The sequence below is a fragment of the Shewanella litorisediminis genome, from assembly GCF_016834455.1.
Classification (GTDB): Bacteria; Pseudomonadota; Gammaproteobacteria; order Enterobacterales; family Shewanellaceae; genus Shewanella; species Shewanella litorisediminis.
Map to the genome: position 1 here is coordinate 2159392 of NZ_CP069213.1, position 57671 is coordinate 2217062.

A 57671-nucleotide genomic window follows, 5' to 3' on the forward strand; every position below is an offset into this window, starting at 1 on the left:
CTTGTTGTCAGCCTGGTCGCTTTCACCACTGCTTTCATCTGCTTCATCGGCATCACGGCCGGGCAAAATGCACCAATCAACCGGTGCTGATGGCAGTTTCTGCGGTGTTCGCATCGCAGATAATGGCCTCAGGGCAAAATACGTGCGTTCAATGTCATCAGCGCCTTTTCCTTGTTCCATCCAAAAGAGCTCTGCAGTGTCTATCGAGCCGCAGTTTCGGCTGGCATGGATGGCGGGTAATGCATGAGTGAGAGCGACTCTGTTTGCTGCTTGCGATCCGCTGTCATCCGGGCGGTGCCAGCCTTTGCTGCTCTTTGTGGCCAATTCAGAATGACGGCCAGACTCTGCGTCGTTACTGCTTTTCGTCAAACGCCTTTCCTTTTCCCTGGCCAATCTCAGTTGTTCATCCATGCTGTCTGTCAGTAACTTCCATCCCAACTTTCTTTGGGGATAAGAAAGCTTGATATATCCGCTCTTTCACGCGAGCTTCTGTCTATACCGCTATTGGAACAGGTGCAGGCTGCAAAAGTTCCGACATGGCGATTATCAGGCTTTCAAACCTGCCGGCTTTTTAGTAATGAAATTCATCTCCCATCAAAAGCGCAACTTTCAATATACTGATTTAAAATGAATTAATTAATTTAAGCGTACACATGTACTCTTTTTTGTGGTGTTTGCCAAACGCGAATGTTAGATTAACGGCTCTAACGCCAAGCCCAAGCTTAAGAGTTCACCATGCCTTCAACCCAAACCAGCAGCGTCTCAGCCTCTGCCTCCGTCAATGCCAACACCACGCAGGCGCCAGCCGCTTATTGTGAACGGGAAGAGCTGGCTAATACCTTAAGCCATGGTATCGGGGTGCTGGCGGCGCTGATTGGCACTGCAGCCATGTTGCATGACAGCATTGGACATCTGAGTGTGCTGCAAACCCTCGGCGTTGGCCTCTATGGCCTTAGCATGGTGCTGCTGTTTGCCTGCTCTACCGCCTACCATTGGACCAGGTCGCCTGCGCTTAAACGCAGATTCAAGCTGTTTGATCACTGCGCCATTTACCTCCTGATCGCAGGAACCTATACCCCCTTTGTCCTCATTACGCTTGAAGGTGCCGGCGTAGATTGGGTGCTTGCCGCCATCTGGTTGCTTGCTCTCGGCGGAATAGGTTTCAAGCTGCTGTTTTTGCATCGCTTTAAAGCATTTAGCCTGGTGCTCTATCTTGCCATGGGTTGGCTGTGTATGGCCGTGCTCGACCAGATGATTGCAGGGCTGACCGACACTGGCTTTACCCTGCTGCTCACCGGCGGCCTGTTTTACAGCCTGGGGGTGGTGTTTTATGCGGTGAAACGCATCCCCTTCAACCACGCCATCTGGCATCTGTTTGTGCTTGGCGGCGCTATCAGTCATTTTTTGTGTATTTACCTGACGGTGATCCCCAAAGGCTGATGGTCAAAGACTAATTTCCAAAGGCGAAGCCAGCCATCCAGCCCCAGTTGTTACCGCTGTCAGCTAGTCGATAGCAGCGCCTCAGACGCTAAACAACACTAGTGAAAATCCCGCGAAGTCACCTTGAGGCTATCGAGCAAATGCGAGATATCCTCAAGCCGGCCGGCCACCACATGGGTCACCCCATCGGCATGTTCCACGGTGCCGCTTACTTTCAAAATAGTTGATGTCAAATACGGCTTTCGCTGCGCTCTTGCTGTGCCCATCCACACAATCAGGTTGGTGTTACCTGTCTCATCTTCCAGGGTAATAAAGGTTACGCCTGATGCAGTGCCGGGTCGTTGCCTGCCGGTAACCACACCGGCAACAGTCACCAGCTGCCCATGACGGGTGTTTTCAAGTGCTTTTGCTGTCAAAAATTTTCCAAGTAGCCCAGCGGTTCGCAGCAATGCCATCGGATGTTGCCCCAGGCTTAAGCCCTTGCTGCGATAATCCGCCTTGAGACACTGCACCCCACTGGGGGCATCCAGCCTAGGCTCTGAGCCGCCCGGTTGCAGCGGCTCCGGCAACTCATCAAACAGCGGCAGGCTTGCCTGGCGGGCCGAGAGTTGCCAACGGCTTTGAAATCGGTGGCCACTGAGTAGCCTGAAGGCATCCGCAGCGGCAAGCTGTTCCAGTGCGTGCCTGTCGAGCAAGATGCTGACTTCACTCAAGTGCGCGAAACCGGCAGCAGGGCGAACGGCAACCAGCCGTTGCATGGCGCCTTCTTTCAGGCCTTTTACCTGCCTGAATCCGAGCCGTATGGCAAAGCCGGTGGCGGTTTTCACCAGGTCGCTGTCCCACTGGCTGTGGTTGATACACACATCAAACACCTCTACCCCATGGCGGCGCACGTCCTGCAAGAGCTGCGATGGGCTGTAAAACCCCATCGGCTGGCTGTTCAGCAGCGCGCAGCAAAAGGCCGCCGGGTGGTAAAACTTAAGATAAGCAGAGACATAGGCTAAAAGCGCAAAGCTTGCCGAGTGGGATTCTGGAAAGCCATACTCACCAAAGCCCTGAATTTGGCGAAAGATCTGCCGGGCAAAGTCTTCGCTGTAGCCCCGCGCGGCCATGCCATCCAGCAGCTTTTGCTCGAAGGGCCACAGCTTGCCGGTGTGTTTCCAGCTGGCCATGGCCCGGCGCAGCGCATCCGCCTCACCGCCACTGAACCCGGCTGCCACCATGGCAAGCTTGATCACCTGCTCCTGAAAAATCGGCACCCCCATGGTGCGCTCAAGTACGGCTTTGACTGCCTCGCTGGGGTAAGTCACCGCTTCCAGCCCTTTGCGGCGCCTCAGGAACGGATGCACCATGTCGCCCTGAATCGGTCCCGGGCGCACAATCGCAATTTGGATAACCAGATCGTAATAACATGCGGGCCTGAGCCTTGGCAGCATGGACGTTTGCGCCCGGGACTCCACCTGAAACACCCCCATGCTGTCGCCGCGGCAAAGCATACGATAGACATTGGGATCTTCGGCTTTGATTGACCGCATGCCAAAGGGCTGCTGATGACGGCTGATAAGCGCGAAGCACTTGCGAATGGCAGTCAGCATCCCCAGCGCCAGCACGTCTACTTTCAGTAGCCCCAGCGCCTCCAGATCGTCCTTATCCCACTGGATCACAGTTCTGTCTTCCATGGCGGCATTTTCCACCGGCACCAACTCAGAGAGCGGTCCGGCGGAAATCACAAATCCGCCCACATGTTGGGATAAATGACGCGGAAACCCAAGCAAGGACTGCACAAGGTCGCCATACATATCGGCGCCGGGCAACTGCGCAGCCAATTGCTCGCGCCAGGGGTGGCTCGGGTCGCGCCTGTCGATGCCCTGAATCAGCCTCGCCACCAGCTCTCTGTCCAGTCCCAGCACCTTGCCCACCTCCCCCATGGCGCTTTTCAGCCGATAGGTGATCACACTCGCCGCCAGCGCCGCCCGGTGGCGGCCGTACTTGCGGTAAATGTACTGAATCACTTCTTCACGGCGCTCATGCTCAAAGTCCACGTCGATATCCGGCGGCTCGTGGCGTTCTTTGGAAATAAAGCGTTCAAACAGCATGTTGACCCGGGTGGGATCCACTTCGGTGATCCCAAGGCAAAAACACACCACCGAATTGGCTGCCGAGCCGCGGCCCTGATGCAAAATCCGCTTGCGTCTGGCAAAGCGGACAATGTCATAAATGGTGAGGAAAAAGTATTCGTACTCAAGCTCATGGATAAGCTTAAGCTCGGCCAGATACTGGCGTTTCACCGCCGCCGGCACCGCTATGCCGTAGCGGCGCCTGGCACCTTTGGCCACCTCCCGGGCAAGGTATTCACTGGCGCTTAAACCGGGGGGCACCAGCTCTGCCGGGTACTCATACCTGAGCTCATCCATCGAAAACCGGCACTGGCTGGCAATCTTCTGCGTGTTGGCAATCCAGTCCTGTGGGTAACGGCGACGGATACTGGCAAGGGGCCGCAAGTAATGCTCAGCGTTCTGGCACAAGTGCCCTTCGGCCTCATCCAGCCTGAGGCCTAAGCGAATGCAGGTAAGCACATCAAGAAGTGGCTGGCGCGCCGCGCTGTGCATGCGTACATCGCCCGCCGCCACGCAGGGAATGTCGCACAAACTGGAGAGGCGCATCAAATAGCGCTGCCACAGGCTGCCTGCGGCCTCAAGACACTGTTCTGCCAGTAAGTAGCGCCGACCCTGCCAGGGCGTAAGTTGCTTTGCCAGGCGCTTTTGAGTACCAAACCACTGCCGCTCGGTCGCGGCAATATCAGTCCCCGGGTTTTGGGGCATAGGTGGGCGCCACAGGAGCACACAGTCAGGCAGCGGCGATAACAGGTCATCCAGATTGATGCGATATTCCCCCTTGGGCGCACGTCGCCGGCCGCGACTTATCAAGCGGCACAGGGCGCCGTAACCTGCCCGGCTCGTGGCCAGCAGCACAAAGATGCCTTCCGGCAGCCTGAACTCACTGCCCACAATCAGGGAAATCCCGGCATCCACCGCGGCCATGTGAGCCTTGACCACTCCGGCCACGGAACACTCATCGGTAATGGCGATGGCGCTGTAGCCAAGTCGTGCCGCCTCGGCCACCAGCTCCTGCGGGTGCGACGCGCCCCGTAAAAAGCTGTAGTTACTGATGGCATGAAGCTCGGCGTACATCAAAACCAACCCTGCAAATAAAGTCCAGTCTCGTTCTCACGGCGAAACACCCAGCAAAGGCCCCCGTACACATGGCGGGCAAGATAATAGTCCCGCGCCGCGCCCATGGTTTTTCCGCCCGGCACACTCTCGCTTACCTGCTGTGTATCAAGCTCAGTTGTGCTCTGAGTCGCCACGGCTTGACTGCCATGCCACCAGGGCTCACGCAGTCGCTCGGGGCCGCGCAGCAGCTCAACATCGGTCTCTGCAATCGCTTCAGGCGCAACCAAAAGCCAGGGAGGGCGGCAGGCAAGCGACAGCCCTTCAACTGCAACATCCTTTGTGGCAGCGGGGTTGTTTGCTGCTTCATTTACAGCAGTCTCGGTGACTGCTGTCATGTTCGTTGCTGTAAGCGGCGCTATAACCATCCGATCATCGTTCGCCCCATCAATTTCACCCACAGTCACCTTGCCAGACTCTCGAGCTTCAGGGAGGGAAAACCCTGGGTGGATCACGTTCAAAGCGGCGGCCGTCTTTGCTACTTTTTTATCTGATGCAGGGGGGATGCAGGCAGGCGTTGCTGCACTTTGCCGCTCTAAAGGCTTTGGCGTCTTTGAAACAGGTACAACAGCTGCAATCTTTTCTCTTTCGCTGCGTCGTTCTCTCCGTCTTACTTCTGGTGTCTGTGGGGGAAGCGAGGACGGCGCTGAAAAAGGCATTGAGACGACAGCCACAGGTGCTGACATGGGTTGCAGGCAAAAGCTGTGCTCCGGCAAAAGCGCTTGCCTGGCACCGAGGCGCCTTACCCTGTTTGCACCCAGCCGGGCTTCGAGCCGGGCCAGCAAACTCAAACTGGCCCTGTGACAGTTTTCGATGGCTCCTGCCGGCGGCGCACGTCTGGGGGAAAAGTGGCAGCGGTGCAGTGTCAGCGCCACCACGGGTGCCGCCAGCGTAAAGCGTTCCAGCTGCAAACGGCACAGCGCCAAGAGGCCATCGGCCGTGTATTCGGCAAAGGGGTACGCCAGCGACAACCGCGCTTCATGAACTTCTGCAGAGGCTTGAGCCGATTCAATACCATCGACAGTCTTGGGTAGCGCGTCAGCTACGCCTCCCTGACTGAGACTTGCCTTTGGGCTACCTGTGGTCTCTGTGATCTCTGTGGAAGATGCCCGGTAATGCAGTACCAGCTCCAGCATGGAGACCGCCAATTGCCGCTGACGTAAAAAAAGCGCCAGCTCGGCAAACATGCGTCCAAGCACAAACACCAGGGCATTGAGGCTTTCGGCCTCATACATCAACTCAAGCCGCTGGCGATACTCATCCTGCGGGCAATAAAAACTCTGGGGATGAGGCTGCTTGCCCGTCAGTCTCGCCAGCAGTTGCACAAATTCGGGACCAAAACGGATCCCAAGTTCAGCAGCGGGTAAAGCCTGCAGCGCTCCTATCTGTTCCAGTCCCATCCCCTCAAGGCGGGATAACAGTACCTCTGGCACAGGCAGTGTGGATATGGGCAACACCGATAACAGCGGGGATAAGGCCGCTGCTGCGTTTTTTGGCTCAGAAATGGCTTCCGAAGCTGAAGAATTGGAAGCAGCGGCATTAACAACTGGGGGATTAACAGCTGATTGCGGCACAGCAGCCTTGGCAAATCCTGACTGCAGCGTCTTTGATGCCAGACAGGGCCGTGCTTTGGCCAGCACACCGGCAGCCAACGGCGTGACGGCAAAGGCCATGGCAAAGCTGCAGTTAAGCCCTTCAAGTACAGCCGCCAATGCCTTTGCCAGCGCCGCTTCGCCGCCAAAGAGTTTTGCCATGGAGCCGGTTTCAAGCAAGAGCACATCATGGCAACGGGCAAAAAATTCATCGGACGCAGGCGGCGGCACCAATCGGGCGCTGAAACTGTAGCCATGGCGGCACAACCACTCGCTGCCTTGCCGGTGCAGCGAGGCTTCATAGGGGAATGGCTGCACATCCGGGCACAGCTGCGCCGCGCTGCCCATACTCTGGCCTGCCGCTATCCCGGCACTGGCCGCCTGTGGACAGGCTTTCACCACCCGCGCCTTTGCCACATCGTACAGAATAAGTGGCATTGATGGCGCCAGACCCTGCACATGGCGCAGATAATCCAGCTCCCAATGGGGCAGCCACACTCCGAGCCAGCGCATCAGCCACCAACCAATACTGATATGGCACTTATCAGCCGCCGGGCCCAAAAGCGGCGGCACTTATGGATGAACAACATGTTTCAATCCCCAAGCTCAGGCGCTGCCCCAGGGGCCCTGCACCAGCCGCTGCTGTGCCTGCGGGGGTAAGTAACGAGCCAGCAGAGGGGAAATGCCATCAATCTGCAGCTTGTCCTGCGGTTTGCCGCCGCGGCGTTTCAGTAAGGCAAGTTCCAGCCTGTCTGAGTTACCGCCCGGGGTTAACCCCAAACGCAGCGGCAAAGGATTCCCTTCGGTGGCGTCGGTCACCAGGATAATGGCCAGACAGCCGCCCTTTTCCGCCGCCAGCTGTAAACGCCGGGCTTCGGTCAGGCTCAAACGGTCAAGCCAGCCCAGCAACAAACGGCAACCACCACTGGCCAGACTCTGCTCCATGGCCCAGAGTCTGTCCTTACGCGCGTTGACATCCACCAGACAGAAACCTTCCGGCCGCAAACCATGTTGCAATAAGTACTGGGGATTCAGTTGCCAGGGGGCACCAACCAACATCACCGGGGTGTCGTTTTCGCACTGTATGCATCTGAGCAGTGGCGTTAACAGCAGCATTGACTGCGAACCCGGCACCGGGCAACTCAGTTCACACACCCCATGGCGTGGCCAGCCGCTATCGGGCAAGGCGGCATCCAACGCCTCAAATCCGGTGGCATAGCCGGGTTGTTGGCAGGTTTGTTGTCCAAGCCAGATATCCTGGCGGCCAAGTTGTTTGGAAAGCTCTTGTGGACTGGTTTTCATAGGGCACCTGTGTCTCAACCGGGTTACGGTATCCAAATCACCAATAACTGTATATTTATACAGTATAGCAATTTTGACAAACTTGCCAATCTTCTGGGATCTCATTCATCAAGGTGTATAATGCGAATCGTTTTTATTTAAGGCCAAGCACTATTGTCATGAAGCTGTCCCGCCATCACCCTTTTTCCCGCCTGCAATGGCGCCTGTTTGGCTATTTCGGTACGTCCTTGCTGGTGATTTTGTTATTGGCCAGCCTGATTGAAGCCATGGTGCTGCATCAGCTGTTGGTACTGCCCAAAGAAACCAAGGCGCAGCTGTCGGTGCTGGCCCGGGAGGCCGAAGCCCTGGTGAGACGCGGGGATCACGAGGCGCTTGCCGAGTGGGAGACTGCGCAGCCATTCCGCCTGCATGTGATTAACAGTCGCCTTGAAGGTGTCAGTGGTCGGCCAATTCATCCCCACTTTGAATTCAAGCTGGGGTTTATGCTGGGGCTTGATCAGGCGCTCGGCGATCGGGTGCAAAAACCCATCATCGGCTTGCCGATTTATGCCACCTTTGATACCAGCGGGCCCCTGCTGCTGGCGGTGCAACTCAATGCGAATTTGCATCCGGCCAAGGATCTCAGTTACAGCCTGTGGGCCATCCGCTTAACCGTGGGGTTGTTCGTGCTGTGGCTGTTCAGCCGCCTGCTGGGGCATTACCTCATCAAACCGCTGGCGACGCTGCAACAAGGCACCCGCGCTTTGGCAAACGGTAAGCTCAGCACACGGATCGGCGAGCACTTTTCGGCGGCCGAACCTGAGTTTTATCAGCTCGGTCACGACTTTGATGAGATGGCCGATGTGATTGAACGCACCCTCACCACTCAGGAGCGGCTTATTCGCGATGTGTCCCATGAGCTGCGCACCCCGCTTGCCCGGCAAAAGCTGGCCGCCGATTTGCTGGAGAGCGACCTGGCAGAGTCCTCGCCCTACCTTAGACGGATCCACACCGAGAACAATGAGCTCAGCCGCCTGATAGATACTCTCTTGGGTTACAGCCGCCTCGCCAGTGGCTATCAAGCCGCACACAGCGCGCCTTTTACGCTGCACGAGCTGGCCAGCTCACTCCTTGGGGATTGCCGCTTTGAAGCGGCGCCAACACAACGTATCGAGTGGCAGGACTTGGCGGCCTGCAGGCATATCGCCCTTGAAACCGACCAAAGCCTGCTGCAACGGGCGCTGGAAAACCTGGTACGCAACAGCCTTAAATATGCGGGAACTGAGTGTCATATTCAGATACGTAGCCACTGCGATAATAACTGGCTCAATATCACAGTGGCGGATGATGGCCCGGGTATCGATGCGGCCAAGCTCGAAACCTTATTCCATCCTTTCACCCGCTTCGATGAGGCACGCCATGCCAGTCAGGGCGGCTTTGGGCTGGGGCTTGCCATAGTGAGGGAGTGTGTGCGCCTGCTCGGAGGCGACGTTTCTGCCGGGCGCAGTGAGCTGGGTGGGTTGGAAGTTAGGCTGTCGCTGCCGATGCGGCTTAAAAGGCTGGCCGCTGCCAAAAAGGCCAATTAATATATGCGTATGATTTGCTTTTGGAAGCTGCACGGATGTCTAGCCTGAGCCCAAGCCGGATCTGGCATATAGTCACCCTCATTCCCGAGGGCAAGGTGCTGAGTTACGGTAAAGTGGCCGACCTTGCCGGTTTGCCGGGGCGTGCCCGTTATGTGTCCCGGGCGCTCAAGCTCGCGCCGGACAGTCTGGAGCTGCCCTGGCACAGGGTAATTAACAGCCAGGGCAAAATAGCCTTCCCAAAAGACACTGAACCCTTTCGGCAGCAGCAGGAAAGCCTTCGTCTTGAAGGCGTTACCGTGAACCAAGGCAAAATTAACTTGTCTGAATATGAGTGGCGACCCGATATGGCCACCCTGATTTTGAGTCTGCCTTACTGACGCCAAGGAGCTGTATGCGCAAGTTTCTGTTATCCCTCGCCCTGCCTTTGCTGAGTTTGGGTGCCCAGGCACAAAGCTCACTCTCACCCTTTGAGGCCAACTACAAGGTGCTCTACGGCGACATTGGTCTGGGCAAAGCCCATTTCAGCCTGCCGGCACCCGAAGGCCACTATTACGAGTACAACTTTACCAGCGAACTGAGCCTGCTGTTTTTGAGTGATGAGCGCAGCATCAAGAGTAAATTTCGACTTACCGATCATGGCCTCGAACCCATGGTGTTTATGCATCAGCGCACCGGCACCGGCAGTGATTTCAGCGAGCAGGTGGCGTTTTTGAAAGACAAGTCCATCGTACGCAGCAACTACAAGGGCGAACACATAGAATTGCCCTTTGAGAGCCAGCTCTACGACACCATGATGGTACAGCTGCAGTTCCGACAGGATCTGATTGATGGAAAAGACAGCCTCGAGTACCACATGGTGAAGGACAACGAAATTGACGAGTACTCCTTTAAACGCATCGGCGAAGAAGTGTTGAACATCGATGGCACTGAATATCGCACCCTGCGCCTTGAGGTCGTTCGCGACAGCAAAAAGCGCAAAACTGTGGTTTGGATGGCGCCGGATCTGGCCTATCTGCCAGTGCGCATGACCCACTTTGAAAAGGGCGATAAACAGCTGGATGTGCAATTGACCGGCTATCGCTTTACCGACACGTCACCCGCACCACTGGCATCGAACCCCTGAATGGTTAAATACACAATAAAAAAGCCGGAGTTATCCGGCTTTTTTATTGTGTATGCCCCAGCCTGAATACAGTTGACACACCAGGTGCTTAACTGGCTCGGTGGACAATATCCAGCCACAGTGATGGGCAGATGTATCAGGCACGCGCCATCAGGCTTTACCGCCCTTACTCAGGCGCTGCCACAAAGGCGCCGCCGCCAACAACTTCCCCTTTACAGAACAGCTGCCACTGCCCGGGCTGCATGATGTTCCAGGCCTCGTTGTCGGTTAATGGCCGGGTGGCAATCACGGTGACCACATCCTTGGGGGTGGTTTCTTTGTCAAAATCTATCACTACATCTGTGTCTATCAACTTGGCCTTGCCAAAGGGCGCACGGCGGGTGATGTGGCTTAAGTTATTACTGCAAAAGCTCATCAGATAGTTGCCTTCAGAGAGGATCATATTAAACACCCCAAGAACGCGGATCTCTTCGGCAAGTTCAGCAACATAGGCAAACACCGGCAACATGTCTTTGGGCCTCTCATCACCAAAACGGGCAACGAGTTTCTCTAATATCCAGCAAAACGCCAGCTCACTGTCGGTATCACCTACAGGGCGAAACCGGCGCACAGCAAACTTGTCTTTATAGTCACTCAGCTGGCCGTTGTGGGCATAGGTCCAGTTCAGGCCCCAGAGTTCCCTGTCGAAGGGGTGGGTGTTTTCCAATGCCACACAGCCGCGGTTGGCCTGACGGATATGGCTAATCACGGTTTCGCTTTTTATGGGGTAGGACTTAATCAAGCGGGCAATGTGCGACTCGCTGGACGGACAGGCGTCTTTAAAAGTGCGGCTGCCCTTGCCTTCATAAAAGGTAATGCCCCAGCCATCCACATGGGGGCCTGTTACCCCGCCACGCTCGGCCAGCCCGGTAAAGCTGAACACAATGTCAGTGGGTACATTGGCGCTCATCGCCAGTAATTCACACATAGTCAAGGCACCTGAAAGGTCACAAACACAACAACTAACTTATTGTAACTTTGCCCTTTGTTGATGGGAATGCCAGGACAATCGAAAAAATTTAAACATTTGTTTGAAAAATGCTTGTGTTCGCTCCCGGTTGGATTTACTTTTTAATGCGACACAGGTCTGACCACACACTATACTTGTGATCAGGATCGCTTATATGACCCGCCTGGAGAAGGGTTATGAATAAAGGAGAACGAGAGTGACTACCCTACTTTGGAGTATCGCGCTGCTTGTGGTGCTTGGTGCCTGCGCTTATTTGCGGGTGTCCTTGCTGACCGCCACGGCCGCAGCCGCCATTATGTTGACCGCGGGATGGACCTTGGATGTTGTTGGCCTATGGGGCGGCATCATCTTTTTGGTTATCGCCCTGCCCCTGAACATCAGCAGTATTCGTCAGAGCCTGATCACCCGTCCGCTGCTGAAGCTGTACCGTGGGATCATGCCTGAGATGTCTTCCACTGAAAAAGAAGCCATCGATGCAGGTACCACCTGGTGGGAAGCTGATTTGTTCGCCGGTAACCCCAACTGGAAAAAGCTGCACAACTACCCCACAGCCCGCCTCTCTGCCGAAGAGCAAGCCTTTCTCGATGGCCCTGTGAACGAAGTGTGCCGCATGGTGAACGAGCATCAGGTATCCCACGAGCTGGCCGATCTCCCTGCTGACGTGTGGCAATATCTGAAAGACAACGGCTTCTTCGCGATGATCATCAAGAAGAAGTACGGTGGTCTCGAGTTCTCCGCCTATGCCCAATCCCGCGTGCTGCAAAAGCTGGCAGGTATTTCCAGCGAGCTGGCCTCTACGGTGGGCGTGCCTAACTCCCTCGGCCCCGGTGAGCTGTTGCAGCATTACGGCACGGCCGAGCAGCAGGACTACTACCTGCCACGTCTGGCCAAGGGTCTTGAAGTGCCTTGCTTTGCCCTGACCAGCCCTGAAGCCGGTTCAGACGCAGGTTCTATTCCTGACTACGGCGTTGTGTGCAAAGGCATGTGGAAAGGTGAAGAAGTGCTGGGCATGAAGCTCACCTGGAACAAGCGCTACATCACCCTGGCCCCTATCGCCACCGTATTGGGTCTGGCCTTTAAACTGCGTGACCCTGAGCGTCTGCTCGGCGGCGAAGAAGAACTCGGCATTACCTGCGCCCTTATTCCTACCGATGTGGAAGGCGTGGAAACCGGTCGTCGTCACTTCCCGCTGAACTGCATGTTCCAAAACGGCCCAACCCGCGGTAAAGACGTGTTTGTGCCATTAAGCTTTATCATTGGCGGTCCGAAAATGGCCGGTCAGGGCTGGCGCATGCTGGTGGAATGTCTGTCGGTTGGCCGCGGCATTACCCTGCCATCCAACTCGGCCGGTGGCGTAAAAACTGCTGCCCTGGCAACCGGTGCCTATGCCCGCATCCGTCGCCAGTTCAAGCTGCCTATCGGTAAGCTGGAAGGTATTGAAGAGCCAATGGCGCGCATCGGCGGTAACGCTTATCTGATGGACGCGGTGACCTCGCTGACCACCACGGGTATTGATCTGGGTGAAAAGCCATCGGTTATCTCTGCCATTGTGAAGTATCACCTCACCGACCGTATGCAGAAATGCGTAATCGATGCCATGGACATCCACGGTGGTAAAGGTGTGTGCCTTGGCCCCAACAACTATCTGGGCCGTGGTTATCAGGCTGCGCCTATCGCCATTACCGTGGAAGGTGCCAACATCCTTACCCGCTCGATGATCATCTATGGTCAGGGCGCCATTCGCTGCCATCCTTATGTGCTGGCCGAAATGGACTCTGCCTTCGATAAAGACGTGCGTCAGGGTCTGAACAAGTTCGATGCCGCCCTCTTTGGCCACATCGGCTTTACCATCAGCAACCTGGTTCGCAGTGTGTGGATGGGCCTGACAGGCAGCCGCTTCTCCAACGCCCCTTACGGCGACAAGACCAAGCGCTACTATCAGCACATGAACCGTTTCAGTGCCAACCTGGCCTTGCTGTCAGACCTCGCCATGGCGACCCTGGGCGGCAACCTGAAGCGTAAAGAGCGTATCTCTGCCCGCCTTGGTGACATGCTGAGTCAGCTGTACCTGGCCTCTGCCACGTTGAAGCGTTATCAGGATGAAGGTCGTCAAACCGAAGATCTGCCTCTGGTACAGTGGGCGGTTGAAGATGCCCTGTTCAAGCTGCAAGCCTCCCTCGATGAGCTGCTGGATAACTTCCCAGCCGGTCTTGGCGGTGTGCTGCGCGTACTGCTGCTGCCTTTCGGTCGTCCGCTGAAGCGTCCAAGCGATGTACTGGACCACAAGGTTGCCAAAATCATGCAAACCCCTTGTGCCAGCCGTGAGCGTCTCGGTCAGGGCCAGTTCTGGGAAGCCTGCGACAACAACCCTGTGGGTGTTCAGGAGCAGACCTTCAAGGACATCCTCGCCGCCGAGCCGCTGTACGACAAAGTGTGCAAGGCTGCCGGTAAGCGTCTGCCCTTTATGTGGCTGGACAAAGTCGCTGCCGAAGGCAAGGCACTGGGTATTCTGTCTGATGCCGAAATTGCCCTGCTGGAGAAAGCCGAGATTGGCCGCATGAAGTCCATCAACGTAGATGACTTCGACCCAGCCGAGCTGGTGGCGCAAATCACTGGCAGCAAGTCTCAGGAGCAAGCGGCGTAAGCGCTGCACCTCCAGATAAAAAAGGCGCCTCAGGGCGCCTTTTTTAATTGCCGCATCTTGTCAGCGACTTTCTATCTGCTGCGCGAGATTAGGCTGGTTGCATGTAAAACCTCGCCCAGCCAGCGCGGCTGAAACCTACACCACTTGCATAGTGTCTCGATAGACTATTTGGCGCATGCCATGGCCAATCAATGCCGGCGCATCCATACCTACATCTAACCATTCCTATCAGCAGACCAATTCCAATCATCTGACCGAATTCGCCAATCTGAATAGCGCGATACTGGCGTTCAACCCATCTATCAATCGTAGTGCCCGGCAGAGGCTGCCGGTACTGAATTCAGCTACTCGTTTACAAACCAACGCATTCAGCACATCAGGTATTCAGAGCATCACGCTTTGACAGGCTCGTCACCTTCGCCGTTGGCATGCCGATTATCCGTCTTACCGTTTTCTTTATCTTTGTCTGTGTCTGACGCTGATGTTAACTCAGCGGAGGGGGTTGCCTCCTCAAGCGTTTGCCTCGCCAGCGCCAATCGCTCAGTTTCTTCCTTTTCTGCCTGTGCTTTTTCAAGGGCTTCCTTCTCTTGCTGCTCTTTGGCGTATTGCTGCGACTCAACAGGAATAAGACTGATAAGCTCGATGCCTGTGGCCGGGATTTCGCTGCCGGCCGTGACAATGCGCAACTTTTCATCCTGCAGATACACCAATGGCAGCACGCTTTCACCGTAGCGGCGCATAAAATCCACTAGGGTAAAACTTTCCCTCAGGGTTGTACTCTTCAAGATGGCGCCTTTGGCCATTTGGCTGGCAATTTTGGCGTAAGACACTCCTTCACCAAACAGGCACAAGCGCTTCATATAGACTTCAGACGCCAGATGACGGGCGCTGGAGCCTTCCATATTGTTCAGACCGTAGACCTTTTCCGCGCCAAAATAATCCTGAAAATGAAAGCTCACCAACGGGTTGAGTTGTCGATAAGGAGATACCACCAGCACACGGCCAATGCCAGTTAAGTCCAGATAGGTCTCGGCGTGTTCCGATGCCGGATTGCCGAAATACACGGGAATATTGTCCATCCGCGCCAGCCGAATATTATCCCAGTTGGTATCGGCGAGGGTCACCTTGATGTTTTTACTCATCAGCAACTTGGCAAATGCCCTGGAAAAGCTGGAGGCGCCAAACAGCAGCAACCCCTGAGCGGAGTCGGCCTTGACTTTGAGAAAGCGGGCCCAGGTACCGGCAGAAAGGCTTTGGATAACCACAGTGCCTATGATGATAAGGAACACCAGGGGTACGATTTTCTCTGCCCCGGGTACGCCCTGCTCTTCAAGCTTGATGGCAAACAGCGACGACACTGCCGCGGCCACAATCCCCCGCGGTGCAACCCAACTTAAAAACCACTTGTCGGGCGTGCTGAGATTGGTGCCTATCCCCGATAGCCAGACACTGAGCGGCCGTGCAATCAACATGGCCACAGCCAGCACCCCTATACCGCCCCAGCCCAGATCCAGCATGGCAGTGGAATCCAACCTTGCCGCCAGCAGAATAAACAGCGCCGAAATCATCAGCACCGTCAGGGTTTCTTTAAACTCGAGAATATCGGCAATGTCCACCCCGCGCATATTGGCAAGCCAAATGCCCATCACGGTTACCGTGAGCAGGCCTGATTCCTCCTGCAGCAAATTGGAACCCACAAAGGTACCCAGCATTACGGTAAGCACCGCGGTATTTCGCAGATAGTGAGGTAACAAATCTTTGCGAAGCACCCAGCCCACCAGATATCCCATGGCAGCACCAACACCAAAACCCAGCGCCAAAATCGAGCCAAATGACATCAAAATATGCTCGGTGGCATTTTGGGACGCCGCGATATATTCAAATACCAATACCGCCAGCACGGCACCTATGGGGTCAATCACGATACCTTCCCAGCGAAGAATGCTGGCAAGCTGCGATTTGGGACGCACACTCCTGAGCATGGGTACTATCACGGTTGGGCCGGTCACCACCACCAAGGCGCCAAATAACCAGGCCAGTGCCCAGTCAAAGCCCATAAAGTAGTGGGTTGCCAGGGAAATCGCCACCCAGGTGACCGCCATGCCTATGGTCACCAGGTGGGTCACCATACGACCATAGTCTTTGATTTCTTTGAAGTTAAGTGTCAATGCGCCTTCAAATAAGATGATGGCAACACCCAGAGAAATCATGGGGAACAAGAGGTCGCCAAAAATGGCATCGGGCTTGAGGAATCCCAGCCCAGGCCCAAGCAGCAGACCACAGAGCAGTAGAGGCAAAATGGCAGGAAGTCTCAGCTTCCATCCGAGCCACTGGCAAAACAACGATAGCACGCCAATGAGGGCCAGAATGCCGGTGATATGTTCAACCATGTATTAATCCTTGAACAGAAGATCCCTGAAAGTAAGAACACATTAGCAGCCAAATGTGTCTGTTTCATCTTATCTGTTTTTAAGCAGAGCGCCATCAATCAGAGCAGACTAAGTACATTGAAGTGTAAACACGTTGGGAAATAACAGAAGAACGCGCCGGCATTTAATTACTGCTGCGCATGACTCAACCATGATGGGTGTTGAGTTGGCTTTACTATATGAAAGTTAGACAAAAGCTTATGGAATCTGGGCTAAGCTGATTCGTTAATGCCTGATATTAGGTTTCATCAAGAGCCCAACTTAAAAAGCGCATCAATCTGAGTTAGCCACCGTTAGGTCAGTAAAGTTAAGCCCAGCTCCAAGCGTCCATGATAATACATGAATGCCATGACTAATCCTGCCATGGGTCTGCACCTTTCTGACTGAAGAAAGCTCTGGATAACAAATGTCCGGCTCAGGGGATTTGTTACTGAGGCTCAGGCAGATTTCAATTGATGCTGACATTTACCCCACCCGATTGAGCCGCACGACTTTAACAGAACGATATGTTATCAGCATGTTGTAATTCATATCTGTCGATGATAGCGTTGCCGGGATATTTAGCGGGGGGACGATGTCTGCGGTAATAAGAACAATCATTTATCTGATGCTGCTCCACCTTGGCAATGCCTGGGCTGCACCTCAGAAAATTGCGCATCATTTGGATTTTGATGCAGACAATATTTCCGCACTCCTGTTTGATAAGCAGGGATTTATGTGGCTGGGAACCCAGGATGGACTGTTCTTGTACGATAACTACCAACTGGAGAAATTCAGACCGGATGCGAGCGTACCGGGAACCATCGCGGCCCTGGATATACGCAATCTCTATCTGAGTCGTGATAACAGTGTGTGGATATCTACCAACAGCGGAGGGCTGAGTCGCTTCAATGCTGAATCCCGAACATTTACCAACTACCGACACAATTCCGAAGATATCAATTCACTCTCCAATGACAGTGTGTATGACGTAACAGATGGCCCAAACGGGGATCTGTGGGTAGCCACTCAGATTGGGTTAAACCGTTTAAACCCGTTAACCGGCCAGGTAACCCGGTACTTTAAAGAAGACGCCAATGCTGGAGCCCTGCCCTCAAACTACATTTACAAACTCTTTGTCGACAGCCACAACAGACTTTGGGTGGGAACCATTGGAGGGGGGCTGGCATATTGGGCAGGCGATAAGCAGGGATTTCTCAGTTTGGCATTGCCCGACGGGATAAAGGATATTTTTTCCATCGTTGAACAAGACGGGAAATATCTGTGGGTAGGCACACGCCAGGGGTTACTCAAAATAACACTGGAAAACCTGCTCGTCAGCCCTGTCAGTCTTGTTGATGGCTCAGAGCCGGAATTGATGATTATTTCATTACATCTGGACGCCAATCAGTTAGTGTTGGGAACCTTTGGTCATGGGTTGCTGTTTTATGACACAGACACAAAAAGTCTTGGTCATGACAGTCAGGACACCATGAGTGCCAGGGACACCATAACCAGCATTGTTAAGGACAGCACAGGACAGCTTTTTTATGCTACCTGGGGGCAAGGAGCTTATAAGCTGGATGCGAGTATACGAAATCAATCTGCAAACAGCGCGGCTGAAAGTTGGGCGCACACCTTGCCCAATGTCAACGCAGTCTACGCCAAATCCGGCAGCAGCAGAGCATGGGTAGGTTCATTCAGCCATGGCTTGTACTGGCTTGATCTGGACACCCAACAGCTGAACAGATTTACACCGAATACGCCCGCAAAGAACCTTAACGGGGTCATGAGCATGGCTTCCGTCGGAGAGGATGAACTGCTGGTTGGCACATCAGAAGGCCTATGGCACCTATCTGGCAATGGTACAGTCAGAGCACATTTCTCTCACCAGTCTCAACAGACAGATTCTATTGGAAAGGGATTTGTAAGAGTGTTGCAACCCGATGACAGTGGCGATGTCTGGGTCGGCATTGGAGGCGATGGCCTTTATAGATACCATCCTGACAGCGGGACTTTCAGCGCATTCAAGCACAATCCATCAGACCCCAAGTCCCTGAGTGGAAACTACATCACCTCTTTACTGGTGGATGGTGGCTACCTCTGGGTAGGCACCCGATCAAATGGTTTGAATCTGTGTGAGAAGGAGAACATGTCCTGCACGCGACTGCAAGTAAACAACAGCGGGTTAAGCCACTACTACATCTCTGATATTGCAAAGGATAACCTGGGTAATATTTGGGTCGGCACTGACGGCGGTGGTTTACACAAGGCTGAAATCCATCAGACAGGCCGCGAGACCAAGGTTAACATAGTGCCGGAGCCCGGCTTGGTTGCGGATTCCATAAAGTCCATTTTACCGGGAGTGTCCGACGAGGTTTGGTTTGCAACCAGCGACGGATTATTTACCTATAACTCAAGCCAACAGCGCTTTCAAAAGGCGACGGATAAGACACTGAACGACCTGGGCGGGTTTTCTCAACGTTCCCGTTCACGCGCTGACGGATTCAATCTCCTTGGCACCAACAATGGCGTATATCTATTTTCAGGGACATCCAAATTAGAGCCGGATATCCAATTCCCTATCCGATTCACCCGGATTTTATCAGATAGTCTGACGAGCCCAATTCTGAACACGTCAATACACGACTCTTTTCAGATGTCAGTTCCTTGGGGCGGCTGGTTGAATTTGGAGTTTGCGCTGCTGGACTACGGCTCATCAAGCCAAAGCTATCAATATCGCATGTCTTCCGACAGCGAATGGATAACCCTGAATAATATGCACCACCTGAACTTCTATAAACTAGACCCCGGAGTACACCGACTTGAAGTGCGTGGAAAAGGCGTAAACCAAGTTTGGAGCCAACCGGCCACACTCAAGCTCACGGTGATCCCCCCCTGGTGGCGCAATACAACCTATATCGGCCTGTTACTGGTGTGCATTGCATTTGTGGCGATAAGCTATCACAGGTTTCGGATGGCAAAATGGGAAAGGTATACCCGTCGCCTCAATGCGCTGAAAGAAGAGAAACTCGCCGTTATTGAAAAACTTAAACAGAATGAACAGCATCTGAAATCCGCGTTGGAAGGTATGCGTAATCTGGCTACCCGGCTCCAATATGCCAAGGAAGAAGAGCGCAAATCCATTTCCCGGGAGCTTCACGATCAGTTCGGCCAATCACTCACTGCCACCCAGATAAGCCTGCAACTATTCCGGCGCCAACACCCCAATGACACCAGACTGATAGATACCTGCATTACGACAATCCAATCCATGATTAAGCAGGTACGGGCAATCTCGTTCGATTTGCGCCCAAGTTTGCTGGATGACGTCGGCCTGGTGGCGGGTCTTAACCACCAGCTGAGCAAGATGTCATCATCACTGGCAAATCCCATCATCTTTAAAGCCGATGATCATATTCCTGAACTAAGCCCCGATCTCACTATCACCCTGTTCCGGGTAATACAGGAATCGGTAACCAATGCCATTCGCCATGCGAACGCTACCAATATCACGGTGAGGCTTTATCTGGATGGGGACAAAATCAAGGCCGTGATTTCAGACAACGGCATTGGATTTGAGCTCAGCAACATTAGCAGCAAAGTCAGTGACGGAGGCCATTTGGGGTTATTGGGCATCGAGGAGCGTGTTAAGTCGATGAATGGCAGTTTGACCATCAACGCCATCCCCAATGGCGGTGTATCCATTTCAGTTGAGTTTCCTTATGAAAAATAGCAATAGCGTTGTACTGGTAGATGACCATGAACTGGTTCGCGCCGGTATACGCACCTTATTACATACCGTTGATTCAATCGAAGTCATCGGTGAGTGTGGTGATGGCCTCGAAGCAATTGCCATGGTAAAGCGATTACAGCCCAAGCTTCTGGTGCTGGACATCTCTATTAAAAGCCTCAGCGGGATGGAAGTTGTAAAGCTGATTTCAAACCAGTCAATTCCGGTGAAAATCCTCATCCTTTCTATGCACAATAACGTCGAATATGTGGCCAAATGCTTGAAACACGGGGCCCATGGATACCTGTTAAAAGATGCTGCCGTAGATGAGCTTGAGCCTGCCATCAGAAACGTTTTGCAGGGCCACAGCTACATCAGCAAAGAAATTGATATCAGCCTCCTGGATCAATTGCTGTCCACCAATCAGTCCGCGACATCCCTTCTGGAGCTATTAACCAACAGACAAAAGCAGATCCTTCAACTAATAGCTGAGGGTTATTCCACCAGACAAATTGCCGATGCTATCTATGTCAGTATTAAGACAGTCGAGACACACAGGGCACACATAATGGCAAGATTACAAATTTTTGATATTGCTGGTCTGGTGCGTTTCGCGTTGCAAGAAAAGCTTATTCCCTGACCAATCCGAAAGGAGGCAAAAGAAGCTGGTCATAATGTCATCATCATCAAAAATGACTGACGAAGATACTTTCGAAAAGATATTGCAGGGTAGTACAGGTCAATTTATCTATGACAGCGATGGGTTAACCGTCTAGCTGATGCATACGACAGGTTCTTTGCGCAGAAATCCAACTGAACAATCACTATTTCCACAAGAGGTCGTTTGAGGTGAAAAATAAAGGGAGCAATCAATGCTCCCGTATGTTAAAAAAGCCTCCACTCAGGAAGGCCTTTCCCATTACGCTTTAATCAGTTCATCCGCTTACGGCGTCTGATTGAGGCAAACCAGCCCAACCCAGCAACCCACAGCCAACCGAGGCTACCACCGCTGCTTTGCGCGGAGACAGGCTCAGGGACAGTCGGAGTCACTGGAGCGGGCGGTTCGACACCATCAGAAATTACCGTCAGGGTAAAACTGGTGCTGGCGATATCACCCGGATTGAGGCTGTCGTACACTTCAACAGTCACCAGCGTTTCGCCGTGGAAGTTGGCGTCAGGAACCAGATTTATAAGGTCACCATTCACTTCGGCACTGACGTGCTCGGCAGTTACCCTAACTTCATTTGGCACCTTGTCAGCATCGATATACACAACCTTAATACCATCCAAACGGCCGTTCTCAGGCACTTCCATATCCGCCAGCGGCGCTAGCTGGATATTACCCCTGACTTCAAGCTGGTGAACAAGTTGTGTCTCGCTACTCCCCTCAAGACTGACATCAAGCGTCAGTGGCAAGGTCTTGCCCATTGCCTTTGGCTGCACTGCGGCCTTGAAGCTGAACTCAACTTCGCTCTGCTCCGGTCCTACGTAATCAAAACACAGCACCAAATCTTCACTGAGCACAGTATCCAGATTGTCGAATCCGAGCATGGTGTATAACTTACCATTTTTTGGACCGGCATTCGGAGAGTACGCCGAGTCGAAACCTTCAATAAAGATGGTTCCTTCTGCGGTATCTGCGCCCAGGTTTTTATAGGCATAGATCACTTCGTACTTGCCAGGATGATCGTCGATACCGCTGCGCAGTATAGTTTGGAAGTCAAACTCCTGGCCGGTGTACATGTCGGTAACGTTATCAAATTCCAGGAACAGCAGGTCACCCAAATCAGGACGATCTTCAGCATACTGGCTGGCAATGGTCAGGCCCCATGGGTCTTCCCAATGACGGCGATACTTCATCTCAAAGCTGCCACGCCAGAACGGCGCCAGCGCCTCTTCCAGGAAGCCCGGTCCACGGTGGTACTGCATCATCCAGTAGCCGGTATTGAACTGCAGCGCGCCCACGGTGTGCATTCTCATGTAACCGGCGTTTTCCTGGTTATAGAGTTTGAACTCAGCGTCGGCGTTATAGAACAGCCAATCGATAGGCACATCGAAGTTCACCCAGGCATCGCCCTGCATCCATTCGGCGTTTGGCTGAATACCAAATTCCGCGAACAGATCGATATAGCCACCGGTTGAGTATTCGTCAATGAGAGGGGTATGGCACATCTCATCGGTCAGATTAGAGGTCACCTTGTACTCACGGGTGATGTTGCGGGTGCTGGCCTGACTACCTTTTATGATCAGGCCCTGCTCATTGGCCTCGATGGCAGCCTCAACCTCAGAATTGTTGGAGCGTATGGTCGATGGTGCCAGACGAATACCCTCAGGCATCTGCAGTGTCAGCTGATAATCGCGATCGTTCGACTCGAGGTTTGGTGCCAGACGCACAGTCACATCAATCACATCTTCACTGCGTGCCTTGTCCTGGCTGACCGTCCAGATCAGGGCATCCTCACCACGGCGAATATTGAGTGCGGTAAAACCAAAGGAGCCCTCAGCGCCCGGGCCTGTGCCCAAATCCATACCACCGTAGTACACATCCCCTTTGGCGGCATCGGCAATATTCCAACCCAGTGTCAGCGGATAATCGCCATTACCGTCGTGTGTAGCCGGGCCAGACACACTGAGCATGCCACGATCGTCACCGGCCAACAGCACTGCATGTCCTGTCTCCACCTCGACCTTGCCTTCTCCATAAGCCATAGCGGTCGCAAACCAGTACTTACCGGGTGCAGGACTTTCTATGCTGCAAATGTTGTTTTCGGCCTGACTGGAAGAAATACACACCACTTCCTGATCGTATTCTTGCTTAATTGCCCTGTAGTTTTCTGCTATCTCTTCTTCTGATGGTATGAAGCCACCGTTATCGTTCAGGTCACGCCCCACCATGATGAAAGGATGTGGCTTGGTGTAACGAGGGTTCATTTCCTCCAGGGTGCTCGCGTTCTTGGCCTTAAGCACTTCCACCACCAAACGCTTGGCACCCTCCGCAACTTCAACCATCTGAATATCCCAACCCACCTGGATTTGTTCAACATCCAGGAACGGGAAGACTGCCTCCAGCGTCGCATGGGTCACGGTCGGCTTCACCGGACCATAGAAACGAGGCGTCAATGCAGCATAGGCACCGGTATTCATATAGATGGTTTCGCTGCCTTGATTGCGCTGAATGTCCAGATCAAGCGAAACAGGCATGGCATCGGCTTTACTGGCAACAACCACAGGCATATTCAGCACAGGACCCGTGCTGCTCGCTTCAGTGAGGGTGAGCTTACCGTTAAAGAACGCATCTTTATTTTGAATGTGCTCCCAAGGTGCGCCAGGCTCAGAGGGGTTAACATTCGACTGAATAAGACCTGGCACCTTAGCGGTAATCACCAGTGTCTGGCTTTGGCCTTTTTTCAGACTGAAAGTAGCAGGGCTAACACTCAGCTCAAAGCCTTCCTCTTTAGCCAGCGCCTCGGCAGACCAACTGCCGTCACGGGTAGCGGTAACGGTGCGCATCCAGGTACAGCTCTGCTCACACTCCATTTCCACCATAGATGGAATGTTAAGCCAGTTCGGCAACCCTCCATTGCTGGGATCGGCATTACGGTAATTCGCAATAGCCTCGTCCATAATCAGGCCAGTATTCGCCGCCTGAGCAACATTAATCGCACCGGCACCGGCCATAAAGTTGTAGTAAGGCTCAACGATGTCATAACCCAAATTCAAGTAGACAGGACCGGCCGTCAGCATCAGTGCAGATTGTACTTCGGCCGGGGTCCACTCGGGATGCAGCTGCATCAGCAACGTCATCGCACCCGTCACATGGGGGGCTGCCATCGAAGTGCCACTCATGAAGGTCCAGTCAGAGGCTTCCGGTGATTGAGTAAAGGGCTGGTCATCGGCGTTGGCTGCGTAGATTTCAACACCGGGTGCCACCAGGTCCGGAACCAGGGTATTGTTGGTTCGGCTTGGTCCCATGGAGCTGAAATATGCCAGATTATTAGCCAGTTTCTCGTCCAGAGTATATTCGTTGGTGTAATCAGAAATAGTGGCTGTTGTAGTACCTGGCTCACTGTAATTAATCCAGTTTCTGAGCGACCAGCGGGTTGAATAAGGCACATGGATACCAGGGATCACGTAGGACTCGGCAACCACGTTATCGATGTCGTAACGCACGTTTTGCAAAATAAAACCACCTGCGCCACCGGCGGCAACATTCACCGCTTTTTCCACCCGGGCAATGTCACCGCGCTCACACAGAACGATTTGATCGGCCCTGAAGGTTCCTTCAGGGAAAGGTACGTTACAGGACGCCGAGCTGTATTCATCGTACGGATCTGGATCCGGGTAGTTCTCAGCCAGCACTACTTCGCCTGTAATAGAACCGGAGAAGCTCTTACCTTCGATATCCTTGTAGGGTTTAGAGCTCGAATTAACACCGAAATTGCTTAAGGTTTTGTTGCCTGCTTCCAGTTTGCGGTCGTGAGATACAGCTCCCACGGTGGTCACCCAGGGAGAACTGTGGTCAGCGCTCCAGTAGGCTCCGGCGTTACCAGCTGCGGCGGCGACAGAAATCCCGGCTTCACGGGCGGCCAGGAAGGCCAATTCGACAGGGTCACCCCAAGGCAGATTTTCCTGACCACCGATGGAGAAGTTAATCGCATCTACGCCATCGGCAATGGCGTCTTCAAAGGCGGCCAAAATCGCCGATTCAGGACAACCGGCGTAAGGGTCGCCACCATTTCCTGGCCAACATACCTGATACGAGATCACGTGGGCGCGGGGGGCCACACCACTGGTTGAGGCAAAGGTAAATGGCAGGTTGATACCATCGCTTGTTGGCTGTCCGTCGCTTGTTTGCAGCGCAGTATCTTTCAGCTCGTTACCCGCCACGGTACTGGCTGTATGGGAGCCGTGACCATGATAGTCCTCACCATTGGCCGGACGGATCATCTCAGGTCTCATCCAGGGATTTTCCTGGAACTCAGGTGCGGCATAGACATCGGTAATTTCAGGGTATGAACGAACCCCAACCAGCTTGTCGTTGCACAGCTCTGGAGATTGCACACAGTCACCAACAAAGTTGCCGGGACCAAAGGGATTTAGCTTGGTGTATTCTTCATCGCTGGCAAAGGCCGGATGGTCAGTGTTTATACCGGTATCAATCACACCTACCAGCATGCCCTCACCCTTGGCAGCAAGGCCTGTGGTGGGATCTTCACCGCGCCATACAGACTTGGCACCGATAAACTCTGGGCCACGGTCGGTGCGCAGTTCAAAAACGCGGTTTGGGGTGATGCGTTTAACGCCTGCCTGCTGCGACAACACACGGGCATCCTGCTCGGTCATCTCAACCAACATTGCGTTACTGGCCACAGTAAAGCGCTGCTTTACCGAAATGTTTGCACCTACCGTTTGAGCACGGGACAGTAAGGTATTCTGTTTTGTTTCAAGATAGTTTTGATACTGAGCCGCGTTTTGAGTTTTAACGTTTACCCGGCCTTTACCGATCACGGAACGGTTTTTTGGCGCAGCTGTCGCAGCAAGCCCCGGAATGCCGCCCTGATAGGTCGCCATAGGCTCGTCATCCAGTTGCACGATATACTGCTGCTGTCCCTGGCGACTGGGATCTGGTTGAAAAATTTGTTCTGGTGAACGTGCCTTTAACTGCAGGTTCTTTTGACCCGGCTTGCCGACAAAAATATCGCCATCTAGACTGGCCTTGTGAGCAGCATCGATTTTCCTCACATCGTCAGCAGTAAAGCTTGGCTGATAAAAATTGCCTTTACCCACAGCTACCATACCCGGTGCTGCGGTGCTGGATGCTACTCCCCCGATATAAATGGCTGTCAAACTTGCCAGCAGCGTTTTCCGTGTTAAAAGTTGATTTCTTGTTATGTTGGACACGCAAGGTTCCTCTTGTTTTTGGAATTAACTATCCGTGATCAGACGCAACAACAAGAGCTTGTTTATCCAGTTATAAACGAGTCTTACGCCTAGTATGTCTACCTGAAAATCGGCCATAACCTTTTCCTATTTGCCTAAAGGATGTCAATCCGTACCAAAAAAATCAGGGATTCCCTGATATCTGCCCAAAGTCCGAATTGCTAGCTTGAAACCATGGTAGTAGCCCTACCAAAGCCCAAGTTATAAAAGCAAAAAGGATACTTCATGAACTTCAAACCCTACCTGTTAGCGCTGCTTCCCGCGCTGATGTTGCTTGGCTCGCCGGTTCAGGCAGCAAAACTCAAACCTCAAAATTTAAAACAACTCATCAGTGAGTCTGAAAGCATTCTGTCCGGGCAGGTTCTGTCTGTTACCGACGGGATATCTGAGCAGGGTGTGCCCTACACAGAGGTCACGATTAAGGTGAATAACGCTGCCAAAGGGCAGCACGACAAAAACTCCACCTACACATTTCGCCAGTTTGGTTTGACCAAACCCCGCACTGATGCAAATGGCAATAAGTTGCTGGCCGTCTCTCCCGAGGGCTTCCCCCGCTGGAATGCCAACGAAACTGTCATTGTGTTCATGCACAAGGCAGCAAAGCTGACTGGATTACGTACAACAGCCGGGATGGCTAACGGTAAGTTCGTGATCCAGGGCAGCAAAGTCAGCAATGAATTCAATAATTTTGGCGTGTTCAATGACATCGAGTTTGCTCAGGGCCTGTTGTCCGAGTCAGAAAACGCCATGCTGAAAACAACCGGCGCCGTTAATGCGACAGACTTTATGAGCTTGGTGGGTAAAGCCGTTTCCGAGCAATGGATCAGCACTGGGAAGATGAAATAATGAAAATCAATAAATTTACTGTTGCAATACTAGGCATGCTGGGTACGGGCTCTGCGCTGGCTGCCGGCCCCCTGTTAACCTCGGACGACGCCAGTCCCAAGCCCTATGTGTGGGACACCTCAAAAGGGTCCATTCCCGTTTACGTTGATGGTGGCGACGCCTTTACCTACGACTACGATGGCAGCGTGTTTTTATCTATCGATCGCGCCAGAGAAATCACCCAGTTTGCCTTTGACCAGTGGAACAATGTTGAAACCTCCACGTTCCGGGCGGATATTGCCGGCACAATTCAAGAGAAAATCGGCATCGCCGATGTGACCGGTGCAAACGCAGCCGAAATCTATACCAAGCAAAATGGTTATGGCTTCTGGGTACTGTATGACACTGATGGCAGTATCCTTGAGGACTTTTTCGGGGTGCCTAAAACAGCTGTGCTGGGTATCGCCTTCCCCGAAATTGCTGACGAAAACAACGTGATTATCGAGGCAACCGCAGTAATCAATGGTTGGAACGTCTACGTTAACGATACCGAAGGCAACCAGGTTGCAGGGGTCTTTACCCATGAATTTGGTCATGCAATAAACCTGTCACACTCCCAAACCAATGGTCAGTTGGGTTACATCAGTAACACCTTTGCCCCGCTCTACCCCGGCGTTGCCGGTTGCGGTGTCGAGCCGATACACGCCTACAATTGGCCGGACTGGTATGGCCCAACCAATCCTGCTGATCCTGAGATAATTGAAACCATGTTCCCCTTTATCAGCCACAACGGCGCAGGCGGAACAGCTCAAAGTACTGTCAACGTACTGGATGACAAAGTCTCAATTTCCAATCTCTATCCAACTGACGCTTACAAAACCGGCTTTGGTGCAATTGAAGGCAGACTGCGCCTTAAAGATGGCCAGACCGAATACAGTGGCGTCAATATCATCGCCCGTAACCTCAGCGACCCATTGATGGATGCGGTGTCTGCACAGTCAGGTTACCTGACTCAGGGTAAAGTTGGCCCGGACGGATATTTCAAAATCAACGGCCTGACCCCCGGTCAAAGCTATGTGCTTTATACCGAGGAGATCCATGTTGGTGGATACCCAACGCGCCAAATGCCCATCATTTCGGTGGCCGAATATTGGAATGAGAACGAAGGGAGCAACCCGGTTTCTGACGACAAGTGTGATGTCACGCCAATCGTTGCCGAAGCCGGTAAGAGCAAGCAGGCCGACCTCACCTTCAACGGCTATGACGACGGCATTAACTTCCGCCCCATCGTTAACGCATTCCTGACCGATCTTGCCAAAAATGGCCGCTCGTCCATGGGTACCATCATGGGTTATGGATTTACCTGGGATGAGACCAAAGGATTTGAAATGCTGCCTGATTATGTCACTGCAGAAACAGGTCGCATGAACCGTAACGGCACCAAGATCCTGGTGAATTCCGATCACGATCGCAATGGCGTCAGCGCTCCGGCAATCTGGTCTGATTCAAAGGGCGTAATGCCCCTTGGCGACTTTACCGGTAACAGCTGTGGCGGTGGCACACAACATGGTACCGAAGCTGCGTCGGCCTGGGACATTGATGATGCCGGTAACACGGTTGTCGGCTTGGCTTACAAAGATGTCGACGGTAACGGAATGTGCTACGAGTACGACAAGGGTGAGCTGGTTCCTTTCATCTGGACGCCCAAAGAAGGCATGCATGAACTGGACACCCAGGACGTTGACTGGAACATCAACTCCTGGGTACGCGCCCATGCCATTTCCGGTAATGGCGAAGTGGCTCTGGGTTCACTTGATGGTTGGGAAGCCGTCGCCTGGGTAAAAGAAGGGAAGATGATCAATCTGTACCAAAAAGCCGGTGCAATTGAAGCAAATGCCGCTTCTTACGATGGCAAAAAGATAGCCCTGGCCACCGAGACCGGTAACGTACTGCTTTGGGATCACAGCAAGCCTGACAGCAGCGCCTTCACCGATATTGGCGGTCTCAAATGGTGTGAGAATGTGCCATTTATGCTCTGGGGATGGAATGTCTGTGAAGACATGGGCGCTGACTGGGTACACAGCATTTTTGGTGAATACGCAGGCCTTGTGCCATTCGACATGAGTGACAACGGTGATGTCATCATAGGCCGTGCCGGTGACTTCTGGGCAGGTTTTGTTGGTGCAATCTACATCAAAGAGCTGGGCTGGATGACGCTGGATAACTTCTTCAGTAAGCAGGGTGTTTTGGAAGCCGAACGTGCATCCATGAATAACCCACTGTCTATCAGTGCCGCAGGGTCAAAAATGGTCGGTGGTGTTGCTGGCGCCATGATTTCCTATCATGTCGATATGACAGAAGTTTATGTGTGCGAAAACGGCAACTCCATCAAGACTGGCTTCCCTAATGGTCTTATCAACAAAGTGAAATCCGGCGCGCAATTCGGTCGCTGCGAACACTTGAATTAACAGCAAGATGTCGGGAGACGCCCTGATGGGCGTACTCCTTGACACAGTCGCTGGATCGTCAGGACTCAAGCAGCGCCGGGCTTTGTCAGTTGGCGCTGAATATGGCCAAAGAATTTAAGGAATTAGCAGTGTCAGGGCGGCAATGAAGGAATTGACCTCAAGCACCTTGCTCAATGGGCCTGCTATTTACCACACACTTTCAGGAACAAACATGAAAACAATAAATAAAACCTTATTAGCGCTGGGTATTGGGATGGCAATGACCGCCAATGCTGCCGACGACCGTTACGTTATTCAGGTCGATGCTGAGCATAAAGGCGTAGTGAAAGCCCTTGCCAAAAAAATGGGCGGCGAAATCCACGCCGAAGGCAAGCACTTTTTCTCAGCCACCTTCAGCGGCAAAGATCTTGCGGCCATAAAAGGTCTGCTGAATAACCCACACATCCAACTCATCGAAGAAGATGCCAAACGCCAATTGATGGGTTACAGCGATGATGTTGGCGACCCACGTCACAGCCAGATCTCCCCCTATGCCGTATATCAATCCCAGGCAAACCAGCTCACGCTGCAAGCAAACTCCGGCGTGAAAGTCTGTGTGATTGACTCCGGCCTCGATCGTTCAAACGCTGACTTTTTATGGCAAAACATTACCGGTGACAACGATATTGGCACCGGACAGTGGGACCAACATGGCGGCCCCCATGGAACCCACGTTGCCGGCACCATCGGCGCGGCCGATAACGATATCGGCGTTATCGGCATGGCTCCCGGCGTCGACATGCATATCATTAAAGTATTTAACGCAAATGGCTGGGGCTACTCGTCTGATCTCGCTGTTGCAGCAGAAAAATGTGCCGCTGCCGGCGCCAACATCATTAACATGAGTCTCGGTGGCGGCCGACCAAACAGCACCGAAGAGAACGCTTTTAAAGCATTCACCAACAATGGGGGCTTGGTGATTGCCGCTGCCGGTAACGATGGCAACAATGTCAGAACCTTCCCTGCCGGTTATGAATCCGTGATGATGGTGGGGGCCAACGACGCGAATGACCAAATCGCACCATTCTCCCAGTACCCGGCCTGTAGCATCATCTACTCAGGCAAAAGCAATAAAAACAACCAGCAAATTCTGGACTCTACCTGTGTAGAGGTAACAGCTGGCGGCGTGGATACCCTGTCGACCTACCCTGCCGATATGGCGGTGGCGTCTGTATTAAACGCCGATGGCCAGGTGCTTGGCTCGTCCGGAATGGGCTACGCTGCACAAGGAAATGTCACCGGTAACGGCTATTACATGGGTCTTGGCAAGGCCACAGACTCCGGGGCCGACGGAAAGGTCTGCTTGATTGATCGCGGCGAAATTTCCTTTAATGACAAAGTCATGAACTGCGAAGCCTCTGGTGGTATTGGCGCCATTATCATCAATAACGTCGCAGGTATGGTGTATGGCACCCTGGGCGCCGACACCACGACCCGTATTCCCGCCGTTGGCGCCACCTTGGAAGACCGCAGCGCTATCCTGGCTGCAAGTGCATTTGGCGTGGAGATAAGCACCTCAGACTATGGCTTCATGAGCGGAACCTCTATGGCTACCCCGGCCGTCAGTGGCCTGGCCGCCTTGCTGTGGTCAAATCATCCGGAGTGCAGCGGCAGCGATATTCGCGACGCCCTGAAAAAGACCGCGTTTGATGCAGGTGCCAATGGCCGTGACGACTACTTTGGCCATGGCATTGTCAAAGTGGCTGACGCGCATCAATACCTGTTAAACAACGGCTGCAAGGCAACCCCCGTCGTGGACATTCAATTGACCACACAGACCTACTCGGGCAAGCGCGGCGAACAGGTTGAACTCAATTGGTCCGGCGCAACAACCCGCAAGGTAAACGTGTTTCGCAATGGCGTGATGATGACGGCCACCGCGAACGACGGCGGTTTTGTCGATACGCTCAACAATCCTTATGGCATATACACCTACCATATATGCGAGGATGGCACCGGCAACTGCTCTGATATTTCGAGTGTCACATTCAACTGACAGTCAGCCTGTAATAGCAAGAGCGCCTAAGGGCGCTCTTTTTATACTACGTATTACTTCATATGCATCGCTGCCAAGATTCCAGATAACCACCGGGTATTCTGCGTAACAATTTAAGAAGCTGCTGGTGGGGGTAACACCTGTACCCGTAGAGAGTGTTTATAACTCAACGCCCAGATTGGCGCTGCAATCATCTTCTTTTAGCCGCTTGAGAATGCAGCAATCCCTGACATGATGGGTATCGCAGGCGACCAGCGACGAGAGTGAAGCCTCCAGCTTCGCCAGCTCACGCTGGGTCTGGCGAATGCGCTCAAGTTGCTCGGCAATAATGTCATCGACCACGGCGCAGGAGCTGTGGGGGTGTTGCTGCACCTCAACCAAACGACGAATGTCACACAGGGCGATATTCAACGCCCGGCAACGGCGGATAAAAATCAAGGTTTCCAGGTCCTGCGGGCCATAGTGACGATAACCATTCGCCATGCGGCTGGGTGGCGGTAGCAAGCCTTCCTGTTCGTAATAGCGAATTGTTTTTACTGGCACCTGTGAGGCAGAAGCCAGTTCGCTGATTTTCACCTTGACTCTCCAGTTACTGTAAGCTTTAGCCTTGCATCCTATCACTTACGGATAAATCAACGCTACAGGATATACCTATGCCTTCTTTATCGCCCTTGGCTTTGCTTGTGATATCCCTGGGCACAGTTAGTGGCCAGGCGGCCCACGCCCAGGACAATCACCACAAGACAGATAATGGCAATCGCTCACCGACCTCTGGTTCAGAGCCCCTTAACACCCATGCCCCCCACACGCCCGTTGGCCACAATAAACATGCCGGCCACACACACGAGCATGGCAATGCAACAGCATCCGACCATGGCAAAGCCCATCATAACGAGCACGGCGATACCCATAATGGCGACATCAAAGGCGAATCCCATGACCAACACGGCCATGACCATGATGAAGGGATGGAGCGCATTTTAGTGCAGGCCACCCGCTTTGGACGGGTAGTCGACGATCAGCCGATGCGGGTTGAAGTGGTAACCCGGGAAGAAATTGAAGAAAAGGCTGCCATGCGCCCCGGGAATATTTCCATGTTGCTGGCAGAAACCGGCGGCGTGAGAGTACAAACCACGTCTCCAGCCCTTGGCAGCGCCAATGTTCGCCTGCAGGGCATGAATGGCCGCTACACCCAGTTGCTGGCGGATGGTTTGCCCCTATACGGCAATCAGGCATCGTCACTGGGTTTACTGCAAATTCCACCAACGGATCTTGGTCAGGTTGAGGTTATCAAGGGGTCAGCTTCGTCACTCTACGGCGGCTCGGCATTGGGCGGTGTGGTCAATTTGGTGTCCCGACGCCCGGGAGATGAGATGGCCGGTGAAGCGCTGATTAACCTCACCTCCAGAAACGGACAAGACGTTACCGGCTACGCCGAATCGCCACTTAGCGACAAGCTCAAGGGCTCAGTTACCGCAGGAGCCCACTATCAGACAATCGAAGATATAGACGGCGATGGCTGGGCCGATTTGCCCGAATACGACCGCTACACTCTCAGACCAAGACTCTTCTTTGAAGGCGACAAGGGCGATAACCTCTATCTTACCGCAGGCTATATGACCGAAAATCGCCAAGGTGGAACCCTCAGCGGCCAAACAGTGGCTGATGGTAGCCCCTTTATCGAGATTCAGGATTCTGAGCGTAAGGATGCAGGCCTGGTCTATCACCTGCCGCTGGCGGATACCCTGACATTCAGCACCCGTGCCTCGGCCATGGTTCAGGAACATTTTCACCGCTATGGCACAGACACCGACAATGACCAACACGGCAATTACCTGGTGGAAGCCAGCCTGTCAGGCTACAGAGACAACCTTGATTGGGTGATTGGCGCGGCGTATCAGTCTGAGACCTTTGAATCACAAAACTATGCAGACTTTGACTATAGCTTTGATGTACCGGGGTTATTTGCTCTGATTGACTACAGCCTCAGCGAAGATTTGATTGCCTCGGTCAGTGCCAGGATAGATGACCACAGCGAGTACGGCAGCCAGTTCAGCCCAAGGCTGTCTCTGCTCTACCGCGCCGATGATTTCACCGTGCGCGGCTCCTACGGCCGGGGCTATTATGCGCCGACACCATTTGTAGAGGAGATTGAAGCCTCAGGGTTGGGACAGCTTGAACCCCTTGGCGAACTTAAGGAGGAAACGGCCCGCACCGCCTCGTTGGACTTCACCTACCGCTTCGATGATGTGGAAACCAGCCTGACCCTGTTTGGGTCAGATATCCAAAACGCGACAGAGCTTGAAGCTTTTTCGTCACAAGACAACGGCAATCTTGATAGGGTCCGTTTGGTAAATGCCACAGGTGAGAGCCAGATCCGGGGCTCAGAATTGCTGCTTCGCTACTACCTTGGGGATTTAAAACTCACCGCAAGCTACCTGTATCTGGATGCAACCGAGCAAGACCCACACAGCGGCGCACGCCGCGAGAAAGCTTTGACACCCAGGCACTCCGCCGGATTTGTGGCCATGTGGGAACAGCACGGTCACTTTCGCGCCGGGTTTGAAGCTTACTACACAGGTGTTCAGCGCCTTGATGACAGTCCCTATGTTGCCGAGTCAGAGCCATACTGGCATCTGGGGCTGATGGGCGAGATGACCTTTGGCCGTTACAGCTGGTTTATCAATCTGGAAAACCTGCTCAACGTCAAACAGAGCGATACGCACCCACTGTTGCTCCCGGAGCGCACTCCATCCGGGCAGTGGACCACCGATATTTGGTCCCGCAACGATGGCTTCATCGCCAACGCCGGAGTCAGAATAAAATTTGGCTGAGTCGATTTATCTTCGGCTAAACCTCATTACGAAATAAGTCATTAATCTGTACTAGCTCAGACCTTCTCTGACAGCTACCCGATTTTTGGGTGACATTTCCAGACTGGATTTGGGCTAGTACATATCATCAGCACAATATCGAGACGCAGAGGGTTCTTGAGCTACCGCCGGCAGGGCGAAGCTCACCGCGACGACAAGCGCCGCAGTCAACTTCCTAGGCAATAGTTTTCGCATTGGATTTCTCCTGTTGACGATGCAATGGGTTCGGCGGAGAGTTCAATCTGCGCTATGCAGGATCGCCCCTCCGCCGAATCCGTGGCTATTGCCGAGTCGGTTATTTGTCGAATACCGATCCGGAGAGGTCGAACTCGTCGACCGCACCTTCACCGCGAATAAAGATTCTGTGGTTGAAACGCACGTAGTTGAGTTCGCCAGACGGGTCTTTCAGCAATTCGCCAAGCGCTCCCTTATTCGGCCCTTCGGTAATGATAAAATAGCCCTCTGCCGTGTTTTCCACATTGGCAGGGGCAGGATCCGCTCCCTTGGTCAATGCAGAGAACTGGACAAACACATATTTGTCGCCGTCTTTGCGGATCTCGATGTTTTGCGAATTGCCCTTAAAGACGCCGACAAATGGGTCGAGCACAGACGGAGTCGCACCAACGGAGACGGGAGACTTGGCCTCGATTTTCGTAAAGGCTTTGACCATTGCGTTGGCCACTTTTTTGTAGGCCTCAGCTCCGCGATCGCTGTGGACCAAAACCACCACGGCAAAGTCGCGGTCTGGGATCAGCTGCAGAAAAGAACGCGTGCCGGGCCAATTCCCGCCGTGGCTGGGACTGGTTACCCCGCCGTAGTCGTGGACAAACCACGTCAGCCCGGTAAAGTCGCCGGTTTCAGCCTCGACCGCAGGTGCGTGGGCATAGTCCAGTGCTTTTTTAGACAACAACTGCTTGCCGGATGCGTCCTTACCGTCCAGCTGAAAGCGGGCGTATTTCAGCATGTCGGTCACTGTAGAGCGGAGTGCGCCGGAGGCTGCGGACTCTCTAATCAACGGAATGTAGTACGGCTTGAGATCATTGATGCTGCCTTCCCCGTAGATTGGCGGATGACCCCATGCGTAATCTTTAGCCGGCGGGGTGGCGTCGTAATTAAAGGATGACGAATTCATGCCCAGAGGAGTTAACAGATTCTCTTCGATGAGCGTCTCAATTGGCTTTCCGCCGGCATGCGACACCACATGGGTCGCGAAGGTGATACTGGTGTTGTTGTACATCCAGGTTTGATCGAACGGATAGATTTGCTCGACATAAGACGCCTGAAGCATAACTTTCTCGGATATCGAACCACCTTCAGGAACACGAAGGAACCCATGGTCGCCATACCAGCCAGCACGATGGTGAAACAGGTCAACAACCCGCGCTTTAGACGTCGCCACGGGATCTGAAACCCTCCACCACGGCAGAATGTCGACGACACGAGCGTTTAAATCCAGAATGCCCTGTTCGGACTGCTTCATGGCCAGCGTTGAAAGGAAGGTCTTTGTCACAGAGCCAATTTGAAATTGTGTATCAGGGGTAACGGCCTCGTCGGTGCCTACCTTGGTGACACCGAGACCAGCGCTGTAGGTGTTGGCTCCATGGATGACACCGACAGCAAGTCCCGGTATACGCATTTCTTTGATGAGTTCATTTGTTTCGGCGATGACAGCATCAAAGGCCGCCTGGCCCTCTTCCTTTGTCATGGGCTGTTGATTTTTCTCTGCACATGCGGGCTGCATTGCAAATAATGATGAAATTACTACACCAAGTAATAATTTCCTTTTTTTCTGCTCGATTTGTTTCATATTTCTTCCTTTTTAAATATTCATAGTTGAACTTGATCTATGACTGTAAATAATAAAAGTCTTATCGGGCTCTGATAAATTCTACAAGGATCCCATCGTATCCTCCTGCCGGGATTTAACACAATAAAAAGTCTGTCATCAGCTTGTCTAATAAAATCCCACGTCTTTGGTGACACCACCAATAGCGCCTGTTTTCACGGCACCCGATGTTCCTTAGGCTGCCTTGGCAAGTTTATCGAGCGATTATTCCGGTACAGCGCAATCACTCATATCATGTCAGCCCTCAGTTTCCTGCACTGACGGTTGTCTCGGACGCGCCAACAACACCATTCCCGGCCACATCTTCCCCGCGGTCGACAGTAATGGCGTTTAGCGTCCAGCTACTGATCATGCGTGCCTCTCCATCCAGGACGAATATCGTGGCGTCGCTTGCTTCTACTTGGAGTCGCCCAGAGACTCGAGCCGGTGCATAAAGAGATTGACTCTTAGGGTCATCCGGCAACCTCACGCGCACGAGTTGATTAGGCGGGGGGGACGTGTGATGACTGCACATACCTACTTGGGGGACGAGATAACCGTAAAAGTTACCATCTGCACCCTGTGGAGCCGGAATCAAATAGCCCGACAGCTCAACCTCGGCCCCATCCCAAACGGGATTCGTAGCGATAAGCGCGTTCTGCCGCTTTCTGGCGACGTCCCAGCGCTGAGCTAATAGTGCATCGACATCCTTACCGTTGATTTCAAGCAAGTCCTTCGCCGCTTTGCGCCGTTCTTTGAGGCGGGAGCGCTCATCTTCCGTAAGGGAATTTTGCGAGAGCTTCTCATCCAGTTCCAATAGCAGCTTCAACTCATTGAGCAACTCATGTCCCATGTCTTTGAAAGGATCTTCGAAGACGGTAGCCTGAGGATCCACAAGGTCGGCGAATGCTATCGCCTTGGCTTCAGCCGAAGCCTGTGTTGCGGCCAACAAGGCCGCAACACAGAGAGATACCAATAAGCGTGCCCCTATCACTTTCCGCCGTCCTTAGGAAAAGCACCCGTGAAGGTATCAGGCATCCCGGTGGAGAACTGTGCATTCCACCCCTCTAAAGATATCGGCTCGAAGCGCGGCTGGGCTTCGGGGTCAAACCGGATCGGTTTTCCTGCAAAAACCGGAAGCACTTTATCGTCTCGCAGTGCAACCTGACCGTTAACGAGCACCGCTTTCATGCCGGTCGACGGGAGAGCGCCTTTCTCGTACGTCGCATTGTCAGTGAAGCGTGCGGGGTCAAACACCACGATATCAGCAACCATGCCTTTCTGGATGCGACCACGTTCTTGCATCGCTTTCAAACCCGTATCGCCCAGATGCTTGGCCGCGTTGTAGCTGAGGATTGAAATCAGCTGCATCATAGGGATGTTATGCTCACGACCAAGGCGGATTGTCGCGCCTCGGGTACCAGCCGCGCGGGGGTGCATGTTGCCGATCTTCTCCAGCGGGATATCCCACGGGCCAAAGTATGGTTCGGCGCCAAGCGCGTCGCTGGCCACGGTCACGCCTTTCAGCGTCAGCCATTTTGGCGGGTCTTCTGGGGGCATCTTGAATACCACGATCGGCTTGGTCGGATTGGAAGCTGTGTCGGCCTTGAATGTCTCCAAGGTGTAGAACTTACCCGTGACCGGATCCTGCACGGTATCCTCATAGCGGTTGCCCATCTGCTCGACCCAACTGTCCGGCTGCAGGAATGAGGCGTTCACCGTGGTGGAGCCTGCGGCGTAGGGATAAACTTCGCCCCAGATGTTGAATCCCTGAGACTGAAGCCGCGATATCATTTCATGCGCAAGCCGCCAGCCAGGGTTGTTGAAGTGAAGGACTATCGCTGGGGCTCCCAGCGCCATAGCATTGGCGATGAGTTCCTGCGCACCGTTGTTCTCTGTTGTGTCATTGCCAAGTGTATAGCGTGTATGTGCACCGGTCGGACGGCCATAGCGTGCGCCAACCTTCTGCACCTCGAACATCTCGCGGGAAGATACGCCCTCTCTCATATAACCCACGGTGCTGCCGATGCCCGGTGCGCCCGCCTGAAGCCCCTTGTCAAGCTCTTCAAGAATTGCGTTGCCCTGTTCCAGGTTTGGGCGCGTCACGCTCCAGCCCGACTTTTTACGGGCTTCAAGGGCCGCAATGGGACCTCTCATGTAGATCTCGTCGCTCAATCTCCCGTCGAGCACCATCGATCGGGCAAGCTCGTGGCTGACCGCGCAGCCATAGTTGGACTGGGTCACACCTTCACGTGCCTTATACCAGGCCGCGATATAGGAACCCGCACAGCCCGCCTCGAAATCCATGGAGCTGGTCATGCCGTCGCGCAACCCGACCCGGTAACCGATTGGCGTCTGCCAATGGAAATGGGTGTCGATGAAGCCCGGCGCCACGATATGACCGGTGGCATCGATCGTCTTGACACCCTTCAGCGGCTTTTTGCTGATTTCGGCAATGCGGCCATCTTTGATACCGACATTGGCGATATCGTCATACAAGGTTTCAGGGTCCATGACCCGGCCGTTGTTGATTACGACGTCATATTTTTGTGCCAAGGCCGGCATAGTACCCATGACACTCGTTAAGAGTGTACCGATTAGTAGATGTCCTTGAATTTTCATTGCTATCTCCATTTTGAAATTGGTTTCAGTGGCGGAATTCGTGGGGGGGAACCACGCACCATCGCTCAGCCACCGCTAGTTCTCGTATTAAGACTGGTTAGGGTCAAATGTCCTGGGTTCGATAGAAATCTGGTCCAGCCGGCCCTTTTCCATTACCGGGAAACGAATCGGCTTGCCCGGAAAGACCTTTTGCACTTCGGAATCCTTCACCACCACGACGCCGTTCACCAGCACGTAGGGAATGCCGGTTGAGGGCAGCGCGCCCTTGCCTGGCTCGTAAGTGCTGTTGTCTGTGACCGTATCCGGATTGAAGACGACGATGTCCGCATCCATACCTTCTTGCATACGTCCTTTGGTTTTAAAGTGAGGTATGCCACCCAATTCGTCAAAATATTTAGCATGCAGGTAGCTCATCTTTGAAATGGCTTCCATCAAAGGCATGATCTTTTCTTCACGCACCATACGCAATACTTTGGCACGGGTACCGGCGCTGCGCGGGTGAACTGACTTGCCTTCATAGGGGGAATCCCAAGGGTAGTAGTTGAGCTTTTCATCCTGAATAGCCATACCGTCAGAGACGACGACCACTCCCGGCATAGCCAGCCATTTAGCGATAGCTTCAGGCGGATTGTTGTAAATCACAATCGCCCTGCCGGGATCATTCTTGCGAACGTCCTCATACATCGCTTTATCCCAACGGGTGCCATCGAGATTCGCAACGTCTGAATAGGTAATTCCCATTTGAGCCATGCCTGATTCCGTAAGCATATCGGCAGAAGCAATGGTAGAACCGGCAGCATAGGGGTAAACCTCACCCCATACCTTGGCGCCTCTTTTTTCTCTTGCGTCGTTAATCATAGGAATGGTGTATTCCCAGTCCATGTTGCTGTTCAGGTGTGACGCCATGAACGGCGCATCCAGAACCATGGCATTGGCCATCATTTCCTGAACCCCCAACTGCCCCTCATTGGGTGGACGTACACCAGCAAAACGTACATGTCCATTGGTAACCCGGCCGTATTTCGCCGCCAACTCCTGGTATTTATACAATTCGTATTGGGTAACACCCGTGGTCATATAACCGACGGGAACGCCCACGCCCAAGGCACCTTGGCGAAGGCCTTCGTCGACATAACTCATAATCCGGGTCATCTGCTCTTTGTTCGGTAAGGTTGACGACCAACCCGGCTTGCGCCCTTCCTTCTGGGCCTTTGCGGCTGCGGCACCTACCACACCACGGAACAGTTCGCCCATGTCATTACCCAAAGCCGCAATTTCAGGGCCGTCCAAAACCGATACACGGGCAAGCGTTGCGAGCACGACCATGCCGTAGTTGGCCTGGGTTTTACCTTCGTGGTCTGCATACCATTTAGCGATATCGCCGGCACCTGACTCGAAATCCATCTGGGTGGTCAAGCCATCCCGTAAATTAACCTTGCGACTAAACTGATCTGTGGCGTGCTGGTGCCCCTCGATAAAGCCCGGTGCAACCACGTGCCCCTCGGCGTTGATGGTTTCTTTGCCCTTGATTGCGTCCTTGGTAATGGCTGCAATCTTGCCGTCCTTTATCCCAACGTTGCGCACACCATCAAAGTTGGTCTCGGGATCCATGACCCGGCCGTTGTTGATCACAATGTCATAGTCTTGCGCCATGGCCGGCAAAGCACAGATGACGCTCATAAAGAGCATCCCGATCTGTAGATGTCTTTGCTTTTTCATTTCAGACTCCGCTTTTACGTGGTTTTTCTTATTTTTTTCCGCCATCCTCAGGAAAAGCACCCGTGAAGTCACTAGGCATCCCGGTCGAGAATTCGGCATTCCACGATTCTACCGATACTGGCACGAAACGCGGTTTGGCTTCAGGTTCAAAGCGGATCGGTTGACCGGCGAAAACAGGAAGCAGCACATCGTCACGCACGGTCACCTTGCCGTTGACAAGCACCGCTTTCATGCCAGTCGACGGGAGAGCGCCCTTTGCGTAGGTTGAATTGTCCGTGAAGCGTTCGGGGTCAAAGACCACAATATCGGCAACCATGCCGGTCTGGATGCGGCCGCGCTCTTGCATCGCCTTCAGTCCAGTATCGCCTAAATGCTTGGCAGCGTTGTAGCTGAGGATCGACATCAGCTGCATCATCGGGATGTTGTGTTCCCGACCGAGCCGAATCGTAGCCCCACGGGAACCTGCCGTGCGGGGGTGGGTACCGCCGAGTTTGTCCATCGGGTAATCCCACGCGGCGTCGTACGGCTTGGCACCAACGCCATCGCTGGCCATGGTCACGCCCTTCAGCGTAAGCCATTTCCACTGGTCGTCAGCGGGCATCTTAAACACAACGACCGGCCTGGTCGGTTCAGAGGCGACAGTGGCTTTGTAGGTTTCCAGGGTGTAGTACTTGTTCGTGACCGGATCCAGAATGGTTTCTTCGTAGCGGTTGCCCAGGTCGTCGACCCAGCTCCGGGGCTCCAGAAACTCCGCATTGATCGTGGTGGACCCCGCAGCATAGGGATAAATTTCCCCCCAGATGTTGTGGCCGCTTTCCTGCAGCCTTGAAATCAGTTCGTGTGTCACTCGCCAGCCGGGGTTGTTGAAGTGCAGGACGATCGCGGGCGCGCCGAGCGCGATTGCATTTGCAATAAGTTCCTGCGCGCCATTAACCTCGGTCGTGTCGTTGCCTAGCGTATAGCGTGTATGTGAGCCTGTCGGGCGACCATAGCGTGCGCCAACCTTCTGCACCTCGAACATCTCGCGGGAAGAGATGCCCGCTCTCATGTAGCCCGTGGTACTGCCAATACCGGGTGCGCCCGCCTGAAGCCCCTTGTCAAGCTCCTGAAGAATCGCGTTGCCCTGTTCCAGCGTCGGACGCGTCGCGCTCCAGCCCGTTTTTGCCCGAGTTGTGTAAGCGGCGACGGGGCCGTTTATCAGGTACTCAGCGCCGTCCGACCCATCGAGCACCATCGCGCGGGCAAACTCGTGGCTGACCGCGCAGCCATAGTTGGCTTGGGTCACACCGGCACGCGCTTCATACCAGGCGGCGACGTAGGACCCCGCACAGCCCATCTCAAAATCCATGCTGCTGGTAAGGCCGTCGCGCAACCCGAGCGAATAACCGATAGGCATTTGAAAGTGGAAGTGGGTGTCGATGAAGCCCGGTGCCACCACCATTCCCTTGGCCTCGAGCGTTTCCTTGCCGTTAATCTGCTTATTGGTGATCACGGCGATTTTCCCGTCTTTAACCCCCACATTGGCAACAGCGTCGAATTTGGTCTCTGGGTCTATTACCCTGCCATTATTAATCACCACATCATAGGTCACAGCGAATGCAGGCATAGCGACAGCACACACTGCGAAAAATGCGCTTGAAATGACTTGAGTCCTTTTCATTGCTCTTCCTCTTTTAAATTGTGTAAGCCTTAACCTAGAACTTGAAAATTTTCCACTCATTATTTGAGCGTCAAAACTACACTGACAACGCCTTAGGGAAGGTGCGAACAAGTCCTCGCACAGCAAACACGGGACTTATTCGCACCTTCCTTAGCTAATCGTTAAAAAGACAAAGATTATTTGTTTTTTGCTTGCAAATAATAAAAGTCGTATAACGTACGCGTCACTTCCGCAATAGCCCGATCCCGATCAGCATCGGACGTCGTACTGCTCTTGGTGTATACCGCAATGGCAAAACGTCGACCATCCGGCAGGGTTACAAAACCCACGTCATTGGCCACACCACCAATAGTGCCTGTTTTGTGGGCAACCGGTGTTCGTTTTGGTAAAAGGCCTTTCAACCTTCCATTACCTGTGCGAGTACGTGACATGGAGGCAAGCAAAAATTCGCGGCTTGTCTCACTCAAGGCCTTGCCGCTGTCGATAGCCAGAAGCAATTCCAGCATGGCATTTGGTGAGGTCTGGTCACGTGGATCTTCTTGCTCAAACTTAAGGTTTCGAACTGATTGCTTGGCTGCAAGTGTTGGGTCTTTGGCAATGGCCTCTGCAAGTACTGAAGTATAGGCCTTGTCAGGTAAACCATAGAAGTCTCTCAAAATTTCGGTAACATAGCGATCAACTCGTTGGTCTGTTATCCCAATGCTGCGAAGCTTTTTCGTCACCGCCTCCGGACCTCCCGCCAATTTAAGACAGATGTCCGTCGCTGTATTGTCGCTTTCGGTGATCATGGGTTCAATCAAATTGGCTACCGACAACTTGATGCCGGGATGAACGAAGTTCTGTGCAATCGCGTTGTCGCCTGCGACCATCATATCTTGCGAGATATCAATTAAATCGGAAAGTTTAAGTTCACCTTTATCGACACGGTCCAGCAAAGCAACGGCAATTGCAACCTTATAGGTACTTGCCATTACAAAGGTTTCATCACCGTTTACTGTGATCCTCTCCCCTGAGCCAATTTCCTGAGCAGACACGCCAATGCGGCCAACCAGCCCCTGCGAAACTTTCTCAAGCTTCTGGGAAACATCCTGAAGATTTTGTTTATCTGCAAATGCCGGTTGAATGGCAACAAATGACGAGATTAGTAGGGTAAAGCAGAGTGCTATATTTCGATTCATAAAACCTATCCCTTGGTTGTTTTCGATTAATTTTACTCTAAGCAAAGTCACCGCGACTTCTTGGTCAACGTGATGATGACCAAGAGGAGATTTGCTATTTCGCTTGATACCGAGTATCAACCTACCGAGGTTCAAGCAGAGTATCAACTGGTGCAACTCTTCTAATTTACTGCACCGCCTAACTTTCCGTTTCGTGCTTTCCGTTTCGTGCTTTCCGTTTCGTGCTTTCCGTTTCGTGCTTTCCGTTTCGTGACTGGCCAAGTCGTCTTATAGCCAGTAAATACAATAGCATAAGGCCAGATATTTTTCGAATGCATAAAAAAGAAAGAGCGCCTTTAGGGCGCTCTTTCCTTGTTTGATCACACTTTTTTACGCAGTCCTATCCTGATGAATCCAACAGAGAAGGCAAAAAGCAAGCTGAACAAGCCCAAGGCACCGCCACCAGAACTTTGCTGCTGTTCAGGAAGCAGTTGCACTGTCACCTGTGCGGGAGCACTTTTGCCATTGGCACTTTCCGCTACCAGTTCAATTACCGCAACAGCCTGGCTCTGCAAAGCCGCAATGGAGACCTTAAGATTTGCAGTGTTGTTACCGCTCATAGTCAAGGTTGGCCCTGAGACCTGACGCCACTGGTAGCTCAACGCCTTGCCGTCACCATCGAAGCTATCTGCGCCGCTCAGGTCAATACTGCCAGGGGTTTGAAGGGAAACCTTGGCAGCGCTACTGCCGTTGATTTTGGCTATTGGCAAGGCCTTAACCTGCACTGCATCAGCGATGGCTTTCAAGGTTTTCCCTGGCGCGCTGTCAACACTGTGGATTATCTCCAAAGCGATTTCAGCGCTCTTGGTGACACCCGCTGAACCAACAACCAAGGCAAGAGTACGCGTGGGGCCATTGGCTTCCTGAACCAGCTGCCAGGTTATTGTGTTACCGTTTTGTGTACCACCATCAGCATCCAGCACTGAGAATCCATCCGCAAGCGTGGTTGTCAAGGTGTAGACTTTATCGGCTGCGGAATCATTGGCAAGAATATCAATGGAATAAGTCAAGGTGTCGCCACTGACGATTGACTGCCTATCAACAGTGACCGCGACATCGTCTGCCCCACGGTGCAATTCGAAATAGACTGAACCGATGTTATCGGGAAGATTCGGGTGCGTGCCTAACGTCGCTACGGCAAAATACACCTCGCCCTCACTCATCGGCTGATCCCAGTTAAGTGTGAGTGCAAATTCTTCACCCGGCGCCACTGACTCGGGCACATCAGCTTCCAACAGCGTATCTGTTTTGCGCACTTTCACCACTGACACACTGTGCTTGTCGAAGTTGGCGGGGTCAGTTCCTTGATAGTTATGAACAACCACCAGATAGTTTGCCGGCACCGGTGTATCAATGAAGCAGGCTTCTTTACTGTCCTCGCGGCCACTGATACAAACGGCATTATCCAACTCGATTTGGCTGGGTTTTCCATCCAAATTCGCATCACGAACAATAAACAGGTCTAAATCCGGCGCCTCAGCACTGTTAATCCATGCACCTATCATAGTCACCGACGAATTGGTGTTGACCGGAACCACATGGTAGGTTTCTGGATTCTGAGCACGGTAATTTGCCGTAGGATCCCATGAGGTTTCCCCTTCAATGACATCCACTTTGCTCAGTCCCAGCGCCTCAACTTGAAGGTTATCCGAACCTATCGAGTTAAAACCCGCCAGAGTAAAGTTGTCTGCATCCCGATGAGCGGTGATTTTCACCACGTCTTCGGTGGGCACATTACCACCGGTGAACTCGGCGGCAAACGTCAGGTGTTGCTCAGGCAAGCCACTTGACGTCAAACGCACCTCGCCAAAGCTCCATAACGCAGCAAGCTCGGCAGTTGGGGTAGCAGTAATGGTCAATTGCTGTGACTCGCCCGCCTTCAAGGCGAAGGTCGATGGCGTCACGCTGACATTCACACCCTGAGTTTGCAGAGCAGTTGTTACCGTCCAGGTCGCATCTTTCACGGCAGTCACTGTTCTTGTCCACTCACATTTCGCCAAACAGTTCAGACCCACCATGGTAGGAAGATTCAAAGTCGCGGGATTACCATTGAGGGCAGGATCCGCATTCAGGTATTCAGCTTCACTGATAGGCAACAATAATCCAGCCTGCACCGCTTTATCGATTTGGATACGTCCGGCACCTGCATCAAAGGGGGTTGAAGACTCTTTCACGCCATCGCCATCATCATCCTTGAAGGTATTGCTGTTGGCAGTGGTCATAATGGCCGACTGAGCCTCAGATGGAGTCCAGTCCGGACGCAGTGCAGCCAACAAGGCCAAGGCACCAGCTACATGAGGACTCGCCATCGAGGTACCACTCATAAAATCAAATTCGCTTGGTACAGCGTTCTTTGGATCGACAAATGGCCACTCGGTGGTATGAGCGGCAAAAATATCTACACCCGGAGCCGCAATGTCCGGCGTAATAGTGTGTGGGTACGGATAGTTAGGCCCCCTTGAGGAGAAGCTGCCGGCAATATCACCATTTTCGGGCACGCGGATATGCGCCGACTCACTGATGGTCAGTGCATGATCAGATCCACTGCCAAGCCAAGATAGCAGCGTTTCGCCATCGGCCATGGTCAATTGGATAGCAGGCAATACGTGCAGATCGGGCTCGATATTGTCGGCGTTAGCGTCGACGTTTATCAGAATCAAACCACCGGCACCGCCGGCGAGCACGTTATTACCCTTTTCCACCCGGGCGATATCGCCACGACGACAAACCACGATTTCGCCGTTAAATGTACCGGCTTCAAATGGGCTGTTACACTTGCCGTCGTTATAGTTTGCGGCATCAACAACCTGGCCTGTCAAACCATAACTGACCCCGGCACCACTGATATCAGCAAGGGCACTTTCGCCACCTGCTACCCAGCGCAACGTTTTATCACTGTATCCACGATCGTGTGTATAGGCTGCCACCGTAGTCACCCAAGGCGCGTTACCCGGAGCACCCACTGTCTGAGGACTGGGGCCTGCGTTACCAGCAGCGGTTACCGCATGAATCCCGGCTGTGCGCGCCGCGAGGAATGCCAGTGAGTCGGCGGAATCCCATGGGCTGTCCGGAGCACCGCCTACGGAATAGTTGATAACGTGAACACCATGCTGCACGGCATGTTCCAATGCCAATACGGTTAAATCCGGGAAGCAACCGCCATAATTGGGATCATCACCGGAAATCGGTAAACACACCTGATATGAGATGATATTGGCCCGTGGCGCAACGCCACTGATTTTCGGGATTTTCAGCTGTGCTTCATCGCCAATCGCATTTTTCTGTGTCAGATTGACCTGTGGGTTACCTGCAACCGTTGAAGCCACGTGGGTACCGTGACCATGCATGTCCCAGCCTACGTCAATAACTTCAGGTTTGGGGAATCCTTCATAAGGCTCACCGGGGTAAAAGCCACGCAGCTCAGGATAACTCACCACACCAATCAGTTTATCGTTACACAACCAATCGTTATCAACACAATCACCGGTGTAATTACCCGTGCCCCATGGATTCACGTGTTCATAGCCATCGATTGCTTTTGCCGTAAAGGATGGATGATCAGCATCAATACCCGTGTCGATAACACCAACAATAACGCCTTCACCCTTGGTTGGAAGATCGGTGCCTACGCCATTCCAGACGGCCTCCCCACCAATGAAGGATGGTCCGGCATCTGTCATCAGATGACGCATCTGCATTTTTTCAAGTCGAACGCCGCTGTTGCTTTGTTCAAGCTTTGCTGCCTCTTCCTTCGTTAGCCTTACCGTCGCTGCGTTAATCAGTAATCCGTATTGATATTCAAAATTCAGGTTACGCCCTAACACACTCGAAAGCCGCTGACGCTGAATATCACGGCCATTTGCCAGCTTTTGCAGGTACTGCTGACTGCTGCGGCTGGCAACATTCAGTCTGCCATTGGGCTTGCCATTTACCATAATGCTGGTGTCGGGTAACTGCTTGTAGGCCAACGCCAATGGCGCTTCAGGAAAATGCATAAAGTAAAGGTCGTCAATGTAGCGCTGTTTCTGACTAACCAGCGGTTTCATCTCGGTGTGAAGAGGCTGGGCAAGATACTTCTGTTCTGCCGGCTCTGCCCAGCTATAGGAGCTGATAACGGCGGCGGCTAAAAGAGTGAGTCTGATCACTGCGTGACTCCTTGAATCGATAATGTGAAAAATCCAGCCATCACAACAGGTGATGGCTGGCATAAACTGACTGAAATTATTGTTGTTTACGACGCAGCAGCGCCAGCAACAGCAATGGCAGACCAAAGCCCAGGGCACCACCACTTGATGGTTTTGCCTCGACGTTGCCGGTTAGCTCAGCGGTGGTGTCGTTCTCACCATCTGAGGCTGTAACTTGCGCTACAAACGCGCCTGATGCAGTTGGTGTACCTGAGATAAGCATGGTGCTTGATTCATAACTCAATCCGGCAGGCAGGCCTGCCACGCTGAGCGAAATCGCATCACCTTCTGAGTCAGTGAAGTAACCTGCAAGTGAATATTCATAAGCCTCACCCTCTTTCGCCTCGAATGGGGCGAATGGGCCAGTAAATATCGGTGCGACGTCATTCACATTGGTTAGATCCACAGTCACTTCAGTGACAGTGCCAACAATGTTGCCGCGCACAGTTTGCACTTTCAGCGTCATGGACTTCAGGGTTTCATAATCCAGTGCGTCAGAGTTGGCTACCGTGATAACCCCGTCGCTGCTAACCGCTACAGGCATACCGGGAATCGCACCAACCTGAACGATGTCCACTGTGTTCCAATCGGTATTGGGTTCACCAAAGAAGCCATCAATACTGGTTGTTAACTGGCCGATAACTGTGCCCTCGGGCGCATTTTCCTCGACGCTGAAGGCTTGACCGGCATCCACATGCTGCAACGTGGCGCCATCTCTTTCCTGTTTGGCAGCAATCGTCATGTTGCTGTTCAAATCCATCAGCAAGAAGTCAGAATAGCTACAGCTTCCTGGGCTGGCCGCCATGATGCCTGCATCCATTGAAGTTGTACTCCAGCCACCAAAACCACCGCCGGCGCACCAGGTATCGCGGAAGGCCCACAACATGGCGCTCTGGCCGGCTTCGACATCAAGCTCCCATGCCCACTGCTCGCCTTCAACCCCTTCGGCATCTACGTGGTTCATGTTAATCATGGCAGTGCTATAGCGCTCTTTCTCAACGTATTCGCCGGTCCACCAATCATATTCACTGGAAATAAATTTGCGGCCGAATTTGGTAGGGTTAAACATGACTGCCGGACCGTAAGCGGTGGGGAATACGTCACGGTCGGTCGCAAATACCATGGCAAAATGCTGATCAAAGGATTCAGGCGAGTTCAACTCATGGTGATAAAGGTCATCCAAGCATGCTTGACCCACAACGGTATCGCCGCCGGGGGTGAAGTAAGTTGGCAATGAGGAGATCTTCGGAGGTAAAGGCGTCCACGAATCGTCAGAACTGAAATCTGTAATCACCGTCTGTGGCTGGCCATTTTCATCAATAGTAATGAACATATCAGCAACACGGTCGGCATTGGTTAAATTGTACTCAACGTATGGGTCAAAACTGTCAGCCAAGTTGTACATGTCGACCACAGACTCAGAAAACAGGCTGTGACGGGTCAATATATCGCCCATCTTATCCATGTGACCCGCGACGGCGATATCCATGCCCGCGTGCATTTGCACGGCAAACACATACTTTTTACCGCTGGCACACTGAGAATCTGACAGTACAGCTGAAGCAGTATGCTTCATGACGTTCTTGGTGTTCTCAAATCCCGCGGGAGCGGTGGGCTGAGATTTCACTACAGGTAATGCCATCATGTGCGCATTGTGATTGCCCACATTGGTAAAGGCCTGTTTAACCGTGGTGGTTCCTTCTGCCCATGGCAGTAGCTTTGGTGAATCCCAAATACCATCGTTATAAGTGTTGAACTCACGACGAATTTTACCCGCCGGGCGTGGGTAAACCGACCATCCCATATTCAATTCTGGCTCACCGGATGCGGTGAACGTCAGGTAACCATTGACTTCAAACTGTTCCCAGGCCTCAATGCTATAGTCATCACTCTTATTGAGCAGGGACACTGGCAGTTTATCGGCATCGATTTCCAGCACTACCGGCACAGACAAGGTCGTATTGGCCGGAACGGTAACCGAAGCCGGGAATGTCCAACTGATAGCTTCATTGCTGACACGGCCTTCAGCCATGTTTACTGCCAGGCTATAGGTTTTAGCCGTGTTGGAGTAGTTTCGCAGTGAAACTTCTTTTACATGACGACTGACATTTGATACCAATTGCTGCCCAAATTTAAGATGAGGCTGGTAACTGCTGGTTTCCCAAACGGCAACAGAGGTGCTCAGGGCTGCTTCAAGATTTTCCACCCCAGTACCGATTTGGGTTACAGAGGCGTTTTTACCACTGTCACCACGCTCAATAGCATGGTTAGCGGTATTGGTAAGCAGCGCTTTAACCTCAACACCTGACACACCGCGTTCGGCTTTTACGATAGCCGCGGCGGCAGCCATACGGGCCACAGGGAACTCTTTTTCTGCAACGTCTACAGTTGTATCAAGCCCACCTACGACCGCGACCGATTCTTCGCTGGCATAGCTCACCATATCAGGCTTAAGTGTTTGAATACCGCGAACAGGGCCATGGGGCGTCCAGTTGGTAGTGGCTAACCCCTCACCTACAGCCTCAACTGCGCCCACTGTCAGCGATTCGGCAGTGGCGCCCAAATTTCCCACATTGTATTTGGTGGGAAGTTCACCGAAATAACCTGCACTTACGACAACAAGCACGCCTTTAGCGGCAAGACTGTTTACCATGATATGGTCAAAAACCGCACCAGATGTTTGTGGATCATTTGGATCGTAGTAAGCGGCAAAGTGGCCGCCATAAACACTCTGGTCAACGACAATGATATCAGCACCCTTTTCTACTGCGTCTTCCATTGCCTTGGCCATGGTAGTGACAGAAGGGTAACGAGCATTTGGCCCATAACCCCATGGGTCAGAAACACCCGCCATCTTGTAACCCAGCAATTTCGCTCCAGGCACCTGTTCATGGATAAGCGAAGCGAGCATAGTGCCTCGGCCCGTTGGGAATTCAGAGCCATAGTAGGGGTCAGTAAAAATAGTATCGCCATCAAGTGGGTTTGGATCCTCTCCCCAACCAAACTCGGAAGCATAGTCAAGGCCTCCGATTACAACATCAGTGGGAAAGCCATCAAATTCAGCAGTGGCGTTCACTTTTGCCTCTTCATACGCCTCTGACGTACCTGTGCCCCCCAAGGCAGCATGGGTATAGTCAATACCCGTTGACATGATGGCAATGACAGTCCCCTTGCCGGCATCAGGATTGGTGGACAATTTTGGTGCTTTAGCCAGATTGGTTGATACGACCGATGCGACGGCAGAGGTCTGCTCCCTCACCGTTACCGTTTCAGTCGACTGTTTGGTGTTGTCATTGAGGCGGTTAACCGAGGTCACCAAGCGATGATTCTTTATACTGTCATAAGTCGATGCTGACATTTCAACATGTATTGAATTAAGCGACTTGCTGCTAGCTGCCAATACCTTTGCGCTACCATCAATAGTTTCAATGAATTGAATGAGCTGAGCTTGTTGACTACGAATCTGTGATTCATTTCCTCCCAGCCACTGACTCTGCCCTGTCAGCAGGACAACGTATTGGCCTCTTTCCTGAGCGGCAGGGTTTAACTGCTGGGATACCGGTTTATTAAAAGCAGCTTCGATGGGCATCGCATAGGAGTAGCAAGGGAGCAAGGCAAGACTGATGCATGCACTGAGTCGTGACATTTTAGTAATCATTGTAGAGTGTTCCTCAGCATTGAAATGTTAAATAGTTTGTAAAGAAGGCGCGTACTACAGCATTGCAAGCACCGATTACGACTTATTAACAAACAAGTGCCAAGGCATGAAGACCACAAGAATCACATTTGAATCACTTCCATGTCATTTTTTTATCATTTACTTTATTATCAGAAACTTAAACCACTTAATCTGATTGCTTTTGTATCAGAAGGTATCTCAATCCGATTAACAGGTTGACTTAATTTCCTCATTCCATATTAATAAAAGCCGATATGATAAAGGCGATAACGTTGGAGAAATGATGAAACTCGGTGACTATCGGGTAGGTAACTGGCTCGTAATAACCCATGAGCTCAAGCTTGTCCGTGCTGACCAAAAAAGCGACACTGCTGTCGAAGAGGTGCTGGCACCGAAAGTCTTTGAAGTACTGATGCAACTGGTACTTGCTACCAACAACACTGTGTCAAGAAGCACCCTTATTGAGGAAATCTGGGCCGGCAACGTTGCCGTTGGCTCCCGGGGAGTCACCAATGCGATTTACGCGCTGAGAAAAATTCTCGATCAGGGCGAGACAAACAGCATTGGCACCATCTCCAAGTCGGGCTATCAGCTGCGATTACCCGTGTCAGAAGTAACACAAGACACCCCAAACCAGGTTATTGAGCATAACCAACAGCCAAGCCATTATCGCAACCTGACGCCCTTTGCCCTGTTTGGTGCAGTCTGCCTTATTGGTTTACTGCTGATGATGTATTTCAATCCGGAGGAGTCAGCAAAACCTGACCTGATAAGATATGGCAAACCAGAGCCCTTAAGCTACCTTGAAGGCATCGAAGAAACCCCCGAGATCTCCCCCGACGGCAACTCATTGGCCTTTATGTGGGTAAAGGACAACGAACCTTCCAGAATCTTTATACAAAGCCTGAAAGATAATCAGGCCACACTCCGGCAGCTGAGTTTCAGCACCGCCAATGAAACCACGCCAACATGGTCACCGGACGGGCGCAGACTGGCCTATTTGAAGATTGATTCTACAGGTAACTGTGAAGTGTGGATAAAAGAGCTCGCCACACTGATAGAAAACAGGATCACAGCTTGTGTTCAGGAGCGGTTTCACAAGTCACTGGAATGGTCACCTTCCGGCGCGCTGATTGCCTACACGGATTCAGCAGAAAACGGTGCCAGCGCAATCTTTGTTTATCATCTGGAAACCCAAAAATCGACCCAAATTACCTTTCCCGAACAAGGTCAACGTGACACCCAATTAGCCTGGGCTAAAGCATCGGATGTACTGGCATTTGTGCGTGCTCAGGGCACCCATAGCTATGAGCTGTTTACCACCAATCTGGATGGTAACATTCATCAGCTTACCCATGATCAAGTACCAATCCATGGGCTGACATGGGATCTCGATGATCAAAGCATTGTGTTTAACTCAATGCGGGACGGTGAACACGCCTATTGGCGGATCACTCTAAAAGATAACGCCTTAACTCTGGTACACCGGGATCAGACCCCATTCAACATCACCACACTGAACTCACTTTATTCCTACGCCTATGTTAAGCACGCGTCGCAGGAGCAACTTGAAATTCTCACCGAAGGGCGCTCTGACTTTATCGAGTCATCAGGCAGGGACCTGTACGGCGCGCTGTCACCTAATGGCGCGCATATTGCGTTTCTGTCAAATCGCAGCGGCGAATTTGAGCTTTGGATTAATGACACATACAGCACTCAGTATCAGCAAGTGACCCACCGACAGGGCATCCCCGAAGTGCCTGCCTGGTCAAAGGACAGTAAAAGCGTGCTGACGGTATTACAGGCATCAGATGCCAAACCCAGGATAGTGCTGGTGCTTATCCCCAGCGGCGAACAGAAAACCTTATTGCAAGACGGTTATGAATACCGCAACCCGGTCTGGGCCAAAGATGACAATACGATTTTATTTTCCAGTAATCGCAGTGGAAACTGGGAAATATGGCAATACAACTTTGTCACCGGTGACAAAAAGCAACTCACCCAAGAAGGTGGCAAATTCGCTATGTTTGGGGATGATGGCTTACTTTATTACACCAAGCCAAACATGCCCGGATTATGGACCATCGGCAGCAACGGCTCCTCTGAGCACAAAGTATTGGAAGATCTTGCCACCGATGACTGGGGCAACTGGATAACCAAAGATGGGGGTATTTATTACATTACCAGAGGCCCAGACGCCGATTCCATTTACTTTTGGAACGGCAAAGAGTCCACAAAAATTGCCACTTACGCCAGGGGAAGCATCAAGATAAATCGCAGTCTTTCAATGAGCAGTGATGGCACCTTGGTATTGACCAAGTTGAGCAAACGGGCTGCAAATATCGTCAAAATTGCCCCGTTAGCGAACTAGGTATCACCGCCACCCCCGCAATCTGCAGGGCCTATCACTTCAATGCTCACTGACAATTCCCCAATGACAATTCCCCAATGACAATGCCCTCTGAGTCGGCTACAGGCCATGGCCGATACAGGGCTGAAAGTACAGCTGATGCCCGCATCGGCTCATGTTTACTCAGCTCAGCGGGCTTTCCGGCCCACTGTCAGTTATATTATTATCACTCAGCACAAGCAGCAGCCTGCCGTGCAGCCATAGACCCGACAGCTTAACCCAAGTGTAAACAGATCGTGTCCTCGGGTCCGCGGGCCTTAGGGCATAAACAGATCAGTTGCACGCCTTGGTAACATACCCGGCACTATCTGCTGATTTCAGTGATGAAATCGCAGTAAAGCCCAACGACAGCGCCTTATCCATATCACTTGATGCAATGCCCAGTATGTTGATGTCTGTGGTAGGGGCACCGCAAACCGCCATCATCGCAATCTCGGTTAATTCGCCACATTGAGTTGAAATCACTTTCACCCCTTGCTGCTGCAGTTTTTGCGCCGATGCGTTTATAGAAGAGCGGTTGTTTTCGCACTGCTTAAATCCGGAAGACTCATATACGTACGATGTTGTGACTTCGCCAGACTGAATATTGCAGCCCGCTGCAAAAACCAACAAAACACAATAGAGTGACCGTGACGACATATACCACCTCATATTTAGGTTGGAAAATTAAAAAAAACAGAACAACAATATTGTACTTCAGCAGCCCTGCCAGCGGGATCTAATATCAACTTCATCAATAGGTTGATTCATTCAGCGCGTATCTGCGCGCCTGACTCAAACGCATTGAACGCTCGCTGAAACAGCGCAACTATTAAATGAAAGGTTATAAGCTTCCCCCAAAACGCCTGTTCTGAAAACTAAAACGCCAGCCGTTAATACCAAAACGCCAGCCCTGAAAGTCGAAAGGGGGCAGCACTGGCTGCCCCCCTTCTTTCAACTGTGAGCTGCGCTATTAGCCATAAATTACCAAGGCAGGGGCACAACCGGTGTCACAGTAAAGCGGAATTGCTGCTCAGGCCCAAAGGGGTCTGCGTTCTGAATGTAATTCCAATACTGGAAGCCAAATTTAATCGGGGTATTACCTAACTTGGTGGTTTTGGCAACGCCTATGCCAAGCGGCAGGGTAAACTTGTTACCTGAGTCTGCTTCATTGTTGTAGCTCCACGATGGCGACGCGCTGATTTGCCAGCCTTGTCCCAGGTTAAAGGTGTAAAAATATTGACCACCGGTGATACTGGTATCCTTATCGTTAGCGCCACCGATATCCCACTGATGGGTCACCAACAAACCAACAACACCCCATTTTTGAACGTAACCTACGGCCAACTCAGGCCCCAAAAGCCATTGGTCATTACCCAGTTCTTTTTCGGTTGCGGTATCCATGGTACCCACAATACCACCAGCCAATACTATACCGTTTGAAAAGCTATGGCCCAACGCCACGTCGAATCCAATGTCCCCCATACCAAAGTCGGCATCGCGGAAGTCATTCGATCCAGCATCATAAATAGGCCTGTCGCTTATAAACTGGAAATTAGGGCGAATGTACAGGTTGGTACCCGCCGAGATTGGTATTGGCAGAATAGGCTGGAAACTGACCTGAAAGTTACCCTGATCATCAGCGTTGGGCAGGTCACCTTCGTAGGTAATGTAATCAAAGTTAAACGACAAAGAACCGAGGGTAGTGTTGGGGTTAGCCAGCTCACGGGCAATTTTGTCCACATCGTCCGTATCGGCAACCGCGAAGTTTATCACCCCAAGAGAAGCTGCCAGAACCAAACCTTTTGTATAGTGTTTCATATCCATCTCTCCATAATATCGGTATGAAATACATCTAAATGCTGCTGTAACCCTGTTTACTGCCTGGCCAGCTTATGCTGAGCTTCCTTTTAACCCATTGCCAGCGCGAGTAAACACCATTAAGTCAGCCTGCTAAATCTATTTTCAATTCAGCACCTTGTATCCTCTGTTTATCATACAAGACTTAAGAACCTGATCCTTCTCGTACTCGTATTCCTCTTCAATTCGCCGCCGCTCGGCGCCTTTCTTCAGCAGGGTACCAGCAATACCAATACCCGCGCCGGTTTTGGCGCCATCAGAGCCACTGCCACCGGTCACACCACCGATTACCGCGCCTGCTGCTGCGCCCTTAACCGCGCCTCTTAAAATGCCACCGGAAGAGCCTTCCCGCTTTTCAACCTGAGTCGACAGCGCGGTACACTGCTGTAAATCATAGGCATACTGCTTTTCATCCACCCCTTGGGGGTCCACTATCACGTTAGCAGCGGCGTTACCGGCAAACATCAACATCATCAAGTTAGCCGCATAAAAAAACGTTTTCATTTTTGCCTCCGTCCAGTCCTCCCCCCCCAACTGAAAGCCGTTCAAGCGCATCATGTGTCAGGCGAGCTGCATTGCTGTTTCAGTGTACTAGCTCAGACCTGATCTGACAGTTACCCGATTTTGGGGTGCCGTTGTCAGATCAAGTCACGACTAATACAATTAACCTTCATCACAGAGGTTATTAAGCTTCCACTAGAGACATTCTTTAATAATGTACCCATCATCTTCAGAATCTTTCTTCAGCGATGAAAGTTCTAAAAAACCCAAAGTCAGGGCTTTATCCGTATCGACTTGCGCTATGGCTAAAATATTGATGTCCGCAGTCGGTGCACCACAAACTGATATCATCGCTGTCTGGGTTAATTCACCACATTGTTTTGATGTTACGTTAATTCCTTCTGATACCAGTTTTTGCGCTGACACATTAATAGAGGACGAATTATTTTCGCACTGTTTATAACCAGATGACTCATAGACATACGAAGTACCTACTTCAGTTGATTGTATGTTACAACCAGCCGCGAGAAACGCAAAAACGTAAAATAACGACCGTAATGACATGTTCCACCTCAATTAATACATTAAAATTCAATAAAATACATTCCACATCGCCCTGCATATTAACCAGAAACCCAATGACATGGCAACAGTGTCATTGTAGTGCAATGTAGAGGGGCGTTGTTGATCAAATCATTGCGCGGATAGCAACTGCCCCAAGGTCTTGCTTGGTTTAACGACCAGCGCCCCTTGAAGGCATTCCCAAGCTCAGCATTTTGTTCATGGCCTTAACTCCAGCTAAGGCTTCGCCAACCTGGGCGTTGTAGTCTCGCAGCGTCAGGGTCGGGCTTATCAGCTGTTTGTATCGGTACATTGCGGTTTCCGCCAGCGACCTTTTACCGTAGTGATGTTGCTGCTTCCAGTCAGATAAGCTACCTGCTTTAAGTGCATCCACGGCCTCATTGCGAATATGGTCTTTGGACCAGTAGCCCGCATTCGACCTCGGCGGTATCACTGCTTTTATCCCTTTATTTTTAAGTAGCTTGTGGCAGGCTTTGGTGTCATATGCGCCATCGGCAGAGACTTGCTCTATGCGACGACGCAGCGGCTTGAGTAAGGTGCCCAGCACTTCATTGTCGCCGACGCTATCAAGACTGACTTCCGCCGCAATAATGGCATGTGTTTGGGCATCGACGGCCAAATGCAGCTTGCGCCAAACGCGGCGCTTTTCTTTGCCATGCTTACGGATTTTCCATTCGCCTTCGCCAAAGATTTTCAAGCCTGTGGCATCGATAACGACATGGGCAATCGCGCCATGACTCGGCGATCGGTAGGCAATTTTCACGGTTTTAGCTCGCTTGCTGAGGCAGCTATAGTCCGGTGAGGTCAAGGGAACATCCATCAGCTTAAACAAGGAATTAATGAACCCCTCTGTGGCGCGCAACGACAAGCCAAAAACGCTTTTCAGCATCAGAGCGACTTCAATCGCATGGTCAGTAAACTGAAAACCGCGCCCCCGACCACCATGATGCTGATGGCATAACCAGCCCTTAATGGCTGCGTCATCCATCCAAAAGGTCAATGAACCGCGATTGCGCAAACTCTGGTTGTACTCAGGCCAGTTAATGATTTTGTGCTTGGCTTTACCCATGATGATGACTCTGTCAGTCTGTGCTGAAAGATCTGATCACCGGCGCCTGAAATGGTTCAAAAAGATTTAATCAACAACGCCTAATGTAGACCGAATTTTTTGGCTAATACTCGACTCTACTCTGATGCTTTGACCTCTTCCTCAAAATTAAGACCAAGATCTTGATGAAACACCGAT

The 57671-nt window shown here is 52.4% G+C and carries 33 protein-coding genes (1 of these 33 running past the window's edge); 12 read left to right on the forward strand and 21 right to left on the reverse strand.

All coding sequences use genetic code 11. The features are described 5' to 3' along the window. On the reverse strand, positions 1-180 hold the 5' portion of the coding sequence (locus tag JQC75_RS09445; protein WP_203323879.1) for a hypothetical protein. 921 nt of this gene lie to the left of the window's left edge; 180 of the gene's 1101 nt are visible here — the first part of the coding sequence; the start codon lies at positions 178-180; its stop codon lies beyond the left edge, outside the window. 555 nt (positions 181-735) lie between these two features. Here JQC75_RS09445 and trhA point away from each other — a divergent pair. Then, on the forward strand, positions 736-1440 hold the full coding sequence (trhA, locus tag JQC75_RS09450) for a PAQR family membrane homeostasis protein TrhA (protein ID WP_203323880.1): 705 nt from the start codon (positions 736-738) through the stop codon (positions 1438-1440). Between the two features lie 98 nt (positions 1441-1538). On the opposite strand, the gene JQC75_RS09455 is transcribed toward trhA, so the two are convergent. The 3 genes from JQC75_RS09455 to imuA form a co-directional block, all read right to left on the reverse strand. After that, positions 1539-4631 carry an error-prone DNA polymerase gene (locus JQC75_RS09455; protein WP_203323881.1) on the reverse strand — a complete coding sequence of 1031 codons (3093 nt, stop codon included), beginning with the start codon at positions 4629-4631 and terminating at the stop codon, positions 1539-1541. Continuing rightward, complete coding sequence (locus JQC75_RS09460) at positions 4631-6775, reverse strand: Y-family DNA polymerase (RefSeq protein WP_203323882.1); 2145 nt, start codon at positions 6773-6775, stop codon at positions 4631-4633. The genes JQC75_RS09455 and JQC75_RS09460 overlap by 1 nt, the downstream gene beginning before the upstream one ends. A 93-nt stretch (positions 6776-6868) precedes the next feature. Next, complete coding sequence (imuA, locus tag JQC75_RS09465) at positions 6869-7564, reverse strand: translesion DNA synthesis-associated protein ImuA (protein ID WP_203323883.1); 696 nt, start codon at positions 7562-7564, stop codon at positions 6869-6871. A gap of 158 nt (positions 7565-7722) precedes the next feature. On the opposite strand from imuA, the gene JQC75_RS09470 reads away from it, so the two are divergent. From JQC75_RS09470 to JQC75_RS09480, 3 genes are read left to right on the forward strand one after another with little or no spacing between them, the layout of a single operon-like run. Continuing rightward, positions 7723-9129: a HAMP domain-containing sensor histidine kinase gene (locus tag JQC75_RS09470; RefSeq protein ID WP_203323884.1), complete on the forward strand. Its 1407-nt coding sequence runs from the start codon at positions 7723-7725 to the stop codon at positions 9127-9129. Between the two features lie 35 nt (positions 9130-9164). Beyond that, positions 9165-9506, forward strand: a complete 342-nt coding sequence (locus JQC75_RS09475) for an MGMT family protein (RefSeq protein WP_203323885.1) — start codon at positions 9165-9167, stop codon at positions 9504-9506. Between the two features lie 14 nt (positions 9507-9520). Further along, positions 9521-10252 carry a DUF3108 domain-containing protein gene (locus JQC75_RS09480; RefSeq protein WP_203323886.1) on the forward strand — a complete coding sequence of 244 codons (732 nt, stop codon included), beginning with the start codon at positions 9521-9523 and terminating at the stop codon, positions 10250-10252. A 166-nt stretch (positions 10253-10418) separates the two neighbouring features. On the opposite strand, the gene JQC75_RS09485 is transcribed toward JQC75_RS09480, so the two are convergent. Further along, on the reverse strand, positions 10419-11219 hold the full coding sequence (locus JQC75_RS09485) for a class II glutamine amidotransferase (protein WP_203323887.1): 801 nt from the start codon (positions 11217-11219) through the stop codon (positions 10419-10421). 238 nt (positions 11220-11457) lie between these two features. Here JQC75_RS09485 and fadE point away from each other — a divergent pair, with 238 nt between their 5' ends. Continuing rightward, entirely contained in the window at positions 11458-13905 is a 2448-nt protein-coding gene (gene fadE / locus JQC75_RS09490) for an acyl-CoA dehydrogenase FadE (protein ID WP_203323888.1), read from the forward strand. A gap of 392 nt (positions 13906-14297) precedes the next feature. Here fadE and JQC75_RS09495 read toward each other — a convergent pair whose 3' ends face one another. Next, the gene (locus JQC75_RS09495; RefSeq protein WP_239001986.1) at positions 14298-16295 is read right to left on the reverse strand and encodes a cation:proton antiporter; all 1998 of its coding nucleotides are present in this window, start codon (positions 16293-16295) and stop codon (positions 14298-14300) included. Between the two features lie 613 nt (positions 16296-16908). Between JQC75_RS09495 and JQC75_RS09500 the strand changes: the two genes are divergently transcribed. Then, the gene (locus JQC75_RS09500) at positions 16909-20049 is read left to right on the forward strand and encodes a ligand-binding sensor domain-containing protein (RefSeq protein WP_203323889.1); all 3141 of its coding nucleotides are present in this window, start codon (positions 16909-16911) and stop codon (positions 20047-20049) included. Continuing rightward, entirely contained in the window at positions 20039-20686 is a 648-nt protein-coding gene (locus JQC75_RS09505) for a response regulator (RefSeq protein WP_203323890.1), read from the forward strand. Before JQC75_RS09500 ends, JQC75_RS09505 begins: the two co-directional genes overlap by 11 nt. 290 nt (positions 20687-20976) lie before the next feature. On the opposite strand, the gene JQC75_RS09510 is transcribed toward JQC75_RS09505, so the two are convergent. Then, positions 20977-25893: a S8 family serine peptidase gene (locus tag JQC75_RS09510; protein ID WP_239001987.1), complete on the reverse strand. Its 4917-nt coding sequence runs from the start codon at positions 25891-25893 to the stop codon at positions 20977-20979. 318 nt (positions 25894-26211) lie between these two features. Here JQC75_RS09510 and JQC75_RS09515 point away from each other — a divergent pair, with 318 nt between their 5' ends. The 3 genes from JQC75_RS09515 to JQC75_RS09525 all read left to right on the forward strand — a co-directional run bounded on the left by JQC75_RS09515 (position 26212) and on the right by JQC75_RS09525 (position 31314). Then, complete coding sequence (locus JQC75_RS09515; RefSeq protein ID WP_203323892.1) at positions 26212-26832, forward strand: hypothetical protein; 621 nt, start codon at positions 26212-26214, stop codon at positions 26830-26832. Continuing rightward, positions 26832-29279, forward strand: a complete 2448-nt coding sequence (locus JQC75_RS09520; RefSeq protein ID WP_203323893.1) for a zinc metalloprotease — start codon at positions 26832-26834, stop codon at positions 29277-29279. The genes JQC75_RS09515 and JQC75_RS09520 overlap by 1 nt, the downstream gene beginning before the upstream one ends. 211 nt (positions 29280-29490) lie before the next feature. After that, positions 29491-31314, forward strand: coding sequence for a S8 family serine peptidase (locus tag JQC75_RS09525; protein WP_203323894.1), 1824 nt, complete (start codon positions 29491-29493; stop codon positions 31312-31314). Positions 31315-31473: 159 nt separating this feature from the next. Here the strand turns inward: JQC75_RS09525 and JQC75_RS09530 are convergent, their stop codons facing one another. Further along, positions 31474-31890, reverse strand: coding sequence for a Cd(II)/Pb(II)-responsive transcriptional regulator (locus tag JQC75_RS09530; protein ID WP_203323895.1), 417 nt, complete (start codon positions 31888-31890; stop codon positions 31474-31476). Between the two features lie 77 nt (positions 31891-31967). Here JQC75_RS09530 and JQC75_RS09535 point away from each other — a divergent pair, with 77 nt between their 5' ends. After that, positions 31968-34148: a TonB-dependent receptor domain-containing protein gene (locus JQC75_RS09535; protein WP_239001988.1), complete on the forward strand. Its 2181-nt coding sequence runs from the start codon at positions 31968-31970 to the stop codon at positions 34146-34148. 334 nt (positions 34149-34482) lie between these two features. On the opposite strand, the gene JQC75_RS09540 is transcribed toward JQC75_RS09535, so the two are convergent. From JQC75_RS09540 to JQC75_RS09575, 8 genes are all read right to left on the reverse strand, one after another. Beyond that, positions 34483-35994, reverse strand: a complete 1512-nt coding sequence (locus JQC75_RS09540; RefSeq protein WP_203323896.1) for a serine hydrolase domain-containing protein — start codon at positions 35992-35994, stop codon at positions 34483-34485. 283 nt (positions 35995-36277) lie between these two features. Continuing rightward, on the reverse strand, positions 36278-37006 hold the full coding sequence (locus tag JQC75_RS09545) for a DUF3299 domain-containing protein (protein WP_203323897.1): 729 nt from the start codon (positions 37004-37006) through the stop codon (positions 36278-36280). After that, positions 37003-38634 carry an amidohydrolase family protein gene (locus JQC75_RS09550; protein ID WP_203323898.1) on the reverse strand — a complete coding sequence of 544 codons (1632 nt, stop codon included), beginning with the start codon at positions 38632-38634 and terminating at the stop codon, positions 37003-37005. The genes JQC75_RS09545 and JQC75_RS09550 overlap by 4 nt, the downstream gene beginning before the upstream one ends. 87 nt (positions 38635-38721) lie before the next feature. Continuing rightward, positions 38722-40398: an amidohydrolase family protein gene (locus JQC75_RS09555; RefSeq protein WP_239001989.1), complete on the reverse strand. Its 1677-nt coding sequence runs from the start codon at positions 40396-40398 to the stop codon at positions 38722-38724. Beyond that, positions 40382-42013: an amidohydrolase family protein gene (locus JQC75_RS09560; RefSeq protein ID WP_203323899.1), complete on the reverse strand. Its 1632-nt coding sequence runs from the start codon at positions 42011-42013 to the stop codon at positions 40382-40384. The genes JQC75_RS09555 and JQC75_RS09560 overlap by 17 nt, the downstream gene beginning before the upstream one ends. Positions 42014-42189: 176 nt before the next feature. Next, positions 42190-43191, reverse strand: coding sequence for a class A beta-lactamase (bla, locus tag JQC75_RS09565; protein WP_203323900.1), 1002 nt, complete (start codon positions 43189-43191; stop codon positions 42190-42192). Between the two features lie 359 nt (positions 43192-43550). Beyond that, positions 43551-47438: a S8 family serine peptidase gene (locus JQC75_RS09570; RefSeq protein WP_203323901.1), complete on the reverse strand. Its 3888-nt coding sequence runs from the start codon at positions 47436-47438 to the stop codon at positions 43551-43553. 13 nt (positions 47439-47451) lie between these two features. Next, positions 47452-51072, reverse strand: coding sequence for a putative Ig domain-containing protein (locus tag JQC75_RS09575; protein WP_203323902.1), 3621 nt, complete (start codon positions 51070-51072; stop codon positions 47452-47454). A gap of 304 nt (positions 51073-51376) precedes the next feature. Here JQC75_RS09575 and JQC75_RS09580 point away from each other — a divergent pair, with 304 nt between their 5' ends. Beyond that, positions 51377-53464, forward strand: coding sequence for a winged helix-turn-helix domain-containing protein (locus JQC75_RS09580; protein ID WP_203323903.1), 2088 nt, complete (start codon positions 51377-51379; stop codon positions 53462-53464). Between the two features lie 312 nt (positions 53465-53776). On the opposite strand, the gene JQC75_RS09585 is transcribed toward JQC75_RS09580, so the two are convergent. The 5 genes from JQC75_RS09585 to JQC75_RS09605 form a co-directional block, all read right to left on the reverse strand. Further along, positions 53777-53968 carry a hypothetical protein gene (locus JQC75_RS09585; RefSeq protein WP_203323904.1) on the reverse strand — a complete coding sequence of 64 codons (192 nt, stop codon included), beginning with the start codon at positions 53966-53968 and terminating at the stop codon, positions 53777-53779. A 498-nt stretch (positions 53969-54466) separates the two neighbouring features. After that, positions 54467-55303 (reverse strand): hypothetical protein, encoded by an 837-nt coding sequence (locus tag JQC75_RS09590; protein ID WP_203323905.1) that lies wholly within the window; start codon positions 55301-55303, stop codon positions 54467-54469. A 144-nt stretch (positions 55304-55447) separates the two neighbouring features. After that, a complete protein-coding gene (locus tag JQC75_RS09595) occupies positions 55448-55846 on the reverse strand; it encodes a glycine zipper family protein (RefSeq protein ID WP_203323906.1) in 399 nt (132 codons plus the stop codon). Positions 55847-56038: 192 nt separating this feature from the next. Further along, the gene (locus tag JQC75_RS09600) at positions 56039-56407 is read right to left on the reverse strand and encodes a hypothetical protein (RefSeq protein ID WP_203323907.1); all 369 of its coding nucleotides are present in this window, start codon (positions 56405-56407) and stop codon (positions 56039-56041) included. Between the two features lie 169 nt (positions 56408-56576). Further along, positions 56577-57494 carry an IS5 family transposase gene (locus JQC75_RS09605; RefSeq protein WP_203323908.1) on the reverse strand — a complete coding sequence of 306 codons (918 nt, stop codon included), beginning with the start codon at positions 57492-57494 and terminating at the stop codon, positions 56577-56579. Positions 57495-57671 lie beyond the last annotated feature (177 nt).

What these genes read in the sequence shown, in the direction of transcription:
- JQC75_RS09555 (WP_239001989.1), bottom strand. Translation starts at nt 40,398, where the DNA reads ATGGCGGAAAAAAATAAGAAAAACCACGTAAAAGCGGAGTCTGAAATG.
- trhA (WP_203323880.1), top strand. Translation starts at nt 736, where the DNA reads ATGCCTTCAACCCAAACCAGCAGCGTCTCAGCCTCTGCCTCCGTCAAT.
- JQC75_RS09550 (WP_203323898.1), bottom strand. Translation starts at nt 38,634, where the DNA reads ATGAAAATTCAAGGACATCTACTAATCGGTACACTCTTAACGAGTGTC.
- JQC75_RS09515 (WP_203323892.1), top strand. Translation starts at nt 26,212, where the DNA reads ATGAACTTCAAACCCTACCTGTTAGCGCTGCTTCCCGCGCTGATGTTG.
- JQC75_RS09575 (WP_203323902.1), bottom strand. Translation starts at nt 51,072, where the DNA reads ATGATTACTAAAATGTCACGACTCAGTGCATGCATCAGTCTTGCCTTG.
- JQC75_RS09470 (WP_203323884.1), top strand. Translation starts at nt 7,723, where the DNA reads ATGAAGCTGTCCCGCCATCACCCTTTTTCCCGCCTGCAATGGCGCCTG.
- JQC75_RS09525 (WP_203323894.1), top strand. Translation starts at nt 29,491, where the DNA reads ATGAAAACAATAAATAAAACCTTATTAGCGCTGGGTATTGGGATGGCA.
- JQC75_RS09500 (WP_203323889.1), top strand. Translation starts at nt 16,909, where the DNA reads ATGTCTGCGGTAATAAGAACAATCATTTATCTGATGCTGCTCCACCTT.
- JQC75_RS09520 (WP_203323893.1), top strand. Translation starts at nt 26,832, where the DNA reads ATGAAAATCAATAAATTTACTGTTGCAATACTAGGCATGCTGGGTACG.
- JQC75_RS09495 (WP_239001986.1), bottom strand. Translation starts at nt 16,295, where the DNA reads ATGGTTGAACATATCACCGGCATTCTGGCCCTCATTGGCGTGCTATCG.
- JQC75_RS09590 (WP_203323905.1), bottom strand. Translation starts at nt 55,303, where the DNA reads ATGAAACACTATACAAAAGGTTTGGTTCTGGCAGCTTCTCTTGGGGTG.
- bla (WP_203323900.1), bottom strand. Translation starts at nt 43,191, where the DNA reads ATGAATCGAAATATAGCACTCTGCTTTACCCTACTAATCTCGTCATTT.
- JQC75_RS09485 (WP_203323887.1), bottom strand. Translation starts at nt 11,219, where the DNA reads ATGTGTGAATTACTGGCGATGAGCGCCAATGTACCCACTGACATTGTG.
- JQC75_RS09580 (WP_203323903.1), top strand. Translation starts at nt 51,377, where the DNA reads ATGAAACTCGGTGACTATCGGGTAGGTAACTGGCTCGTAATAACCCAT.
- JQC75_RS09600 (WP_203323907.1), bottom strand. Translation starts at nt 56,407, where the DNA reads ATGTCATTACGGTCGTTATTTTACGTTTTTGCGTTTCTCGCGGCTGGT.
- JQC75_RS09460 (WP_203323882.1), bottom strand. Translation starts at nt 6,775, where the DNA reads ATGCGCTGGCTCGGAGTGTGGCTGCCCCATTGGGAGCTGGATTATCTG.
- JQC75_RS09535 (WP_239001988.1), top strand. Translation starts at nt 31,968, where the DNA reads ATGCCTTCTTTATCGCCCTTGGCTTTGCTTGTGATATCCCTGGGCACA.
- JQC75_RS09605 (WP_203323908.1), bottom strand. Translation starts at nt 57,494, where the DNA reads ATGGGTAAAGCCAAGCACAAAATCATTAACTGGCCTGAGTACAACCAG.
- JQC75_RS09505 (WP_203323890.1), top strand. Translation starts at nt 20,039, where the DNA reads ATGAAAAATAGCAATAGCGTTGTACTGGTAGATGACCATGAACTGGTT.
- JQC75_RS09570 (WP_203323901.1), bottom strand. Translation starts at nt 47,438, where the DNA reads ATGCCAGCCATCACCTGTTGTGATGGCTGGATTTTTCACATTATCGAT.
- JQC75_RS09480 (WP_203323886.1), top strand. Translation starts at nt 9,521, where the DNA reads ATGCGCAAGTTTCTGTTATCCCTCGCCCTGCCTTTGCTGAGTTTGGGT.
- JQC75_RS09455 (WP_203323881.1), bottom strand. Translation starts at nt 4,631, where the DNA reads ATGTACGCCGAGCTTCATGCCATCAGTAACTACAGCTTTTTACGGGGC.
- JQC75_RS09595 (WP_203323906.1), bottom strand. Translation starts at nt 55,846, where the DNA reads ATGAAAACGTTTTTTTATGCGGCTAACTTGATGATGTTGATGTTTGCC.
- imuA (WP_203323883.1), bottom strand. Translation starts at nt 7,564, where the DNA reads ATGAAAACCAGTCCACAAGAGCTTTCCAAACAACTTGGCCGCCAGGAT.
- JQC75_RS09540 (WP_203323896.1), bottom strand. Translation starts at nt 35,994, where the DNA reads ATGAAACAAATCGAGCAGAAAAAAAGGAAATTATTACTTGGTGTAGTA.
- JQC75_RS09560 (WP_203323899.1), bottom strand. Translation starts at nt 42,013, where the DNA reads ATGAAAAGGACTCAAGTCATTTCAAGCGCATTTTTCGCAGTGTGTGCT.
- JQC75_RS09475 (WP_203323885.1), top strand. Translation starts at nt 9,165, where the DNA reads ATGTCTAGCCTGAGCCCAAGCCGGATCTGGCATATAGTCACCCTCATT.